This is a genomic window from Amycolatopsis alba DSM 44262 (genome assembly GCF_000384215.1).
In the GTDB taxonomy this organism is placed as follows: Bacteria; Actinomycetota; Actinomycetes; order Mycobacteriales; family Pseudonocardiaceae; genus Amycolatopsis; species Amycolatopsis alba.
In genome coordinates this window covers 9,572,819-9,628,962 of the sequence record NZ_KB913032.1, presented here as the reverse complement: position 1 = coordinate 9,628,962, position 56,144 = coordinate 9,572,819, and the positions used below count along the sequence as shown (strand labels likewise).

The window sequence follows — 56,144 nt, the reverse complement described above, 5'->3', positions numbered from 1 at the left end:
GAGTTCGCGCAGGACGTCTTCGGTGTCCTGACCCGGCAGAGGGGCCAGGCGCCGCACGGAACCGGGGGTCGCGGAGAAGTTCACCGGGATGCCGATGGTGCGGATCGAGCCCTCGCTCGGGTGCTCGACGACGTCGAGCAGGTGACCGTCGCGGACGTAGTCGTCGTCCTGCGCCTTGTCCAGTTCGAGGACCGGGGCCATCGGGATGCTGTGCTTCGCGCAGACTTCGGTCCACTCCGCGGTGGTCAGCGCCGGTGCGCATTCGGCGATCATCGCGGCCAGTGCCTCGTGGTCGGCGCCGTCGATCGCGTCGCCGTTGACCCGCGGGTCCTCGGCCAGGTCCGGCCGCCCGGCGGCGTGGAAGAAGTCGCGGAAGTTCTGCGGGTTGTAGGGGATCACGCAGGCCATGCCGTCCTTGGTGTGCACGGCCTGATGCCCTGGGTTCATCGAGGGACCGAAACCGGTCGGGCCCTCGGCGGGCTCGAAGACATGTCCGGCGAGATGTTCGACCAGGTTGAACGCGATCAGCGTGTCGGTCATCGGGATCTCGACCCGCTGGCCTTCGCCGGTCCTGTCGCGGTGCACCAGCGCCGCGAGGACGGTGTAGGCGATGGTCAGGGAGGAGACCTTGTCGCCGATGATCGTCGGCAGGTACACCGGCTTGCCCAGCGCGCGATTCGCGACGTCGACCAGGCCGGACGACGCCTGCACGGTCTCGTCGTAGGCGGCGTGGCCCGCGCGATCGGAGTCGCCGCGGAAGCCTTGGGCGTGGGCGTAGACCAGGCCGGGGTTGCGCGCGGCGACGTCGGCGTAGTTCATGCCGAGCCTGCTCAGCGCGCCCGGTCGCATGTTGGTGATCAGCACGTCGGCGGTGTCGATCAGCTCGAGCGCCTGCTCGCGCTGCTCCTCGTCCTTGAGGTTGAGGGCGACGCTGCGCTTGTTGCGGTTCACGTTCAGGTTGAGCGGCGTCATCCCCGGCGTCGTGCGGAACTTGCCCACCCGGACGGTGTCGGCGGGCGACTCGATCTTGATCACGTCGGCGCCGAGGTCGCCGAGGATCTGCGCGGCGTACGGGCCCATGACGACCGTCGAGAGGTCGATCACGCGAACGCCGTCCAGTGGTCCGGTGGCGGTCTGAGTCATTTTGCTTCCCTTCGCCGTTGTTCGCTCTACAACCGAAGTTAGGCGCGAATAGCGATAAAGGGAATGATCAAGAAACGAAGAATGGTATGACCGGGGTGGTCATACCATTCATTGTCCGAATTGGCGGAGTTGTGGTGGTCGTGATCGGAGCCTGGGCTCCGCTGGAAGGGTTGCGAAAGCCACTTTCGCAACCTTCAACGTTGCGAAAGTGGCTTTCGCAACGTTGCCCCTCGCTACGTCGAAAGCGGCTCGGCGAAGATCTCGCGGACCCCGGCGACCAGCTCGGCCAGGTCGCCGTCTTCCGCGCGGTCACGTCGCCAGACGAGCGCGGTCTCCAGCTGGGGCCGGAAATCGGCGAACGGCAGGATGGTGGCGCCGTCGACAAGGAACAGATGCATCGGGCTGGCCGGATCGAGCATGGTGATCGAGAACGACGACCCGTTCGCCACCAGTTCGGAAATGCCCGAATACTCGGTTCCGCCGACTTTGAGTCTTTTCTTGATGCCCGCGTTCGACAATTTCCGGTCCATGTCGTCCGAATAGGCCGGAATGCTCTCCGAGGCGGACGGGATGTAGGACAGATCACTCAATTCGGCGATGTCGACGGTTTCCCGTCCGGTGAACCGGTCGGCCGGGACGACGGCGCCGAGCCGTTCGACCTGCACCGGAATGATCTCCAGCGCCGGATCGGTGACCGGCATCCGGACCAGTGACAGCGCCAGCTTTCCCTCGTGGACCGCGGCGAGGAGATCCGGCGTCGTCCCCGGCCAGCGTTTGAGCTCGAACCGGTCGTGACAGCGTTCTTCGAGCCGTTTGACGCGTTCCCGCAGGGCCGGGTGCACCCCGGCCGGCATACCGACGAACACGGTGCTCCGCCGCGGTTTCACCGCTTCCTGCAAGCGCCAGGGAATCGCGTTGACCTGGTCGAGGACGTCCCGCGCGATCGGCAGCAGCGCGGAACCCGCCGCCGTGAGCGTGACATGGTGCGTGCTGCGGTCGAACAGCCTGTGGCCGAGTTCGTGTTCGAGATCCTTGATCCGCTGGCTCAGCGGGGAGGCGGCCATGTGCAGCTTCCTGGCCGCCTGGGAGAAGTTCAGTTCCTCGGCGACGGCCACGAAGTACCGCAGGTGCAACATCTCCACGTGATCACCCTAACCGGAATGCGACGGTGAACGCCGCTCCGCCTTCCGGCGCCGGACCGGCGGTCAGCGTCCCGCCCATGCGGGTGACCAGGCCGTTGGCCAGCGCGAGCCCGATCCCCGAACCGACCGGACGGCGGTCGCGGTACCGCTTGTTCAGCACGCCGCGTTCGAACGCGACCGGGTAGTCCTCCGGCGCCAGGCCGGGCCCGCCGTCCCGCACCGCCAGCCGCGCCTGCCCGTCGGCCGCCACCAGGGAGAACACGATCGGCGCGCCCGCCGGTGTCACGCGCAGCGCGTTCTCGGCCAGCCCGTCGACCACCTGGCGGAGCCGCCGCGGATCGGCGATGACCGGGACCTCGCCGGCAGGCCGCTCGACCAGCAGCGTGACGTTCTGCTGAGCGCAGCGCAGCCGCCAGACGTCGGCGCATTCGTCGACGAGCGCGGCGAGGTCCAGGCGCGCGGGGTCGAGGCGGAACTCGTCGGCGCCGAGCCTCGCCAGTTCCAGCAGGTCGCTGACCAGGCGTTCCAGCCGGACAGCCTCGCGGTGGATGGTCTGCCCGGCCCGGCGCGCGTCCTCGCCCTCGGCCACGCCGTCACCGATCGCCTCGGCGAATCCGGTGACCGCGGTCAGCGGCGTCCGCAGTTCGTGCGACACCGAAAGCAGGAACTCGCGTTGCCGCGCCTCGCTGTACTGGAGCGCGTCGGCGAGTTCGTTGACCGACTTCGCCACGTCCGCGACCTCGGACGGTCCTTCCACGGGAACCCGCAGGTCACGGCGCCCGGACCGCATCCCGTTCGCCACCGACGCGGCCCGGCGCAGCGGCCGGGACAACATCCGGCTGAGCACCAGCCCGGCGATCGCGGCGACCGCGAGTCCCGCGCCGAGGGCGAGGACGGTGTTGCGCACCAGCATCCGTCCGCGCGCCTCACCGGTCTTCGTCGATTGCACGAGCGCGAACGCGGCGCCTTTCCCGCCGACAGCGCGGGCCTCGACGAGGTATTGCTGGCCTTCGACGAGCACCGTGCCCGAGCGCGTGAACCCCGTCTTGCCCGCGGCGATCGCCGCCACCGTCCCGGCCCCGTCGAGCGTCCCGTTCGGACGGCGGACGACGACGTCGATCCCTTGCCCGCGCACGACTTCCGCGACCTTGCCGACACCGAGCCGGTTGCCGATCCCGGTCTCGTCGAGCTGGCTCGCGACCACGTCCGCCTGCGCCGCGAGTGACTGCCGGAGCACATCGGTGCCGGTGGTGCGGATCAGCCGGGCCGCGACCAGCCCGGCGACCACCACCGCGACCGCGGCGATCGCCAGGCACACCACGGTGATCCGCAGCGCGAGCGACGTGCGCCTCATCCGGCGTCCGCCGCGTAGCCGATGCCGCGGACCGTCCTGATCGGACTGTGGCCGCCCAGTTTCCCCCGCAGCTGGGCGATGTGGACGTCGACGGTCCGTGTGCCCGCCGAAGCCGCGTAACCCCAGACGGAACTGAGCAGCTGTTCGCGGCTGAACACCTGGCCCGGCCGTTTCACCAGGTGGGTGAGCAGGTCGAACTCGGTCGAGGTCAGCGGGACCTCGGTGTCGGCGGCCCAGACCCGGCGCTGGGTGACGTCGACGCGGACACCGCCCGCCGTGTACGTCTCGGCGGGCGGTGCCGCTCCGGCGGCGCGGCGCAGGACGGTCCGGACCCTGGCCGAGAGCTCACGCGGGCTGAACGGTTTCGTCAGATAGTCGTCCGCGCCGATCTCCAGGCCCAGCAAGCGGTCCAGTTCGTCGTCGCGGGCGGTCACGAACAGCACCGGCGTCCAGTCGCCGGTCGCGCGCAGCGTCCGGCAGATCTCGATACCGTCCATTCCGGACAGTCCGATGTCGAGGACGATCGCGACCGGGCGCAGCCGCCGGATCGTGGCCAGCGCGGCGCCGCCGTCCGCCTCGACCTGGACGCCGAACCCGTCCCGCTTCAGATACAGCGAGGCGAGTTCGGCGATCGCGGGGTCGTCCTCGACGACCAGTACCAGCCCGCGTCCCGGTTGTGTCGTCACCGGCAGATCCTGTCACGGGGCCGGGTCGCCTGCCATGTCCTGCTCGATCGAGTCGAGGGTGCGCTGGACGTCGCTCAGTTCGCCAGGCGTCGAACCGGGCGCCGGGCTCGACGCCGGCTTCTCGTCGGTGCACGCGGCCGTGGTGAACAGCGCGAGCGCGGCGAGGCTCGCGGTCAGGAGACGTTTCACTTGCCCGCCTTGCAGTGCGCGCCCGCGAAGTCGTCGAGCTTCTTCTTCGCCGCGGCGAGCTCGGGAAGCCGTCCACTGCGCTTGTCGGCGCGCTTCTGGAGCCTGTCGGCGGTGTCGGCGTGGTTCTTCTTGCGCTGGTCCTCGGCCCTGGCTTTGAGGTTAGCGACGGAACCGCGGATCTCGGGGCCGCCGTTGATGCGGTCCGTGAGCTTCGTGGTGCGCTCGGTGAGCTTGGGCAGCCATTCGGCGCACAGCTGCTGCGACTCCTCAGGGCTGAGCGTGATGGGCGCAGTCTGGGCCGAAGCAGCGGGGGCGAGGGCAACGAGGCCGGCCGCGGTGAGGCAGACGGCGATGGTGTGTTTCAGCATGCGAAGAGCCTCGCGCGGGCAGATGCGGGGAATGTGGGGGAAATGTTCGGGTTTTGTAAGCGATACTCGGACGATGGGGCTGAAGATCTTGACCGCCACCGTGGTGGCGACACTGCTGCTCACCGCCGCGCCTGCCATCGCGTCACCACCCGCGTTCGTCCTGCGGGACGGCGTCAGCGCGCCGGTGTTCTCCTACGAGAAGGCCATCCGGGAGACCGCCTGGGTGGAAACCGGCCAGGACCTCGACCGCGACGGCCAGGTCGACAGGGTCGCCGCCGACATCGTCCGGCCGTCGGAACCGGTCGCCGGTGTTCCGGTGATCATGGACGTCAGCCCGTACTTCGAGAAGATCGGGCGCGGCAACGAGCGCCAGCCGAAGACCTACCTCCCCGACGGCACGCCGTCGCAGTTCCCGCTGTTCTACGACAACTACTTCGTCCCGCGCGGGTACGCGGTCGTGCTGGTCGACATCGGGGGCACCAACCGCTCGTCCGGGTGTTTCGACGACGTCGCCTCCGGCAATGCCGTCGTGAACTGGCTCAACGGCCGCGCGAGCGCGTTCCGGACGCCGTCCGGGCCGGAGCGGATCCGGGCGGGCTGGGCGAACGGGTCGGTCGGGGCGATCGGGAAGTCGCAGGACGGGGCGACGGCGATCGGGATGGCTGCGTCCGGGATCGACGGGCTCAAGACGATCGTGCCGATCGCGGGGGTCAGTTCGTACTACGAGGTCCACAACGCGGACGGGGCGTACTTCGGCTGGGCGGGCGGTCCGGGTCTGTACAACGAGCGGGCGCAGAAGCTGTGCCAGCCGTTCGAGGACGACAACGCGCGGCGCGCGGGCACGGACGGGAACTTCAACGGCTACTGGCGCGGGCTCGACTACGTCGCGAAGACCGGGAGGGTGCACGCAAGCGTTTTCGCGTCGATGGGTTTCCACGATCTCAACGTGAACCCGATCCAGTTCGGGCCCTGGTGGGAGGCGCTGAACGCGTACGGCGTGCCGCGCAAGGCGTGGCTGCACCAGGCGGCGCACGTCGACCCGTTCGACCTCGACCGGTCGCTGTTCGTGAAGACCCTGCACCGGTGGTTCGACCGGTGGCTGCTCGGCGTCCGCAACGGCGTCGAGACCGAACCCGCGATCCGGATCGAGCACACCCCGGACCGGTGGACCGACGAACGCCGGTGGCCACCTGCCGGGCAGTCGCGCACCTTGTGGCCCTCCCCGGACGGCGGGCTGGGGAACCGTCCCGCCGCTGGTGCCGCTTCACTGACCGACGACCCGGCGCGAGGTGCGTCGCAGTGGGTGGAGAACCCGTCGCAGGCCAGTCCGGAGCGTCTCGTCTTCGCAGGTGAGCCCGTGCGCTCGGACACCCGGATCGCCGGGACCGCCACGGTGACGGTGACCGCCCGTTCCGACAAGCCGAGCGCGCGGCTCGGGGCGGTGCTGGTCGACTACGGTCCCGCGACCGTGCGGAACACGCACTTCCCCGCGCTGGGCACCAAGGACCTGACGAGCCGTTCCTGCTGGGGCGCGGGAACCGCGGCGGACACCGGCTGCTTCCTCGACACCGTCGCGGATCTGACCAGCGTGGACAAGCAGATCGTGGCGACCGGCTGGGCGGATCTCGGTCATCACCGGTCGCTGTGGCGGGGCGAGCCGCTGGTGCCCGGCAAGGCGTACACGATGACGTTCCGGTTGAGCAGCCTCGATCACGTCGTCCCGGCGGGGCACCGGCTGGCGCTCGTCCTGGGCGGGACCGACGCGGACATGTTCGACCCGGCGCTGCCCGCGCCCGGTGCGCGGGTGACCTTCGACCTGAACGGCACTTCGCTCTCGGTCCCGGTCGTCTCCCGCACTTAATCCTCTGAACGCGATGGTTCGCGCCACGAACCCCAGTGAGTGTGTCCCGAGCGCCACGCTTGGGACGCTCATCGTCTCGAACGTGGCGCTCGGGACTTACTGCCTGGAGTTGCCCTCTCGGACCGAGGAAGAAGGAGAACGTATGGGGAAGATCCAGCGCATTTCCGCGAACGGCCACACCAGCGCGAGTCCCGAAGCCGTCTACGCCCTCCTCGTGGACCGCGAGCGCTGGCCCGACTGGTCCCCGCTGGGCAGGTTCCGCCTCCTGGAGAAGGGCGATCAGAACGGCCTCGGCGCCATCGGCGTCTTCAGCACTAACGGCGTCAACGCCTGCGAAGAGGTCATCTTGCTCGAACCCGGCAAACGCTTCGGGTACACGCTGCGCAAGGGGATGCCACTGCGTGACTACCGCGCGTACGTCGACCTCATGCCCGCGCTCGGCGGCACCGACATCCACTGGCACGCGTCGTTCGTCCCCAAGATCCCCGGCACCGGAGCGCTCTACCGCCGGTTCCTCGGGCACTTCTTCGCGCGCATGGTCGACGGCCTCACAACGCGGGCCTCGCGCGGCGCACCATAAAGTAGGTGCATGGCAGCCCCACGACGCACGCAGGAGGAACGCAGCGCGGCGATGCGCGTCAGGCTGCTCGACGCCACGATCGACTGTCTCGTCGAGTACGGCTACGCGGGCACCACGACCACTCGCGTCGCGGATCGCGCCGGGGTGACCCGCGGCGCCCAGGTGCACCATTTCCCGACGAAGACCGACCTCGTCACCTCCGCGATCCGGCATCTCGCGGCCAAGCGCACCGAGGTCGCGATGGCCGAGATCGACCGGCTCAAGGCGTCGGCCGACCCGGTCGGGGACGCGTTGCAGCTGCTGTGGGAGATGCACCAGGGCCCGGTCTTCTCGGCGACCGTGGAGCTGTGGGTGGCCTCGCGGACCGACGCGGAACTGCGCGCCCAGATGGCGGTGGTCGAGCCGATCGCGACGAGCAGCCTGGTCGAGTTCGGCAAGGCGCTGCTCCCGGACCATGCGGCGCATCCGGAGTTCCTGCACGCGGTGTACACGGCGATGGACGTCGTCCGCGGCATCCTCATCGCCAGCTGGGCGACCCGCGACCAGACCGAACTGGAGGCGCGCTGGGAGCGCGGCCGCCGTCACCTGATCCTGCTGTTCGAGGCACTGATGCAGCCCGCTCCCTCTCGCTAGGCATGTTACTCTCCCGGAGAGAGTGAGGAGGTCACGTGCTCGGAAACCCGTACGATCCCGACTGCCCCACCCGCGCGCTGCTCGACCGCATCGGCGACCAGTGGACCGTGCTGATCGTCGGAGTGCTCGGCGACGGCCCGCTCCGGTTCACCGAGATCGGCAAACGCGTGCGCGGCATCTCGCAGAAGGTCCTCACCCAGACGCTGCGCAGCCTCGTCCGCGACGGCATCCTGACGCGCACCGCGTACCCGGAGATCCCGCCGCACGTCGAGTACGAGCTGACCGCGCTCGGCCGCAACCTCGCCGAACCGCTCGACATGCTCGACAAATGGGCCCGCGTGCACATGGGCGAGGTCCTCGACGCCCGCAAGACCTACGACGGCGCCGACATATCGCGCGCTGACGGAAACGTGTCGCAGGGCGCCGGCGGGCAAGCAACTCGCGTCACCGCTTGAGGCGCCCTGCAAAACGTTTCCGTGGCCTGGCGCGCGACGGTAAGCCTCCGTCGGGCGCAGGGCGCCCTTGGAGAGGCAGCTCACCGCTTGACCAGACCGGCCTCGTGCGCGAGCAGACCCGCCTGGGTCCGGTTCGCGCAGTCCAGTTTGACCAGCATCCGCGACACGTAGCTCTTCACCGTCGCCTCGGCCAGATGCAGCCGCGCCGCGATGTCCGCATTGGACAGTCCTTCGCCGAGACAGGCCAGGACGTCCGTCTCGCGTTCGGTGAGCCCGTCGGTCTTCCGCCGCGCGTCGTCCCCGCGACGCCGTCCGTCGGCCGACATCGCCACCAGCCGTTGCGCGGCTTCGGGGGAGAGCACGGTGTGCCCGTCCGCCGCGACCCGGACCAGGCCGATCAGATCCTCCGGCGGCGTGGACTTCACCAGGAACCCGGCCGCGCCCGCCCGCAGCGCGCGGATGACGTAGGTGTCCGCGTCGAATGTCGTCAGCGCGACGACGGCGGGCGGCTCGGGGAGTTTCGCGATCCGCTCGACGGCGGTCAGCCCGTCGACACCGGGCATCCGCAGATCCATCAGCACCACCCGCGGCCGGTGCCGGACCACGGCTTCGACCGCCTCGGCGCCGTCCTGCGCCTGTGCCACGACCTCGATGTCGGCCGCGGAACCGAGGATCGTCCGCAGATGCGCGCAGACCATCGGCTCGTCGTCGACGACGACCACCCGGATCACCGATCTCCTTCCGTCGTCGGGACGTAGGCCGGAAGTATCGCACCGACGCGGTACCCGCCGCCCGTTCGCGGTCCGGCGTCGAACCGGCCGCCGATCAGCTCGACGCGCTGCCGCAGCCCGGCGAGTCCGGCGCCGGAACCGCTGCCCGCCAGCGCCGGATCGGGTGCGGCGCCCGCGCGCGTGTTCTCCACCGCGATGTCCAGACCACCCGCGTGATAGCGGAGATCGACGGTCGCGGTCGATCCCGGCGCGTGCTTGCGGACGTTCGTCAGCGCTTCCTGCACGACGCGGTACGCCGTGCGCGCGACGGTCGGGGAGATCCGCCCCGGATCGCCGCGCACGGTCAGTTCCGTCGGGATGCCCACCGACGCCGACTCCTCGACGAGCGTCGCCGGATCGCCGGCCGCGCCGTCGGTGAGCGTGCGGGGTTCGGCGTTCGCGCCGTTGCGCAGCACCCCGACGAGATCACGCAGTTCGTCCAGGGCGAGCGCGCCTTCGCGCCGGATGTCCTCGGCGGAGGTTCGCACCGCCTCGTCCGCCGAGACGACGCCGAGCGCGCCGGCGTGCAGCACCATCAGGCTCAGCCGGTGCGTGACGACGTCGTGCATCTCTTCGGCCAGCTTCCGCCGTTCCTCCGCGCGGGCGCGTTCGGCGAGCAGGTGCTGTTCGCGTTCGGCGCGTTCGGCACGGTCCCGCAGTGAGCGCAGCAACTGCCGCCGCGCCTCGAAGTACAGCGAAAGCGTGGTGGGCAAGGCCGTGCCCAGCAGCCCGAACGGGGTGGTGTTCCAGTGCGCGTCCCACGGCCGCGACGCGCAGGCCACCAGGATCGCGGTCAGCCAGAGCAGGGTCCGCCGGTCCATCAGGCGGGCCAGCTGGCTCAGCACCACCGGGGTGATCGTCGGGACGGTCATCAGCGTCAGCTGCCGCTCCGGCACCAGCAGCCCCGGCGAGAACAGATCGGAGGCGAGCATCAGCAGCCCGCCCGCCGTGACCAGGCCCGCGACCAGCTTCGGATACCGGAACAGCAGGATCAGCGAGAGATCGAGCAGCACCTGCAGGGTGACCCCCGCCGCGGGCCCCGCCCAGCCGGTCGTCGGTTCGCCGAACACGTACAGCGTGACGTCCAGGCCCGCGAACGCGAGTGAGGCCAGCGTGAGCCACAAGGTGTCGACCGGTCCCGGCCGGAACGGCCTGCTTTTCTCCACCGGATCACGGTAGCCAGCCGTCGACCGACGGCGGGGAGATCCGCAACTTTCGTCTATCCGTTCACCCTCCTTACCCGGTTTCCCGCCGCGACCGTCTCGGGTGGACTGGGCTCATGAGCATCGCGACTCAAACAGTCCGAACAGGACAGGAACACGCCTTCGCCCGCCTGCCGGTGTTCGTCGTCGCCGCGCTGGCCGCCGCCGCGCTCCTGGCCACGAGCGGCCGGTACGCGCACGGCTTCGACGAGCTGTACTTCCTGATGGCGGGCCGGGAACATCTGGCGTGGGGCTATTTCGACCAGCCGCCGCTGATCCCGGCGCTGGCCGGGGCGATGGACTCGCTGTTCCCCGGTTCGCTGGTGATGCTGCGCCTGCCGATGACGCTGGCCGCGGCCGCCGGGGTGGTCGTCACCGCGCTGATCGCCAGGGAACTGGGCGGCGGACGCGGCGCGCAGGTGCTCGCGGCCGGGCTTTACGCCACGTCCGGGGTGATCATCGTCAGCCACTGGATCGGCACCTACGTCTTCGACCCGTTCCTCTGGACGGTGATCGTCTGGCTGGTCGTCCGCTGGGTGCGGACCCGCCGTGACGGGCTGCTGGTCTGGGCGGGGGTGGTCACCGCGATCTCCCTGCAGACGAAGTTCCTCATCCCCGCCTTCTGGGCGCTCACTCTGCTCGCCGCGCTGGTACTAGGGCCGAGGGAGTTGCTGCGACGGCCGAAACTGTGGCTGGGCGCGGGAATCGCTGTCGTCGCGACGATCCCGACGCTGCTCTGGCAGGCGTCGAACGGCTGGCCGTACCTGATCATGAACGACGTCGTCTCGGCGGAATTCCCCGGCACGTGGCCCTTTCTCCGCGACGGATTCCTGACGGCGGGCGTCGGGGCGGGTGTGCTCGCGTTCGTCTACGGCCTCGTCCGGCTGATCGTTTCGCGTGAACTTCGCGGCTATCGCTTCCTGGGGGTGGTGATAGCCGCGCTCATCGTGGCGTTCCTGCTGTTGCACGGCCGTTCCTACTATCTGATGAGCGTCTTCGCGCTGCCGTTCGCCGCCGCGGCGACGGGCTTCGCGCAGCACGTTCCGAAATGGCGGCTGGTGGCCTGGCCCGCGATGGTGCTTTCGGCCGTGATCACCCTCGCCGGCCTGCCGATCTACCCGGCGACCATGACCCGGACGAGCTTCGGCCCGATCACGCTCGGCAGTTCCTTCGCCGGTGGTGAACTGCCGCAACAGGAACTGGTCAAGGCGATCGGCGAAACGTACGCGGCCCTGCCGCCGGAGCAGCGGGCACGCACCGCCGTCTACGCCGAGATCTACCCGTTCGCCGCCGCGACCGAGTTCTACGGCGCGCGGTACGGCATCGACCACGTTTACAGTGGCCACCGCGGCTACTGGTACTTCGACCGGCCACCGGGGTCCGCGGACAGCGTGCTGTTCGCCGGCTTCGATCCGGGACTGCTCAAGCCGTACTTCACCACGGTGACCCCGGTGGTGGAAGGCCTGCTGTGGCGGTACGACGGCAGACAGGGTTCCTGGGACGACATCTGGCCCAAGCTGGAAAGGCACTGACGATGACCGAACTTTCGTTGCCCGCCAAGGCATATCTGCTCGCTTGCGACGTCGGGAAGAACAAGCTGCGCGACCGGCAGCGGGCGGGCCTGATGATCCGTGGCGCCGCGCTGACCGACCTCGTGCTGCGCGGCCGCGTCGCCGACGACGACGGCAAGGTCGCGGTGCCGGATGCCGGGCCGACCGGGGACCTCGTCCTCGACGAGATGCTCGCCGAGATCGCGGGGGAGAGCCCCCGCAAGTGGAAATGGTGGGTGCGCAAGGACGCGCGCGGCACCTTGGAGGCGCTGGAGTCCCAGCTGGAAACGGCGGGCGTGATCGACATGAAGACCGGCCGGGTGCTGGGCCTGTTCCCGTCGCGGAACCCGATCGTGCGGGATCCGGCCGTCGTCGAACGGCTGCGGGCGTCGGTCGATCAGGCGCTGCGCGGCCCCTCGCCGGTGTCCGACACGGACGCCGCGCTCACCGCCCTGGCGGCCGCTGTGGAACTCCGCGGTGTCGTTTCGGGCAAGGACCGGCGCCGGTACAAGGATCGGATCGAGGAGCTGGGCGAACGCGGCGGCGACGCGGTTCCCGCGCTGCGCAAGCTGTTCCGGGAACTGCGGGCGGTGCGGGCGTCGGCCGTGTCGTCATCCGGCGGGAGCTGAGCCGAACAGCCGGTCGAGGTAGTAGTCCACAGTGGACATCGCCTCGTCCGGCGTGCGGTGCTTCATCACGATGTTGGTGCCCTGCGAATCCGCGAGCGCCCAGAGGATCGTCGATTCGTGCATCGCGTCGGCCGACTTGTCGACTTCGCCCGCGTCCTGGCCCTGGCGGATCAGCACGGCGAACAGTTCGAACAGCTGAGGCACGCCTTCGGTGAGCGCGGTCCCGAAGGAGGAGTCGGAAATCGACCGGATGAAGAACGCGACGCCCATCAGCCAGTCGCCGCGGCGGCGTTCGTCGAGCGGCAGGATCTCGGCGATGATCGCGCGCAGGATGGCCTTGGGGGTCGACGGCACTTCGCCCGCGTCCAGCCGGGCTTTGAGACGCTCCTCGTACATCTGCGAACGGCGCTCGATGGCGAAAAGCAGCATCTCGTCCTTGGTTTTGAAGTAGTGCTGCACCAGGCCCATCGACATGCCGGCTTCGGCGGCGACGTGACGGAGGCTGACTCCTTCGAGGCCGCGCGTGGCCGTCAGCCGCCTGAGCGCCTCGGCGATCTCCGCGCGCCGCGCGGCGTGATCCACCTGTTTCGGCACCTTCACCATCCGTTCCGTGGTTTGCAATGCGATCGCATTGCCACTACGGTCCCAGGCTATTACGATGCGATCGCATTGTAAACGAACGTCGGGGGTGAATTCGGTGGAAGCCGATCTGGGGAAGGTGCGGCTGAGGCCGCCGCGGAACGCGCTGGACCGGCGGGTCGTGGGCTGGTGGCGGCTGCAGGGAACGCTGTTCTGGATCTCGCCGGTGCTGGTACTGGTGCTGCTCGGGCTGCTCATCACGCCCGCGCGGTTCTGGCTGCTGATGCCGGCGGCGGTGTTCGCGGTACTGGGCGTGCTCTGGGTGCTCGCGATGCCGTTGTGGTGGTTCAAGGTGCATCGCTGGGAGGTCACGGAGACCGCGGTGTACGCGCGGTCCGGGTTCTTCTGGCAGGAGTGGCGGGTCGCGCCGATGTCGCGGATCCAGACCGTGGACACCCTGCGCGGGCCGCTGCAGCAGGTGTTCAAGCTCGCGACCGTCACGGTCACCACGGCGTCGGCGCGGGGCGCGGTCAAGATCCGCGGGCTCGACCACGAACTGGCGGCGAGCCTGGCGGAGCAGCTCACGGAGACGACGCAGGCGACGCCGGGGGACGCGACATGACCTCGGGTGAGTTCGAAGGCTGGAGCACGCTCGACAAGCGGACGCTCCCGGTCACCGCGCTGACCATGACAGGTGCGGCCGTCGGTGCCGCGATCCCGATCACGGCCGCGATCGTGGGCGGCGGAGGGCGGCTCTGGGTCGCGCTCGCCTGGGTCGTGGCAGGCGGGGTGGTCCTCGTCGGCGGTGGTGTGCTGGCGGAGCTGTTCTACTGGAAGGGGGTGCGGTACCGGGTCACGCCGGACCGGCTGGAGACGGCGTTCACCCTGGTCTTCCGCTCGCGGAAATCCCTGCAGCGCGAACGGATCCGCAACGTCGACCTGACCGCGAACCCGCTGCACCGGCTGTTCGGTGTCGCCGTGGTGACCATCGGCACCGGATCGCAGGAACCGGGTGGACAGGGCCGGATCAAGCTCAACCCGGTCTCTCGCGCCGAGGCCGAGCGGCTGCGCGCGGACCTGTTGCGCCGCGCGGAAATCGCGGAGACCGACGAGGACGCGCCGCTCGCCGAGCTGGACCGGAGCTGGATCCGCTACGCGCCGATGTCGTTCCTCTCCCCGGCGCTCGGCCTCGCGGCGGGCGGCGGGCTCATGCAGGTCTCCGAATGGGCGGGGCTGCAGAAGGGCCTGATCGACTGGGTGATCGGCCTGTTCCGCGGCATCCCGCTGGTGGTGGCGATCCTGATCCTGCTGGCGATCGCGATGGTCGTCGGGGTGGTCGGCGCGCTGGGCCTGTGGGTCGAGATGTGGTGGAACTACCGGCTCGACCGCGAAGCGGGCGGCACGCTGCGAGTGCGTCGCGGGCTGTTCACCACGCGCTCGATCTCGATCGAGGAAGCCCGCCTGCGCGGGGTCGACCTCGTCGAGCCGCTCGGGAACCGGATCTCCGGCGCGGCCCGCGTCGACGCGATCGCCACCGGCACACGGCAGAACGACGACCAGGACAAGACCGACTACCACACGCTCCTGCCCGCCGCGCCGGTCGCGACGGCCAACCGGATCGCCGCGGCGGTCCTGCGCGAGCCGGTTTCGCCGACCGAGGCCGTCCGGCTCGCCGGACATCCGCGCGCCGCGCGGGGACGGCTGCTGCGCTGGTGGATCGGTTCGGTGGTGGTCCTGCTGGCGATCTTCGCGATCCTCGGCTTCCTGCTGACCGGCGTCCTGCTGGTGATCGGCGCCGCGCTCGGGGTCGTCCTGCTGCCGGTTTCGGTACTGCTGGCGCTGGACGCCTACCGCAACCTCGGGCACGGGATCACCGGGCGGTACCTGGTCGGGCGGCACGGGACCGTGCGGCGGAGCACGTTCGCCCTGGAGCGCGACGGGGTGATCGGCTGGACGGTCAAGCAGTCGATCTTCCAGCGGCGCAAGGGTTTGCTGACCGTCGTGGCGACCACGGCGGCCGGGACCGGGGCGTACTCGGTGTACGACGCGGGGGAGGAGCAGGGCCTGCTGTTCGCGGAGGAGTCCGTGCCGGACCTGCTGACACCTTTCCTTGAACGGGCCTGACCCGGCTCCGGGGTGAACGCGTGCGCGTTGACCGACATCGGCGGCGGGCACGTGGCCTCGCAAGAGATGTCGCGAAAGCCACTTTCGGGACATCGGGCGTCCCGAATGTGGCTTTCGCGACATTCGGGACCGGCACGTGTGCGCAGGCGGACGACACACGTGACAGGACGGACGACACGTGCGCACCCGGCGTCCCGCGGCGAGTCGTCCATCCGGACACCAGTGTCGTCCGTCCCATCACGCGTGTCGTCCGTCCAAGCACGTGAGTTCCGCTTCTGATCACGCGAGTCTCGGGCCCGATCACGCGACCCACCCGCCTGACGCTTCGGCCGCGGCCGAAGCGTCCCCTGGCTACCGTCGTGACATGACCGCCTTCGCCGCACTGCACGTCCCCGGTTCCCCGCTGCTCCTGCCGAACGTCTGGGAGTTCGGCACCGCCGCCTTCCTCGCCGCGCAAGGCTTCCCGGCGCTCGGCACGACCAGCCTCGGCGTCTCGGCCGCCGAGGGTGAGCCCGACGGCGCCCCGTCCTCGAAGGACGCCACCGTCCGGCTGGCCCGGCGGCTCACCGGGCTGGACGCGCTGATCAGCGTCGACCTCGCCGACGGGTTCAGCGAAGACCCCGGCGAGGTCGGCGCGCTGGCGGCGGAGCTCGCCGATGCCGGTGTCGCGGGCATCAACCTCGAAGACGCCCTCGGCGACCCGGTGCGGCACGCGGCCAAGATCGCGGCGGCGAAGGAACACGCTCCCGGTCTCTTCGTCAACGCGCGCACGGACACGCATTGGCTGGGGGAGCCTGACATCGGGTCCGCCATCGAGCGCTCACTGTCCTATGTGGACGCAGGGGCCGACGGGGTGTTCGTGCCGGGCCTCGCCGGGCCCGCGGACGTCGAGCGGCTGGTGAAGGCCGTCGGGGTGCCGGTGAACCTGCTGTTCCTTCCCGGCAAGGTCACCGTCGACGGCCTGGCCGGGCTCGGGGTCGCGCGCGTCAGCCTCGGCTCGTTGCCGTACCGGATGGCGCTGGCCGCCACCCTGCGCACCGTCGAGACCGTCCGCGACGGCGGCGAGCTCCCGCTGATCCCGCCGTCCTACGCCGACGTCGCGGCCTTGCTCCCGGAATCTCGTTAACCTCGGGAACATGCAGACATTCGGAGCCGAATTCGCCGTTCCGCCGGGGTATCTGAACACGCCCAGCATCGGCGTCCCGCCGTCGCACGTGGCGGACGCGGTGGCGGAGGCCGTCGAGCGGTGGCGGCGCGGCGAGGCCCGGCCGTCGGACTTCGACGAGCCCGTCGCGCGGACACGGGCGGGGTTCGGCGCGCTGATCGGGGTCACGGCGGACCGGGTCGCGATCGGGGCGTCCGTCTCGCAGCTGATCGCGAACGTGGCGGCCGGGCTGCCCGACGGTGCCAGTGTGCTGGTCGCCGGGAACGACTTCACCAGCGTCACCTTCCCGTTCGCGGCTCAGGCGTACCGCGGGGTGAAGGTCACCGAAGTCCCGCTGGCCGAACTGCCCGAGCGCGTCGAAGGTCATGACCTGGTCGCGGTCAGCGTCGTCCAGTCGGCGGACGGCGCCCAGGTCGACCTCGGCAGGCTCCGCGCCGCGGCCGAGGCGGCGGGCGCGGCGGTCCTGCTCGACGCCACGCAGGCCGCCGGATGGCAGCCGCTGGACCTCGGCTGGGCCGACTGGGTGGTCGCCGCCGGGTACAAATGGCTGCTCGCGCCGCGTGGGGCGGCGTGGCTGGCCGCGCATCCCCGTGTGCTGGAGCGGGCGGTGCCGGTCGCGGCGAACTGGTACGCCGGACAGGATCGCTGGCAGACCGTGTACGGCCTCCCGTTGCGGCTCGCGGAGGGCACCCGCTCACTCGACCTGTCCCCGGCTTGGCTCGCCTACGTCGGCGCCGCCGCCTCGCTGGACTACCTCGGCTCCTTGGACCTCCACGCCGTCCGCGCGCACTGCGTGGGTCTCGCCGATTCGCTTCTCGAAGCGCTCGGGTCACCCGTTCAGGGGAGTGCGATCGTCTCGCTCGACGTTGACGCCGACCGGGTGCGGGAAGCGGGCATCGTGGCCGGTAGCCGGGCCGGAAGGCAGCGCTTCGGGTTCCATCTCTACAACACGGCTGACGACGTCGAACGGGTGATAAGCACGTTCAGGTGAACCGTCGGACCGGCGTGAACTACCGTATGTTCCCGTGGTTGGTGCGCAATATTCCCAGGGAGCGACGGAAACGGCCCGGCTTCAGCCGGTGCGACCGGCAGGGCAGGGCGGGCCACCGCCCGCGCCGAAGCCGTCGAGGGACACCAAGGCCCTGGCGCTGAAGGGCGCCGGGCTGGTCGCCATCGCGGTCGTCTCGTCGCTGCTCTGGTGGCTGATCCGGCACGAGCCGGAGGTGACCCCGGTCGCGGACACGCCGTCGAAGAGCGGCCAGTTCCAGTACACGCTGGCCGAGGGCCCGCAGGTCACCACCGACTGCGCGAGCAAGGCCTACGGCGACACCAAGGGTTTCTTCACCCAGACGCCGTGCACGCGGCTGTCGCGGGCGCTGTACACGACCGAGAGCGGCGGCAAGAAGGCGCTCGTGTCGGTCGTCCTGGTCACCATGCCGGGCGAGGTCACCGCGACCCAGCTGAAGGCGCTCACCGACAAGGACGGCACCGGCAACGTGTCCGACCTGGTGCGCGACGGCACTTTCAAGGGGCAGGGCGTCCCGAAGATCTCCGGGCAGGACGCCGCCTACGACTCCCACGTCACCGGACCCGAGGTGGCCATCGTGCTGGCCGGTTTCTACAACAAGCAGACCGACAAGCCGCTACTGGAACGGATCGCGACCGACGCCTTGCGGCTTTCGGGTGACCTGCGCCGCTGAGTTTTCGCCCTCCGGGCCAGTCTCAGACCGACTGGCCCGGCATCGCGATCGCCACCGGCTTCGCGCCGAACTCCGCCCGCCAGGCCGTCCCCCGCCGCGCCGACCCGGTCAGCGCGTTCAGCGCCGTCGTCCGCAAAGCCGCGTCGTCGGTCCGGTCGATCACGCCGAGCCAGGCCGCCGCCACATCCGACTCGGCCGTCGCCACCAGTTCCATCGCCGACTTCGCCTCGGTCACCGGCTTCGGCGGCACGTACGCGGCCTCCGGTCCCGCGGCCGTCTGGCCGGCCGCGGACAGCATCCGTTCGCAGACGTTCCGGCGCTTGACGTGCTCGGCCGTGCCCCGTGACACCGCGCCGGCGAACGCGGCCGGCAGATAGGCGCTGACCAGCCCGTACACCCAGATCGCCGCGTGCTCGGCCGCCAGCGCCTGCTGGACGGCCTCGGCCGTCTCCCCGCCGAGCTGGACACCGGCGGGCACGTCGACGGCTCCGGCGTCGTCGCCGCGGCCGAGTTTGTCCGAACTCTGCTGCAGCGCCGCGCAGCCCGCGGCGATCGAAGCGACCATCCCGGCGCGGTAGCGGGGCAGCGAAGGCACCAGGCCCTCGGCCTGTTTGCGGGCCTGGGCGAGCCGTTCCCTGAGTCCGTCCACCGACGACGGCGGGGTCTCGGCCGGTCCGGACTGGTCCGGCTTGGGCCGGTTGAGCCGGTCCACCTCGGTCTTGAGGGCCGCCGCGTGCGCGGCCCGCGCTGCCGCGACGGCTTCACCCTCGGCACCCGTCACCGCCTTCGCGCCCTTCGCGTCGGTCTCCGCCGCGCGCAGCAGCGGGCCCAAAGGATCGGGGGTTTCGTCGAATCCGGGGGAGCAGGCGGCGGCCAGCGGCACGGCCACCGCGGCCAGCGCTCCCATCCGCAGGAAAGCGCGACGGCTCGGCAAGGCAGGCTCTGACGATCTTCCGGTCACGCCGCCCCATCCTGCCAGTACCCCGTGCGGAGCTGCCGCTCGCGCGTCACGCGGGGGTCACCAGATAAGCTGGTCCACTACCGAACCCGGATCCACGCCGCCGGGTCGCCCACCGCCGAACAGGAGCGCTCCACCGTGCCCAACGACCTCGCCAGCAGGCTGGAGCCCATCGTGGCCGAAGCCGTCAAGGCCGCGGGTTTCGACCTCGATTCCTTCGAGGTCCAGCAGGCAGGCCGCCGTCAGCTGGTCAAGGTCGTCGTCGACGGGGACGACGGCGTCGGGCTGGACGAGGTGGCGAGCGTCAGCCGGGCAGTCTCCGCCACGCTCGACGAGAACGAGCACGTGCTCGCCAGCGCGTACACGCTCGAAGTCACTTCGCCCGGCCTCGACAGGCCGCTGACCCTGCAAAGGCACTGGCGTCGCGCGAAGTTCCGCCTCGTCAAGGTCACCCCGGCCGAGGGTGCCGCCTTCATCGGCCGTGTCGGGCACGCGGGGGAGAAGTCCGCGCGCGTGCTCGTCGACGGCGAGATCCGGGACGTCGGTTATGCCTCGCTGACCAAAGCGGTCATCGAGATCGAGTTCAAGCAACCACCTGCCGAGGACCTGAAACTGTTGGAAACCGATGCGTCGGCCCTGAACGCCGCCACCACGGAGCCGAAGGAGGAGCCGAAGTGAACGTCGACATCGCAGCGCTGCGCGCGATCGAGCGGGACAAGGACATCCCCTTCGAGACGGTGATCGAAGCGATCGAAACCGCCTTGCTCACCGCGTACAAGCACACCGAGGGCCATCAGCCGCACGCCAGGATCGACATCGATCACAAGAGCGGCCTGGTGCGCGTCCTCGCGCACACCCTCACCCCGGACGGCCAGATCGACGAAGAGTGGGACGACACCCCCGAGGGCTTCGGGCGGATCGCCGCCACCACCGCGCGGCAGGTCATCCTGCAGCGCTTGCGCGACGCCGAGCACGAGAAGACCTTCGGCGAGTTCTCCGCCAAGGAGAACGAGCTCGTCGCCGGCGTGGTGCAGCGCGATGCCCGCGCCAACGCCCGCGGCATGGTCGTCATCCAGGTCGGCGACATCGAAGGCGTGCTGCCCGCGATCGAGCAGGTGCCCGGTGAGACCTACGAGCACGGCGACCGCATCAAGGCCTACGTCGTGACCGTCGCGCGCGGCAACCGCGGCCCGCAGATCACGCTGTCGCGTTCGCACCCGAAGCTGGTGCACAAGCTGTTCGCGCTCGAAGTCCCCGAGATCGCCGACGGCACGGTCGAGATCGCCGCCGTCGCACGGGAGCCGGGACACCGGACCAAGATCGCGGTCCGCTCGACGGTGCCCGGCGTCAACGCCAAGGGCGCGTGCATCGGCCCGGTCGGCGCGCGGGTGCGGAACGTGATGAGCGAACTCGCGGGCGAGAAGATCGACATCATCGACTTCTCCGAGGACCCGGCGAAGTTCGTCGGGAATGCGCTGTCGCCCGCGAAGGTTGTATCGGTTCGGGTCGTCGACGAGCGGGCCAAGACCGCTCGCGTCGTCGTCCCGGACTTCCAGCTTTCGCTCGCGATCGGCAAGGAAGGACAGAACGCCCGCCTCGCCGCCCGGCTCACCGGCTGGCGAATCGACATCCGCAGCGACGCCGCTCCTGAGCAGGGTGACGAAGCACACGCCGGGCAGTCGCGGCCCGCCGCGGCAACCGGTTCGGCTGAGTGAAGGTCGAAGCGCTAGACTTACGAGTGGTTCAGAGCCCGCGGCCGGGAACCGACCTCCAGCATGACCGGGAAGCTCCGGTCCGCACCTGTGTGGGTTGCCGTCGGCGGGCCTTGATCGGCGAGTTGCTGCGAGTGGTCGCGGCGGACGGGCGGCTGATCGTCGACGAACGTCGGCGGTTGCCGGGCCGGGGTGCTTGGCTGCACCCCGTGCCGGACTGTCTTGCCAAGGCCGAGCGGCGCAGAGCGTTTCCCCGAGCACTTCGTGTTCCGGGGTCGCTCGACGCCCAAGGTGTCCACGAACGCCTGGAGCGGCTCGCCGGAAGCTGAAGGCGCCGGGACATCCCCGGTGCCAGTTGGAATCAGGAAGCAGGTCGACCCGTCATGAGTCAGCCGTGAAGCTGAATCAATGAACGCGCGACAATAGGACGAGGTCTGCGGGTCTGCCGCCGGCCTCCCCAGATGAGGAGAGCTGTGCCAGGCAAGGCCCGAGTACATGAGCTCGCGAAAGAGCTCGGCATCACCAGCAAGGAAGTTCTCGCCAAGTTGAAGGATCAGGGCGAGTTCGTGAAGTCCGCGTCGTCGACCGTCGAGGCACCCGTGGCCCGACGTCTTCGCGACGCCTATTCGTCCAAGGACGGCCAGAGCAAGAAGCCCGTCCCGACTCCCGGACCGCGTCCGCCGGCGAAGCCCGCTGCCCCGGCTCCGGCCGCGAAGCCCGCTCAGCCCGCGCCCGTGGCGAAGACCGAGGCCCCGGCCGCCCCCGCGGCGTCCGCTCCGGCCCCGTCGGCTCCGGCTCCGGCCCAGCAGCCGTCCCGTCCCGCCACTCCGGGTGTCCGCCCCGGCCCGCGCCCCGGCCCCAGGCCGCCGGCGCCCAAGGAAGAGGTCGCTCCCGCGGCGAAGGCCGCTCCGGCCGAGCCCAAGCAGGAGACCCCGGCAGCACCGGCCACCCCGCCGGCGTCCCAGGCGCCGTCGCAGGGTTCGGTCGTGCCGCCGAAGCCGCAGGGCCCCAAGCCCGCCGGCCCGAAGCCCGGCCCGCGCACCCCGCGTGTCGGCAACAACCCGTTCGGTGTGGGTTCCGGCGCCCCGGCGCCGCGTCCGTCGGGGCCGCGTCCCGGCGGCGGCAACCAGCAAGGCGGCGACAACCGTCCGCCGCGTCCCGGTGGCGGGCAGGGCGGCGACCGTCCGGCCCCGCGGCCCGGTGGCGGCGCTCCCGGCGGTAACCGCCCGAACCCCGGCAACATGCCCCCGCGCCCGAACCCCGGCATGATGCCGGGCCGTCCGGCCCGTCCGGCCGGTGGTCCCGGTGGCGGCCGTGGTGGACCCGGCGGCGGAGCCCGTGGTGGCCCCGGTGGCGGCGCTCGTGGCGGTCCCGGTGGCGGCGGCGGAGGTTTCCGCGGCGGTCCCGGTGGCGGTGGCGGCGGTGGCGGCTTCCGTCCCGGCGGTGGCGGCGGCGGCGGTTTCCGTCCCGGTGGCGGTGGCCCCGGTGGCGGCGGCGGTGCCCCGGCCGGTGGCGGCGGTTTCCGCGGCGGCGGCGGTCGTGGCGGCCCCGGTGGCCGTGGCGGTACCGCGGGTGCCTTCGGGCGTCCCGGTGGTCCCTCGCGCAAGGGCCGCAAGTCGAAGCGGCAGAAGCGCCAGGAATACATGGACAACATGCAGGCGCCCAGCGTCGGCGGCGTCCGCCTGCCCAAGGGCCAGGGCGAGACGATCCGGCTGCCGCGTGGTGCCTCGCTGACCGACTTCGCCGAGAAGATCGACGCCAACCCGGCTTCGCTGGTGCAGGTGCTCTTCCACCTCGGTGAGATGGTCACGGCGACGCAGTCGGTGTCGGACGACATCCTGGAACTGCTCGGCGGCGAAATGAACTACAACGTTCAGGTCGTCAGTCCCGAGGAAGAGGACCGGGAGCTGCTCGAGACCTTCGACATCACCTACGGCGAAGACGCGGGTGAGGAAGAAGACCTGCAGGTCCGGCCGCCGGTCGTGACCATCATGGGTCACGTCGACCACGGTAAGACCCGCCTGCTCGACACGATCCGCAAGACGAAGGTGCGCGAAGGTGAAGCCGGTGGCATCACCCAGCACATCGGCGCCTACCAGATCGAGACCGAGCTTGAGGGCAACCCGCGTCTGATCACCTTCATCGACACCCCCGGTCACGAGGCGTTCACCGCCATGCGTGCCCGTGGTGCGAACTCGACCGACATCGCGGTGATCGTGGTGGCGGCCGACGACGGTGTGATGCCGCAGACGGTCGAGGCGATCAACCACGCGCAGGCCGCCAAGGCGCCGATCGTGGTCGCGATCAACAAGATCGACAAGGAAGGCGCGAACCCGGACAAGATCCGGCAGCAGCTGACCGAGTACGGCCTGGTCGCCGAGGAGTACGGCGGCGACACGATGTTCGTCGAGATCTCCGCGCGGCAGAACATCAACATCGACGGCCTGCTCGAGGCGATCCTGCTGACCGCCGACGCCGCGCTGGACCTCCGGGCCAACCCGGCCATGGAGGCACAGGGTGTCGCGATCGAGGCCCACCTCGACCGCGGCCGCGGTCCGGTGGCCACGGTGCTGGTCCAGCGAGGCACGCTCCGCGTCGGTGACTCGGTCGTGGCGGGTGACGCCTACGGCCGCGTCCGCCGGATGGTCGACGAGCACAACGTCGACGTCACGGAGGCGTACCCGTCGCGTCCCGTCCAGGTCATCGGGTTCACCTCGGTGCCGGGTGCGGGCGACACCTTCCTGGTGGTCGACGAGGACCGCGTCGCCCGGCAGATCGCCGAGCGCCGTTCCGCCCGGACGCGCAACGCCCTCAACGCGTCGCGTCGCAAGCGGGTCAGCCTCGAGGACCTCGACTCCGCCTTGAAGGAGACGAACAGCCTCAACCTGATCATCAAGGGTGACAACTCCGGTACCGTCGAGGCGCTCGAAGCCTCCCTGGTGCAGCTCGATGTCGGCGACGACGTCGAACTCAACGTCGTCCACCGCGGTGTCGGTGGCGTCACCGAGTCCGACATCGACCTGGCGACCGCGTCCGACGCGATCGTCCTGGGCTTCAACGTCCGTGCGCAGGGCAAGGCGACCGAGCGGGCCACCCGCGAAGGCGTCGATGTCCGGTACTACACGGTCATCTACCAGGCGATCGAGGAGATCGAGCAGGCTCTGAAGGGCATGCTCAAGCCGGAGTACGAAGAGGTCGAGCTCGGCAAGGCGGAGATCCGCGACGTCTTCAAGTCGTCGAAGATCGGCACCATCGCCGGTTGTCTCGTCATCTCGGGCGAGATCCGCCGCAACGCGCGGGCCCGTCTGCTCCGCGACGCGACCGTCATCGCCGAGAACCTGCCGATCAGCTCGCTGCGGCGGTTCAAGGACGACGTGGTCGAGGTTCGCGACGGTTACGAGTGTGGTCTGACGCTGGGGTCGTACAGCGACCTCAAGGTCGGCGACGTCATCGAGACCTACGAGCAGCGCGAAAAGCCGCGTGCGTAAGTGACACGGGCGGCGCTCCCCTCGCATCTGGGCGGGGGGAGCGCCGCTTCACCTTCGAAACAACCCAGAACCCCAAATGTTCGTAGGAGCTCTTGAGCTCGACATCCTGCTGGGCGACGTTCGTTCGCTCAAGCAGAAGCGATCCGTGATCAAGCCGGTGCTGGCCGAGGTCCGCAGGCGTTTCGACGTCTCCGTCGCCGAGGCCGGTCAGCAGGACCTGCACCGGCGTGCGCTGATCGGTGTGGCCGTGGTCGCGGCGAGTGGCGAGCATGTTCGTGACGTGCTCGACTCGTGTGAGCGCCTCGTGGCCGGGAGGCCGGAGTTCGAACTGCTCTCCGCCCGCCGCCGGCTGCTCGGCCCAGATGACTGATCGATCTTTCGAGGAGACGAATCCCATGGCCGACCCCGCTCGGGCTCGCAAGCTCGCCAAGCGGATCTCACAGATCGTCGCGCACGCGATCGAGCACGACATCAAGGATCCGCGGCTCAACCACGTGACCATCACCGACACGAAGATCACGGCGGATCTGCACGACGCCACGGTCTATTACACGGTGCTCGGCGAGAACCTGGAGTCCACGCCCGATCACGCCGGTGCCGCGGCGGCGCTCGAATCCGCCCGTGGTGTGCTGCGCACGAAGGTCGGTCAAGGCACGGGAGTCCGCTACACTCCGACGCTGGCCTTCGTGGCCGACAGCATCCCTGAGGACGCCAAGCGCATCGAGGACCTCCTCGCGAAGGCCAGGGAAGCCGATGCGGAGGTCGCCCGGCGGGCGACCGGAGCACAGCACGCCGGTGAAGCCGACCCGTACAAGCCGCCACGGGAAGAGGCCGAAAACGATGAGTTCGCCGATGAGGAGACGCGGGGCTGAGGACGCGGGCCACGCCCTGAACAGGCGTGACCTGCTGCTGGGAGCCGCGGCTCTCGGTGGCTCGGCGCTGCTTTCCGCTTGCGGCGCCGGGAAAGCACCTTTGGTGGGGCCGCCGACGGTGGCCCCACCGACCACCCCGACCCCGCTCACCGAAGCGGTCACGGTGCAGAAGATGCGGTCCGCGGCCCGGAACCGCGACGTCAACCTCGTCATCATCGCGCCGGACGGCGTGTCACGGGTCGGAATGCCGGTCTGCGTCGCCCTGCACGGGCGCGGCGCGGACGCCCGGACGTTCCTGGACCTCGGCGTGCAGAACGCGCTGAACCAAGTCGTCGCGGCCGGGCTGCCCGCCTTCGCGGTGGCCTCCGTCGACGGGGCCGACTACTGGGTGGACGTCGGCAAGGGCGACGACCCGCAGCGGATGCTGTCCGAGGAACTGCCCGGCTGGCTCGCCAAGCGCCAGCTGCGGCCGCCGTCGGCGATGTTCGGGATCTCGATGGGCGGGTTCGGTACGTTGCGCTACGCCCGCGAGCACAAGAACCTGAAAGCCGTCGCCGTCGCGAGTGCCGCGCTGTTCGTGAGCTGGCCCGATGCCAAGTCCCGCAAGGTTTTCGCGGATCGGGAGCAGTGGGAATCGCATGAGCCGCTGCTGCACGTCGGCGATCTCCCGGCGTCGTCGACCGGGGTGTGGTGCGGGAATTCGGATCCCTTCGCCCGCGCCGACCGCAAACTCATCAAGGCGCTCGACCCGGCCGTCGCGAGGATGACCCCCGGCGAGCACAACGAAGACTATTGGCGGGGCATCATGCCCGAGATGATGAAGTTCGTCGGGGAACGCCTCGCCTGACCCCCGCAAGTAGGTGACTACTTGCGGGGGAGGCCCCGAGCGCGCGCCTCTCGAGATCCTCCAGTGACCGTGTCGCGAAAGCCACTTTCGGGACATCAGACGTCGCGAAAGTGGCTTTCGCGACACGTCCTGCCCCTCGTCCGGACCTTCGTGGCGCGCGTGGGACCACCGCAAGGAGGTGACTACTTGCGCGGGAGGCCTTGCGGGTTGATCTGCGACGCCTCCACGGCCTCGCTCCCCAGGTTCCAGCGTTTGAGCACCTCGGCGTACTGGCCGCTCGTGAGCACGCTCTGGATGGCCTGGCGCAGCGGTTCGGCCAGCCCGTTGCCCTTCTTGGTCATCGCCGCGATGTCGGCCGGGATCTGGCCGCCGCCGGAGACCGACCCGACGATCTTCGTCTGCCCGTCCACGGCGACGTGATACGCGGCCGTCGGGTTGGGGCCCGCGTAGGCGTCGATCCGGCCGGACTGCAGTGCCAGGTAGTAGTCGGTGGTGTTCTGGAAGTACTGGAACTCCACCGGTTTCAGGCCCGCCGCCTTGTTCTGCTCGTCCCAGCGCACCAGGATCTGCTCCTGGTTGGTCCCGGAACCCACGCCCACCTTGAGCCCGGCGATGTCCTTGGGCTCCTTCACGGTGACGTCACGGGCCTTCTTGACTTCGAAGGCGATGGTGTCCTTGCGGTAGGTGGCGAAGTCGTACTTGTCCTTGCGCTCCTCGGTCACCGTGATGTTGGAGAACCCGGCCGCGTACTGGCCTGTCTCCACCGAGAGGAAGAGGTTCTCCCAGGACGTCGCCTGAAGGTCGAGTTCCAGCCCCAGCACGTCCGCGACCAGTTGCGCGATGTCGACCTCGACGCCGATCACCGTCTTGTCGTCGTCGGCGCGGAACGTCAGCGGGGGAGTGCCGTTGCCGGTGGTGCCGACGGTCAGTTTCCCGGTGTCGCGCACCGCTTTCGGCACCAGATTCGCGACGGCGTCGACCTTCTGCGCGCGGATCCGGTTCTGCTGCGCGGTGATGTTGATCCCCGAGGTCCCCGGCTGAGGCGGGGCGGGGGCCGCGGCCTCGGTCGTCCCGCACGCGGCCAGCGCGACCGTGGACACGAGCAGGATCGGGTACAAGAGCTTTCTCACGGTGGTACTCCTTAAAGAACCTTTTCGAGGAACGCTTTGGTGCGGGGATGCTCGGGCGCGTCGAGGATCCGGGCGGGCGGGCCGTGTTCGACGACGCGGCCGGCGTCCATGAACACCACGGTGTCCGCCACTTCCCTGGCGAAGCCGATCTCGTGGGTGACGACGATCATCGTGGTGCCGTCGCGAGCGAGTTTCTTGATCACGTCGAGCACTTCGCCGACCAGTTCCGGGTCGAGCGCTGACGTCGGCTCGTCGAACAGCAGGACTTCGGGGCGCACCGCGAGCGCGCGGGCGATCGCGACCCGTTGCTGCTGCCCGCCGGAGAGCTGCCGCGGGTAGGCGTCCGCCTTGTCCGCGAGCCCGACCAGCGTGAGCAGGTCCCGCGCGTGGGCGGTCGCCTCCTCGCGAGACCGGCGTTGCGCCGAAATCGGTGCCTCGACGACGTTTTCCAGTGTCGTGAGATGCCCGAACAGGTTGAAGTTCTGGAACACGAACCCGATCCTCGTGCGCTGCTTGAGGATCTCGCGTTCGCGCAGTTCGTGCAGCCGGTCGCCCGAGCGCCGGTAGCCCATCAGTTCGCCGCCGACGCTGATGAAGCCGCGGTCGGCGCGGTCGAGGTGGTTGATCAGCCGGAGCAGGGTGGACTTGCCGGAGCCGGACGGGCCCAGCACCACGGTCACCTCGCCGGTGCGGACCTGGAGGTCGATCCCGTCGAGCACGGTCAGCGTGCCGAAGGCCTTGTGCACGCCGCGGACATCGACCTTGAAGTCTTCGCTCATCGGGCAGCCGCCTTCAGTTTGGCGAGGCCGGCGCGGGCCTTCTGCAGGGGAGTGGGCGGGACGGTGCGCAGCGCGCCCTTGGCGTAGTGGCGTTCGACGTAGAACTGCGCGATCGAAAGAAGCGTGGTGAGCACCAGGTACCAGACGGTGGCCACCAGCAGCAGCGGGATCACCCGGCCGCTCCGGCTGTAGATCACCTGGACCTGGTAGAAGAGTTCCGGCAGCGCCATCACGTACACCTGCGAGGTGTTCTTGACCATGCCGATGATCTCGTTGGCCGCGTTCGGCACGATCGAGCGCATCGCTTGCGGCAGCACGATCCTGCGGAACTGCCTGCTCGCCGGGATGCCCAGCGCCGCGGCCGCCTCCCGCTGTCCCTGATCGACGGAGAGGAGCCCGGCGCGCACGATCTCCCCGGAGTAGGCGGCCTGGTGCAGGCCGAGGCCGAGCCCGGCGGCGAGGAACGGCGGGATCAGGCTCATCGTGTCGAACGAGACGAACGACGGGCCGAACGGGACGCCGAAGGAAAGCTGGTTGTAGAGAATGGCGAGGTTGTACCAGAAAAGCAGCTGGAGAATGAGTGGCACCGACCGGAAGATCCAGGTATAAGTCCAGCTGACAGACCGTAGGAGCGGATTCCGGGAAATGCGCATGAGGGCGAGAATCGTGCCGAGCAAGAATCCCGCGACCACGCCGAACACGGTCAATTCGATCGTCAGGACGACCGAAGAGAGAACGGCGTCGGCGAACACGTAGTCGGCGACGACCGACCATTCCCAGGCCTGGTTGGTCACCAGGGCGTGTCCGGCCATGGCCACCAGGACGGCGACCGCCGCGGCGGCCAGCCAGGTCAGCGGACGCCGGGCGGGCACGATCTTCAGCGCCTCCTCCGGCCGGGCAGGTGCTGCCGGTGGCGCGTCCAGATCACTCGTCATAGGGCACCTGTCTCGGGAAATGGGCAGCATGAATCGCCGAAAGCGGGGAAGATCGAAAAGGAAATGTCCTCGCCGCGGCATTGATCGCCGCTTTCCTTCTCGTCGAGCCGACTTTAGGAAGGCTTGCCCGTTCCGGTCAACGAAGCCGGTGCCGGTTCCAGATACTGGAAACACGTGGCGGACCCCGGCACGTGTGTGTCGTCCACCCCGTCACGTGTGTCGTCCATCTGATCACACGTGCCGTCCGTCCAGTCACGCGAAACCGCCCTGGCGGCGAAAGGTGCGGGACTAGACAGGCTTGGCGGCGACGATCAGGTCCCGCACGATCGCCTGGTCCACCCGGTGGGCGAAACCGGCGTACGGGCCGTCCTCGCGGACGTCCAGTCCCGCCTTGTCGAGGATCGCGGCGAGTTCCTCGCGCGGCGCGACGTTGGTGTTCCAGGAGATGCCGAGCGCGCCGCCGGGCCGCAGCACCCGTGTCCACACCGGGACAGCGGCCGCGAGCAGGTCTCGCGGGCTGCGCGCGAGCGACGCGTCCTGGGTGCGGTGGCTGCCGTGCTGCACGCCGTACGGGGCGTCGGTGACGATGAGGTCCACCGAGTTCGGCCGCAGCAGTTCGTCCGTGGTGAGCGTGTCGCAGTTGAGGTAGCTCAGCTTGCGGACGTCACCCGCCTTGTACTGCTCCTTGGTGATCCCGAACCCGATGTCGAGCCGCCTGCCGAGCCGGACCTTGTTGCGCCGCACCTGACCGGATTCGGCGCTGTGCTTGATGCGCTTCTGCTTCAGCCAGGTCTTGACGAACAGCTCGTAGGAGTCGAAATCCTTGCCGTCGACGTCGAGCCCGGTCGCGTCGAAGCCGTACATCATCGCCTGGTTCAGCGTGGTGCCGCGGCCGCAGAGCGGGTCGAGCAGATGCAGCGGCCCGTCCAGCATCGCGGTGGGATTCGCGGTGGACAGCAGGGTGACGTTGACGAGAAGTTTGGTGAACAGCTCGTTCGTCTTGCCGGGGTACTTCTGGATGGTCAGCAGATCCGAGTCGAAGTTCGCGAGCGGGCTGATCGTCACCGGCTTCAGGACACCGTCGCCGCGTTCGAACAGCGCGTACAGCGCGGAAAGGTTCGAAAGGAGCGCGAGATCGCGTTCGCTCAACGGGGCGGGAGTGGTGAAGGTGAGGTAGCTGACGCCACCGAGTTCCGTCTCGCCGATCTCGGAGATCTCGGTCTCCAGAGCGGACAGGCCGAACACCGCCAGCTCCGCGCGCAGCAGGGCCGGGGTGGAATCGGTGTAGACCCGGTTGGCGGACGGGTAGACCAGGATCGCGTACTCGGACATCCGGTAGAGCGTAGCTTGATTGATTGTGACAGCGACTCCAGTGCCGAACCTGAAGGAAGCCGCCGCCCTGCTGGCGCGCGCGAACGATGTGACCCTGCTCGGCCATGTCCGGCCGGACGCCGACGCGCTCGGCAGTGCGCTGGCACTGGGCCGGGCACTGCAGCTGCGGGGCGCCAAGGTCCGCGTCTCGGTCGGCGAGCCGGAAGAGATGCCGGAAACCCTGCGGAGCCTGGACGTCGGCGGGCTCTACGTCCCCGCGAGCGAGCTGCCGGAGAGTGAACAGCTGCTGGTCGCGCTCGACACGCCCACCCCCGGCAGGCTCGGGAAACTCGCGCCGAGGGTGGACGCCGTCCGCGCGGCCGGGGGCGAGGTCCTGGTGATCGATCACCACGCCTCCAACGTCTTCTTCGGGACGACGCATGTCGTCGACGACACCGCCGAAGCGACGGCCGTCCTCGTTTTCGCGTTGCTGGAAGAGCTCGGCACCGAGATCGACGAGCCGATCGCGCGCTGCCTGTACGCGGGGCTCGTCACCGACACGAGCGGCTTCCGCCGCGCCCGGCCGTCCACTCACGTGATGGCCGCGAAGCTGCTCGAAGCCGGGGTCAACCCGGACAAGGTGGTCCGCGAGATCGTCGAGGACCACCCGTTCGCGTGGCTGCCGATGCTCTCGGGCGTCCTCGCGGGGGCCCGGCTCGAACCGGACGAGGCGCGTGGCTTCGGCCTCGCGCACGCCGTCGTGACGCTCGACGCCGCGCGGAGCGTGCGCGCGGAGGAGGTCGAAGCGGTCATCGACGTCATCCGGTCCACTCGTGAGGCCGGGGTCGCCGTGGTGCTCAAGGAAGCCGAACCGATCGGGCCGGGGCAGCGGTGGACGGTCTCGCTCCGTTCGGCGGGCGGCGTCGATGTCTCGGCCGCCGCCGGGGAACTGGGTGGCGGCGGACATCGTCAGGCTGCCGGATGCACCGCGGAGGGCACGGCGGGGGAGGTGCTCGACAGGCTGAGGGCGGCCCTGTCGAGGGCGCCGCTGCTGTGACCCGGTGACGGGCGGTGTCATCGTAATTTCATCGGCGGTTCCTAACGTGATCCGCGATGAACGCCGACGCCTCCCTTCGCCGCCGGATCCTGGTCACGCTGGGCGTGATCGTGCTGTTCCGGCTGGGTCAGAGCCTGCCGACTCCCCACCTGACCGCCCGCGCGCCCGAAGACGATCATCCGCTGCGCTGGATCCTCGACCTGGCCACCGGCGGTGGCCTGGCCACCCTGCCGGTGTTCGCGTTCGGCGTCCTTCCCAGCCTGGTCGCCTTGCCTGTCCTGCGGACGCTGATCGTCCTGATCCCGCGGCTGGCCGCGCTCCGGACCGAAGGCGAAGCCGGTGCCCGTGCGCTGCTGCGGTATCAGCGACGGCTCACCGTCGTACTCGGCTTGCCGGGGGCCATCGCCGTGGTCACCTTCCGCGGCCTGGAGGTCCTCCACAGCGTTGTGGCCGTGGCGTGCCTGACGGCGGGCGCCGCACTGGTCCTGCGGCTGACCGAGGTGATCACCGACCGGGGATTCGGCGACGGCGTCCGGATCCTGCTGCTCGCGCAGGTCCTGGCGGTACTGCCGGCGGAGTTCCTGCGCCTGTACGGAACGAAGGGCTGGGCCGCGGTCGTGGTCATGGCCGTGGTGGCGCTGTCGATCGCGGTGCTCACGGTCGTCCTCGCGCAGGGCCAACGCCGTGTCCCCGTGCAGTACGCCAAGCGGATGATCGGTGTGCGCGCCTACGGCGGGGCCCCGACCTACATCCCCCTTCGGTTCCCCCAGGCGAACAGCCCGGCCGTCCTCGCCGCGGCGCTGCTGTCCTTGCCGTCGCTCTGGCCCGGCGTGGGCTGGCTGGGCGACGAGGGCAACCCCTGGCGGATCGCGGTCTACTTCGTCCTCGTCTGTGCCTTCGCGTTCATCAGAGCGGCCTTGTCGCAGGACATGGACAAGGTGGCGGGCGAGCTCGTGCGGGTGGGTGGCTTCGTGCCGGGGATCCGGCCCGGACCATGGACCGCCGAATACCTCGACTACGTGAACCGCCGGGTCATCGCCTTCGGCGCGCTCTGCTCCGGGGTGGTGGCGCTGATCCCGGCCATCGGCCTGGCCTTGCTGGACGTGAATCCGAGGCTTCCCTTCGCGGGTGTCGCCCTGCTGGTCGTCCTCGTGTTCCTCGTCAGTGTCACGCTCGACACCGCGCGGCAGTTCGACGCGCTGCGCCTGCGGAAGGAGTACGGGCCGTTCCTCCGGTGATCTTCCCGGCGACTGGGACTGTCGTACCAGACGTCTAGTCTGCGCTGGTGCCTGAAGTTTCCGAACCCGACGAGCGCGTCCCGCCGAAACGCGTCCTCGGTCTCGCCGTGCCCGCGCTCGGCGTCCTCGCGGCCGAACCGCTGTACGTCCTGGTGGACACGGCCGTCGTCGGGCATCTCGGCGCGTTGCCGCTGGCCGGGCTCGCCGTCGGCGGTGTCGTGCTGTCGCAGGTGTCGAGCCAGCTGACGTTCCTCTCCTACGGCACCACGTCGCGGACGGCCCGGCTGCACGGCGCCGGACGTCGCGGCGAGGCGGTCCGCGAAGGCGTCCAGGCGACCTGGCTCGCGGTGATCGTCGGGCTGGTCGTGATCGTCGCCGGGCAGCTGCTGGCCGCGCCCATCGCGCGGGTCCTCTCCGGGGACGCCGCGATCACCGACGCCGCCGTCTCCTGGCTGCGGATCGCGTTGTTCGGGACGCCGTTCATCCTGATCACGATGGCGGGCAACGGCTGGATGCGCGGCGTGCAGGATTCCGCGAAACCGTTGCGCTATGTCCTGGCGGGCAACGGGATCTCGGCCGTGCTGTGCCCGGTGCTGGTGTACGGCGCGGGCTGGGGGCTGGAAGGTTCGGCGATCGCGAATGTCGTCGCGCAGGTGATCTCGGCGTCGCTGTTCATCGTGGCCCTGGTGCGGGAGCGGGTCCCGCTGCGCCCGGAGCCGAAGGTGATGCGGGCCCAGCTCGGCCTCGGCCGGGATCTCGTGGTGCGCAGCCTCGCCTTCCAAGCGTGCTTCGTCTCCGCCGCCGCGGTCGCCGCGCGGACGTCCACCGAGGCCGTCGGCGCGCATCAGGTCGTGTTGCAGCTGTGGACGTTCCTCGCGCTGGTGCTGGACTCGCTCGCGATCGCCGCGCAGTCGCTCGTGGGGGCCGCCCTCGGCGCCGGGGCGAGCAAACGGGCGCGGGGGTTGTCGAGCCAGATCACCGGCTACGGGCTGATCTTCGGCTGCTTCCTCGGTGTCGTGTTCGCCTCGCTGGCCGGGGTGCTGCCGCAGGTGTTCACCTCGGACGCGGCCGTACTCGGTGAGATCCCGCACGCGTGGTGGTTCTTCGTGGCGTTGCAGCCGATCGCGGGGGTGGTGTTCGCGCTGGACGGTGTCCTGCTCGGCGCGGGCGACGCCGCTTTCCTGCGCAACGCGACATTGCTGAGCGCGGCGCTGGGGTTCCTGCCGCTGATCTGGTTGTCGCTCGCGTTCGGGTGGGGGCTGGCCGGGATCTGGACCGGGCTCTCGCTGTTCATGCTGTTGCGGCTGGCGACCCTGCTGGTGCGGTGGCGCTCGGGCCGGTGGGCCGTGGAAGGCGCCGTCCGCGCGGCCTGAGGCGGCCCGTGCTGTGGTGAAAACCACCCGTGTAACGGGTATGTTTCGCCGTTGCTTAGGAGCTACAACTATATGAGGCGGCAGCGCGGGCGTCACTCTTTGCCCGAAACCGTTCTCGAGGAGGAAACACTGTGACTGGCCGAGCCACCCGCCGGTCCTGGTTCATCTGGTTCGCCGCCGTCACCGTCTACCTCCTCGCCGTCTTCCACCGGACGTCGTTCGGCGTCGCCGGGCTGCAGGCCGCCGACCGCTTCGGCGTCGGCGCGGCCGCGCTCGGCACGTTCACCGTCCTGCAGGTCGGTGTGTACGCCGCGATGCAGATCCCCACCGGCGTGCTCGTCGACCGCTACGGCCCGCGCCGGGTGCTCACCGCCGCCGTGTTCTTCCTCGGGCTCGGCCAGATCCTGCTCGCGATCGCCGATTCGTATCCGCTCGGCCTGGCCGCCCGCGCCGTCGTCGGCTTCGGTGACGCGCTGACCTTCGTGAGCATCATGCGGCTGATCGCCGCGCATTTCCCCGGCCGCCAGTACGCCCTGCTCGCCGCGCTGACCGGCGCCATCGGGTACGTCGGCAACCTCGCCGCGACCGTCCCGCTCGGCCTGCTGCTCGACGGTCCCGGCTGGACCCCGACGTTCCTCGCCGTCGGCCTGGTGACGGCGCTGTACGCCGCCGTCGTCGCCCTTCGCGTCAAGGACACGCCGCCCGGCGAGCCGGAGCCCGTGCGCGGAAAGGTGCACCCGAAGGTGCTCGGCCGCCAGGTCGCCGAGGCGTGGCGGACGCCGGGGACCCGGCTGGGCTTCTGGGTCCACTTCAGCACGATGTTCGCGCCCAACGTGCTGACCATGCTGTGGGGTGTCCCGTTCCTGGTGCAGGGACAGGGCTACCCGAAGTCCACCGCGAGTTCGCTGCTGATCGTGTTCGTGTTCGGCTCGATGATCGGCGGCCCGTTCGTCGGCGGCCTGATCGGACGGCGCCCGTCGCTGCGGATGCCGCTCGTCGGCGGGTACATCGGCGGCGCCGCGGTGATGTGGGCGGTCCTGCTCGGCTGGGGCGGGACGACCCCGGTCGCGGTCCTGGTCCCCGCGTTCGCCTTCCTTTCCCTCGGCGGCCCCGCGTCGATGATCGGCTTCGCGCTGGCACGGGACTACAACCCGCTCTCGCGTGTCGGCACCGCGACCGGTGTCGTGAACGTCGGCGGGTTCGTGGCCACGACGATCTCCGCGCTCGCGGTCGGCGTGCTGCTGGAATGGACCGGCGGCGCGTTCCGCCTGGCGCTGCTGTCCGTGATCGCGGTGCTCGCTTTCGGCACCTTCCGGATGCTCGTGTGGTGGCGGCGCACCCGCGCCGCGCTGTTCGAGGCCGAGGCCCGCGGCGAGCGGATCCCGGTGCAGATCCGGCGCCGCCGGTGGGACGCCGTAGCGCCGCTGCCCGTCTCGTCCTAGGCGAGGGCGCGAAAGATAGGGTTCGGCCCGTGTCGCGCCCCAATCAGGCTCCTGCCAAGAAACGTCCCGCCCCGCCGCCCGGTCTCGTCATCGTCGACAAGCCGTCCGGGATGACCTCCCACGACGTCGTCGCCAAGGCGCGCCGCTTCATGGGCACCCGCAAGGTCGGGCACGCCGGCACCCTCGACCCGATGGCCACCGGTGTCCTCGTGCTCGGCATCGAACGCGCGACGAAACTCCTCGGCCATCTGGCCCTGGACCGCAAGACCTACCTCGCGACCCTCTCTTTGGGACTGTCGACCACGACCGACGACGCCGAGGGCGACCCGATCGCCGAAGCCGCCCCGGACGCCGTCGAGAAGGTCACCGACGCCGGGATCGCCGCCGGGATCGCCGCGTTGACCGGCGACATCCAGCAGGTGCCGAGCGCGGTCAGCGCGGTCAAGATCGACGGCAAACGCGCGTACGCCCGCGTCCGGGCAGGCGAAGAGGTCGTGATCCCGCCGCGCCCGGTCACCGTGCACCGCTTCGATCTGCTCGCCACCCGCCGCGAGGCGGGCCGGATCGAACTCGATGCCGTCGTCGAATGTTCATCGGGCACCTACGTCCGGGCGCTGGCCCGCGATCTCGGCGCCGGGCTCGGTGTCGGCGGGCACCTGCTCGCGTTGCGGCGCACCACGGTCGGCCCGTTCACCCTCGCCAAGGCCCGCACGCTCGACCAGCTCGAAGACAAGCCGGAGCTGTCGCTCGACCTCGACGCCGCCGTCGCCGCCGCGTTCCCGCGCCGCGATCTGGACGCCCGCACGGCGCAGGCGGTCCGATATGGACAGAGGGTGCCCGCGGCCGGGATCGAGGGCACCTACGGGATGTTCGGACCGGACGGCCGGGTGCTCGCGCTCGCCGCGGACGAGGGCGGAGTGGCCCGGTCGGTGGTCGTGCTGCTGCCCGCCTAGGGTGGTGCACAAGCGGGCTGGAGGAGACGGGGCACAAGTGCAGCGTTGGCGTGGTTTGGGTGACCTTCCCGGTAGCTGGGGACGGTGCGTGGTGACGATCGGCGTCTTCGACGGCGTGCACCGCGGGCATCGGGAGCTGATCTCGAGGACGGTCCGCGCCGCCGCCGAACGCGGCGTGCCGAGTGTGGTGCTGACCTTCGACCCGCATCCCTCGGAGGTGATCCGGCCGGGCAGCCATCCCGCGCAGCTGACCACGTTGCGCCGCAAGGCGGAACTGGTCGAGGGCCTGGGTGTCGACGTCTTCTGCGTGCTGCCGTTCACCCTCGAACTGTCACGGCTGACGGCGCACGAGTTCGTGCACGAGGTCCTGGTGGACAAACTTCACGCGGCCGCGGTGATCGTGGGGGAGAACTTCACCTTCGGCGCGAAGGCCGCCGGTGATGTCAGTCTCCTTCGCACCTTGGGGAAACGGTTCGGCTTCGTGGCGTTCGGCGCGGAACTGCAAGGCCTGCTGGCGCAGGAGCAGACGGAGAACGAGATCACCTTCTCCTCGACCTACGTCCGCTCGTGCATCGACGCCGGGGACGTCATCGCGGCGTCCGAGGCGCTCGGCAGGCCGCACCGGCTGGAGGGCATCGTCGTCCGGGGCGACGGCCGGGGGCACGACCTCGGCTACCCGACGGCGAACCTGTCGACGCCGCGGTTCGCGGCCGTGCCCGCCGACGGTGTCTATGCCGCCTGGTTCACCCGTTCGTCGGATCCTGGCGGCCGGCTGCGCGCGGCGGTGTCGGTCGGTACCAATCCGACGTTCTCGGGGCGGGAGCGCACCGTCGAGGCCTTCGTACTCGACATCGACGAGGATTTCTACGGGCAGCACGTCGCGCTCGATTTCGTCGCCAAGCTGCGTGATCAGGTCCGTTTCCCGACGTCGGAAGGTCTGGTGAAGCAGATCGACGAGGACGTCACGCGGACCAGGCAGCTGCTGGACGGGCAGGACTGACCGGCCCCGGACGGAGCCGGACGAGAATCTACAAACACACCCGTCACAGTGCGCTTCGGTGGCAAGATGTCACGGACCGCGCAGGGCGTTCGAGGGGTTAGGGGAGCGGACCAGGTGGAGGACCACAAGATCGTCCAGCGGAACATCGCGCTGCAGAAGGAGTGGTATGGGGAGCCGCTCGGCGATCGGGTGCGGAGACTGGTCGTCGCCTTCGACATCTCCCAGGCCTTCCTCGCCGAGGTCCTCGGCATCAGCGCGCCCATGCTCAGCCAGGTGATGAGCGGACGGCGGGCGAAGATCGGCAACCCGGTCGTCCTCGCCAAGATGATCATGCTGGAGCGCAAGGTCCTGGTCCCGGCGGTCGCCGCGGGGGACCGCAAGGCCATGCAGGAGGCGCTGGAGGACGTCCGCGATTCGCGGCCGACGGTGGGCCGGGACAGCATCCCGGTCGGTGCCGTCGCCGACGACCAGGGTGTGCTCGTGGCGCTGCGGGACATCGGCGAGGACGAAGACCTCACCGAAGCCGCGAAGCTGCTCGACGACGATTTCCCGTCTCTGGCGGACCTGCTGCGCCGGGCCGCCAAGAACGCCTGACGATGCCGCTTTTCAGTGCGCTGGTCCCGCCTGACAGCGTCCTCGACGAGGTCGCCACCGCGCTGGGCACGCCCGAGGAGGGCGATTTCCGCTGGTCAGCGCGCGAGAACTGGCACGTCACCCTCGGTTTCTACGGCGCGGACGACGCGGCCGGGCGCGGCGAATGGCTCGCCGGACGGCTGGCCGGTGCGGAAGCGATCGACCTCCGGCTGGAAAAGGCCGCGACATTTCCGGGGCTCCTGTGGTTGAGTGTTCTCGGAACCGGGCTCCACGAGCTGGCCGAGAAGGCAGGCGCGGGGAGTGAGGGCAGGCCGTACGTGGCCCACCTGACACTGGCCCGCTTCCCCCGCGACCGGCCTGCAGCCGCGAGCGCGTGGGAGGAGCGGCTGGCCGGGTTCACCAGTGAGACTTGGACGGCGACCGAAGCCGTTCTGATGAGCAGTGAACGAGAGCAAGGCAGTTCGCGCTACCGGGTGATCCGGTCGTACGCGTTGAACCACGCCCGCGCCTGAAGCCGCTGATCACGGGGCTGGTAACCTCGATGATTGGGTCCGGCTGCAGTCCGTGGCGGCCGTGACCGTCTCACCCGGCGTGAAGCATCGTCCGGGCCGCACGGCACAGAACATCTAGGAGCACCACTGTGGCTTTGTCCACCGAAGAGAAGAAGTCGATCCTTGCCGAGTACGGCGTGCACGACTCGGACACCGGATCCCCGGAGGCCCAGGTCGCGCTGCTGACCAAGCGCATCGTCGGCCTCACCGAGCACCTCAAGGCTCACAAGCACGACCACCACTCCCGTCGCGGGCTTCTGCTGCTGGTCGGCCGCCGCCGCCGGCTGCTGAACTACGTGATGAAGGTGGACATCGAGCGTTACCGTGCGCTGATCCAGCGTCTCGGCCTGCGCCGATAGCTTGAACCCGAGGGGGAGTGACCACACCGGCCGCTCCCCCTCGGCTTAAGAAAACACGCGGCGCGAGCGCGCACGAGGAACCGTCCGCCGGTCCTCGGTAGTGGTTCACGGGCAACGGCCCGTGAGCTTCGATCGAAGACCGGCCTCACTCCTCGAGCGTCCGCAGGCGAAACAGGTCCCAGGGTGGGAGACTCGCGCCGTTACAGAGGATCAAAAGAGGAGATACACCCTATGACCGACTCCACCGGAGTCACCGTGCACGAAACCGAAGCCGTGATCGACAACGGCCGTTTCGGCACCCGCACCGTCCGCTTCGAGACCGGCCGCCTGGCCCGTCAGGCCGCCGGCGCCGTCGTCGCGTACCTCGACGAAGAGACCATGCTGCTCTCGGCGACCACCGCGTCGAAGCACCCGAAGGACCACTTCGACTTCTTCCCGCTGACCGTGGACGTCGAGGAGCGGATGTACGCCGCCGGACGCATCCCCGGCGCGTTCTTCCGTCGCGAAGGTCGCCCGTCGACCGACGCGATCCTGACCTGCCGCCTGATCGACCGGCCGCTGCGCCCGTCGTTCGCCGACGGTCTCCGCAACGAGATCCAGGTCGTCATCACCGTCCAGAGCCTCAACCCGGACGACCCGTACGACGTGCTCGCGATCAACGCGGCCTCGGCCTCGACCCAGATCGCCGGCCTGCCGTTCTCGGGCCCGGTCGGCGGCGTCCGCGTCGCGCTGATCGAGGGCCAGTGGGTCGCGTTCCCGACCTGGAAGCAGCTGGAAGACGCCACCTTCAACATGGTGGTCGCCGGCCGTATCGTCGGTGACGACGTCGCGATCATGATGGTCGAGGCCGAGGGCACCGAGCGCACGCTCGACCTGATCGCCGACGGTGGCAAGGCGCCGGACGAGATCGCCGTTGCCGAGGGCCTCGAGGCCGCGAAGCCGTTCATCAAGGTCCTGTGCGAGGCCCAGCAGCAGCTGGCCGAGCTCGCCGCCAAGCCGACCGGCGAGTTCCCGGTCTTCCTGGCCTACGAGCAGGACGCGTTCGACGCCGTCGCCGCCATCGCGACCGACGACCTCGCGAACGCCCTGACCATCGCGGGCAAGCAGGACCGTGACAACGCGACCGACCAGGTCAAGGCCGCGGTGCTGGAGAAGGTCGGCCTGGGCGAGGGCGAAGCCTTCCAGGGCCGCGAGAAGGAAATCGGCGCGGCGTTCAAGGCCCTGTCGAAGAAGATCATGCGCAAGCGCGTCCTCACGGACAAGATCCGCATGGACGGCCGCGGCCTGACCGACATCCGGTCGCTCGCCGCCGAGGTCGCCGTGATCCCGCGGGCGCACGGTTCCGCGCTGTTCGAGCGCGGTGAGACCCAGATCCTGGGCGTCACCACGCTGAACATGCTCCGCATGGAGCAGCAGATCGACTCGCTCTCCCCGGAGACCACGAAGCGGTACCTGCACCACTACAACTTCCCGCCGTTCTCCACCGGCGAGACCGGCCGCGTCGGTTCGCCGAAGCGGCGCGAGATCGGCCACGGCATGCTCGCCGAGCGCGCCCTGGTCCCGGTCCTGCCGAAGCGGGACGAGTTCCCGTACGCGATCCGCCAGGTCTCCGAGGCGCTGGGCTCCAACGGCTCCACCTCGATGGGCTCGGTCTGCGCGTCGACCATGGGCCTGCTGAACGCGGGTGTCCCGCTGAAGGCGCCGGTCGCCGGCATCGCCATGGGCCTCATCTCCGACGAGGTCGACGGTGAGACCCGCTACGTCGCGCTGACCGACATCCTCGGTGCCGAGGACGCCATGGGCGACATGGACTTCAAGGTCGCCGGCACCAAGGACATCATCACCGCGCTGCAGCTCGACACGAAGCTCGACGGCATCCCGTCGGAGGTCCTCGCGGCCGCGCTGAAGCAGGCGAAGGACGCTCGCCTCACCATCCTGGAGGTCATCGCCGAGGCGATCGACGGCCCGGACGAGATGAGCCCGTACGCCCCGCGCGTCACCAGCGTGAAGATCCCGGTGGACAAGATCGGCGAGGTCATCGGCCCGAAGGGCAAGATGATCAACTCGATCACCGAGGAGACCGGCGCCGACATCTCCATCGAGGACGACGGCACGATCTACGTTGGTGCGGCCGACGGCCCGTCGGCGGAGGCGGCGATCGACAAGATCAACGCCATCGCCAACCCGCAGCTGCCCAAGGTCGGCGAGCGCTTCCTCGGCACCGTGGTGAAGACGGCCGCGTTCGGCGCGTTCGTCTCGCTGCTGCCGGGCAAGGACGGCCTGGTGCACATCTCGAAGCTGGGCAACGGCAAGCGGATCGCCAAGGTCGAGGACGTGGTCAACGTGGGCGACAAGCTCCGCGTCGAGATCGCCGACATCGACAACCGCGGCAAGATCAGCCTGATCGTGGTCAAGGAAGAGGACGCCGCCGAGAAGCCCGCCGAGGCCGAGGCTGACAAGGCCGACGCTCCGAAGGCCGACGCGTAAGCAGTCCTGCTTAACCGATGTGAAACGCCGTGAAAGGGTCGTTCGGGGCACTGGCTGTCCTGAACGGCCCTTTCATGACATGTGAGTAAGGGATCCGTTGGCGCGTCAGATCTCCGGGCACGAACAGCCCGTCGGCAGCACCCGCACGCTAGAGTCCACTTCGGACGGTGCGGTGGTCAAGCGCAGTGTGCTGGCCGGTGGCCTCCGGGTCATCACCGAGCACGTTCCCGCGTCCCGGTCGGTGACGGTCGGGCTGTGGGTCGGCGTCGGCTCGCGTGACGAGCCGTCGTCGGTCGAAGGCGCGGCGCACTACCTCGAACACCTGCTGTTCAAGGGCACCGCGAACCGTGACGCCACCCAGATCGCCGAGGAGATCGACGCGGTCGGCGGGGAGTTCAACGCGTTCACCGCGAAGGAGCACACCTGCTACTACGCGCAGGTGCTCGACGAGGACCTGCCGCTCGCGATGGACCTCGTCACCGACGTCGTGTTCGAGGCGCTGTGCACGGACAAGGACGTCGAGACCGAGCGCAGTGTCGTGCTCGAAGAGATCTCGATGCGGGACGACGACCCCGAAGACCTGCTGCACGAGACGTTCGTCGGCGCGATCCTGGGCGATCACGCGCTGGGCCGTCCGGTGCTCGGCAGCGAGAAGTCCATCATCGAGATGTCCGCTTCGGCGCTGCGCGGGTTCTACCGGCGCCGCTACACGCTGCCGCGAATGGTGCTCGCCGTCGCCGGGAACATCGAGCACGGCCAGGTGCTTCGCTTGGTGCGCAAGGCTTTGCGCACCAAACTGACCGGGACGGCGACCCCGGTGCCGCCGCGGGGCGGGCGCGCACGGATCGCGATGGCGCCGAAACTCGCCTTGCACACCGACGACACCGAGCAGGCGCACGTGATGCTCGGCCTGCGGTCACTGCCGCGGCACGACGAGCGGCGGTTCGCGCAGTCGGTGCTCAACGCCGCGCTCGGCGGCGGGATGAGCTCGCGCCTGTTCCAGGAGGTCCGCGAGAAGCGCGGGCTGGCGTACCAGGTGTACTCGTCCGTCGCGAGCTACGCCGATGCCGGGCACATGGCCGTGTACGCGGGCTGTCAGCCGGAGAAGCTCGGCGAGGTCGCCGGGGTCATCCGCGAGGTGCTCGAACTCGTCGGCAAGGACGGGCTGAGCGAAGCCGAGGTCATGCGGGCGAAGGGGCAGCTACGGGGCGGGCTCGTGCTCGGTCTCGAGGACACCTCGTCGCGGATGTCGCGCATCGGCAAGAACGAACTGAACTACGGCCGCTATCTCGGCGTCGACGACACGGTGGCACGGATCGACGCCGTCACCACCGAAGAGGTCTGTGCGCTCGCTCGCACTCTGCTGCGTCGCCCTGGTGGCGTGTCGGCGGCGGCGGTCGTCGGGCCGTACGCTCACGCCGACGACCTGCCGGACGATCTGCACGAGGTGATCGCATCATGACCGCTGGAATTCGCGTCGGTGTGCTGGGCGCACGCGGCCGGATGGGCCAGGAAGTGGTCAACGCCGTCAACGGCGCCGACGACATGGAGCTCGTCGCCGCGCTCGACGCCGGTGACGACTTCTCGGCGCTCAAGCAGGCACAGGTCGTCGTCGACTTCACCCATCCCGACGCGGTGATGGGCAACCTGGAGTTCCTGACCGGCAACGGGATCCACGCCGTGGTCGGCACCACCGGGTTCAGCGGGGAGCGGCTGGAGAAGCTGCGTTCGTGGCTCGCCGCCGACCCGTCGCTCGGCGTGCTCATCGCGCCGAACTTCGCCCTCGGCGCGGTGCTGGCGATGCGTTTCGCCCAGCAGGCGGCCCGGTTCTACAACTCGGCCGAGGTCATCGAGCTGCACCACAACCGCAAGGCCGACGCGCCGTCGGGCACCGCCGCGCATACCGCCCGGCTGATCTCCGAGGCCCGCGCGGAAGCCGGTCTCGCGCCCGGCGAAGACGCGACGACGTCCGAAGTGGACGGTGCCCGCGGCGCGCTCGTCGACGACGTCCGCGTGCACTCGGTGCGGCTGCCCGGCCTGGTGGCGCACGAGGAGATCCTGTTCGGCGGCGAGGGGGAGACCCTGACCATCCGGCACGACTCGTTGCACCGCACGTCGTTCATGCCCGGTGTGCTGCTCGGCGTGCGCTCGGTGCTCACGCGGCCCGGCCTGACGGTCGGACTCGAGAACATCCTCGACCTGTGAGGGCCCGCAATTTCGCGCTGGTGATGACGGCGGCCCTCGCGGTCTACGTCGTTCTGCTGGCAGGCCGGGGGATCGCGTTGCTGGGCACCGGCGAGACGGTTCCGGTGCTCTTCGGTATCGGTGTCCTGCTGCTGCCGCTGCTCGGGGTCTGGATCATCGTGACCACGTGGCGATCCGGCGTCCAGATCCAGCGGCTTTCACGGCGGCTGGACGAGGAAGGCAGCCTGCCCGACGTGTCCGACCTGCCGCGGCGGCCTTCGGGCCGGGTGGATCGCGACGCCGCGGACGCGTGGTTCGACGAGCGCCGTGCCGAGGTCGAGGCGGACCAGGAGAACTGGCGCGTCTGGTACCGGCTGGCTTACGCGTACGAGATCGCGGGGGACCGGAAGCGGGCCCGCGCCACCATGCGGCGCGCCGTCGAACTCGAAGCCGGCTCTCGCTGAGCTGAAGGACGCTGTCCCCTTCAGCTCAGTAGTGGAACCAGCCGGCGAACAGGGCAGGTGACGCGGCCAGCAGGCTGAACCGCAGCCAGCGGCCGAGGAAACCGGTGGCCAGGAAGCTCGCCAGCGGCATCTTCACCAGTCCCGCCAGCACGCTCGTGGCCATGTACGGCGGCAGCCCGAGAATCGAACTCACCCCGTACGTGCCCGCCATCCAGTGCGGATGCCGGTGGCAGCGTTCACGGAGGGCGTCGAGCCGGGCGCGCATCTTCTTGGTGCGCGCCCGCCACCGTTCCCGGCGCGGGGTGGGCGGCCGCTCCCGGTGCAGGCGATCGTGCAGAGGTTTCGGCAGCTTTATCGTGCCCTTCGCGGCGAGGTAGTAGAGCGTCTTCCCGCCGACCTGACCGGCCGCGACGATGGCGCCGAGCAGCAGCCACGGCATCGTCGGCTGGCTGGCGCACAGACCGATGAGGAACATCTCGACACTGACCACGGGCAGGATCGCCGAACCGAAGGCGACGCCGAACGACAGGAGCAACCAGCCCACCATCGTTGCCTCCCCGTTATCTTCGTTCTCTCCAAGTTATCAGCTGAAATACGGGTCGCACTGGGGCCAGCCCCCGTTACCGGCCTCGGGCGCGCACCAGAAGATCACCTGTACGTCGGCTCGCGGCCACCTGCCGCTGCCATCCTGAACGGGTGGCCGACGTGCACGACGCGGTCCGCGGCAAAGGTTTCGCGGATCGCTTCGCCGACTTCTGCGCGGCCGTGGTCCGGCGCCTTCCTTTCGGGCTTGCCCGGCTGGTGGCGCCGAGTTTCCTCGGTTTCGCGCTCATCAACGGGTTCACCTTCGGGGTCGACCTGCTTCTGCTGACCCTGCTTCGCGGCTGGCTCGGGCTGCCGGTGTGGCTGGCGATCACGCTCGCGTACGGGGTGGCGTTCGGGCTGAGCTTCGTGCTCAACCGCAGCATGAACTTCCGCTCGCACGCGCCCGTGGGCAGGCAGGCGGTGCTGTACGTCGTCGCGATCGTCATCAACTATCTGGCGTTCTTGCTCGGCGTCGGCGCGGGACTGGCCGCGCTGGGCGTCGACTACCGCCTGTCCAGGCTCATCGCCGGGGCGTGCGAAGGCGTCTTCATGTACTCGGTGATGCGGTGGGTCGTGTTCGCGAAGTCAGGGAGTGAGCTCGAAGTCGAGGCCGCCGGTGAGCCGGACTTCGCGCACGTTCGTGCTTCCGGTGTCGAGGATGCGGACGGTCCCGTCGGGGGACCAGCCCGCGCGGCGGAAGAAGCCCAATGACGCGTGATCGGTCTGGGCGACCCAGCTGATCCCGCGGGTGGCGCCGTCTTCGCGCAGCCAGGCGGACGCGTTCGCCAGCAGCCGTCCCGCGTGCCCGCGCCGTCCCCAGCGCGGCTCGACCAGCAGTGAGGCGATGAGCGCCGTCGTCGAAGCGTCGTCGGGCAGCGCTCCGTCGGCGGTGGCCACTTCGCTCTCCGGAGCCCGGCCGACGACGCAGAAACCGACGGTGAACTCTCCTTCGGTGGCGAGGAAGACGCGCGTGCCCGCGTACGCGATCGTCTCGGCCCAGGTCTCTTCGAGCTCCGCGAGGTCCAGTCCGGCGACGGCCGCTTCGCCGAGCAATTCCGTGTACGCGCTTCGCCAGGTATCGCGCTGGATGCGGGCGATCTCGGGGGCGTCGGACACGACTGCGGGGCGGACTTCGGCGGCGGCCATGCTGGAAACCTACAGCGGAGCGAAGCTCAATCCGTTGAGGGTGGGGTGGGGAGGAAGGTGGAGTTAGCCTGCCGCCGAAAACTGTCGGTGGCGGATGGCACCATTCCGACGATGAGCACTTCGACCATCAGCGGACCGGCCGCGCGCCGGATCGCCCTGGCCGCGCAGGGATTCGCCGAAGCACGTCCAAGCGGGGCGGTGACGAGACGGCATCTGCAGCGCGTGCTGTCGCGAACCCAGTTGCTGCAACTGGATTCGGTGAACGTCGCGGTCCGCGCGCACTACATGCCGATCTTCTCCCGGCTCGGCGCGTACGAGCCCGCGCTGGTGGACGACGCGGCCTGGTCCCATTCCGCGCGCAAACCCCGGATGCTGGTCGAGTCCTGGGCGCACGAGGCGAGCCTGCTGCCGGTGGCGGACTGGCCGTTGCTGCGGTCCGGGGCGAAACGCATGGGCTGGTGGACGAACTACGCCCGCGTGCTGGAGCAGACGCCCCAGCTGGTGGACGACATTCTCGCCGTGGTCAAGGAACAGGGACCGATCGGCGCGGGCGACATCGAGCGCGCGCTGGAAAGCGATTCGGGCGGCTACAAGCCCGGCTCATGGTGGGAGCGTTCGGAGGTCAAGAAGGCCTGCGAGTGGCTGTTCGGCATGGGGCAGCTGACCACCGGCACGCGCCGGTCGTTCCAGCGGCTGTACGACCTGACAGAACGTGTCGTGCCGCCGGAGATCCTGTCGCTGAGGGTGAGCCCGGAGGAAGGCGCCCGCGAACTGATCACCCGCGCGGCCGTCGCGCTGGGCATCGGCACCGAACCGGACCTGCGGGACTACTACCGGCTCGGCCCCGACGTCAGCAAGCGGGCCGTGGCCGAACTGGTCGACGCGGGTGTGCTGGAACCGGTGACCGTGGACGGCTGGCCCGCCCCGGCGTACCGGCACGTCGCGGCGAAGGCGCCTCGCGCGGTCACCGGCCGCGCGCTGCTGTCGCCGTTCGACCCGCTGATCTGGGAACGCGCGCGGACCGAGCGCATCTTCGACTTCTTCTACCGCATCGAGATCTACGTACCCGAGCCGAAGCGGATCTACGGCTATTACGTGTTCCCGTTCCTGCTGGACGGCGAACTCGTCGGCCGCGTCGACCTCAAATGCGATCGTGCCGCCGGGGTGCTTCGCGTCCAGGGCGCCTTCGCCGAGCCAGGGGTGGACGTCGCGCGGGTCGCGAGCGAGCTGGCGGGCGAGCTGCGGCTGATGGCCGAGTGGCAGGGGCTGGACGGGGTCGCGGTGGGGAAGCGGGGCGATCTCGCCCCCGTCCTCTCGCGCCTCGTGCGCTAGAGGCCTCGTGAGTGGCTAGGGCGGTTGTCGCGGTGTCCTGAAGGCCCCCTTTGAGGCGTTGAACTTCTCAAAGGGGGCCTTCAGGACACCCGTGCGCTCTGGCTCGTTCACGGCCCTGCCCGGCTGACCCCGCGTCCAGTGAGGCCGGGCAGTGTCGCGAAAGCCACTTTCGGGACATCAGGTGTCGCGAAAGTGGCTTTCGCGACACCTGCGGCTGCGGACTCGCGTGACGGAAGGGACGACACGCGTGTCCAGATGGACGCCACGCGGCGGACCCCGTGATCAACCGCGGCCACAATCCAGCAGGCACCTAAGACACCGCCTGCTCCAACCGTCCTGAACACTCACGAGGACGGCCGCTCACTGGGGTCGAAGGCGTGACTGGCGTGATCAGGGACGTGACTCGCGTGCTTGGGCACGGAACTCTCGTGCGGTGTCGCGTCACCCTGCCCACGAGCCCGGCACACGAGGGACCTTTGCTCTCACCCCCGTGGAAAAGTGAGAGCAAAGGTCCCTCGATCCCCCTGCAGTCCGCGGCCTCACCGGGCCGCGCTGGTCACCTTCGCGTCGCCGGTGCCGGTGCGCGCCCGCACCTTCAGCGAGACCTCGGAAGGAGCGGTCTCCGCGACTTCCAGCTCGCTCGACACGGACCCGGTGGTCGACGAGAGGTCGATCTCCGCCTGGACGCCGCCGCGGATCCCGACCCGGACCTCGCCCGAGCCGGTGGTCAGCTCCAGCGACCCGGAGGCGGCGTCCGCCACCGAGAGGTCGCCGCTGCCGGTGCGCGCCAGGACCTCGCCCGCGACCTCGCCGAGCCAGACGTCACCGGTACCGGTCGCGACCGTGGCCGAACCGTTCACCGAGGCCGCTTCGACGGAGCCGCTGCCGGTGCGCAACTGCAGGCCGGACAGTGTCGGCCCGAGTTTGACGTCGCCGGTGCCGGTGCGGACGATCGCCGAACCGTCGGCCCGCTCCAGGCCGATCTTGCCGGCGCCGGTGAGGAGGTCGGCGCGTCCGGCGGAACCGGTCACCGTGACGTCGGCCGCCCCGGCCCGCACCTCCAGATGCGAACCGGCGGGTGCCCGGACGGTCACGGCGAGCGGGATGTTCTTCAGCTGCCAGGCCTTCGGCGCCTGGACGACCAGCCGGTTGCCGACCTTCTCGATCCGCGTCTGCGCCACGGCGTCACCCACAGAGCCGCGGGGGTCGGTGCCGAGCTGGTCGCCGAAGCGTTCCCCGACCCAGCTGAGCAGGCTCGTCATCCCGTCCACCCACGGCTGCTGCTCGCCGCCGTCGCGGCGGACCTCGGCGTGGACACCGCTTTCGCCGGTCAGGTCGATGGTCACCCGGCCGATGGCCACGCTCACGTCGATCTCGATCGGGCCCTCGGCCTCGAAGTCCTCGACGCGCACGATCTCTTCACCCGCGGGAGTGCTTTCCTCGGTCATTTCCGTCCCTCAGTGTCTGGTGGTGAACCCGCGACCGCGATCGACGTCGGCAGGACGCTGCTTGGTCTTCTCCGTCACGGTGGCGGATGAAGGCGCCCTGCCACCGCGATAGCGGGGCCTTCGGCCGGGGCGGGTTCACGCGTTTGGCCGCTTTCGAAGTGTGTCTTCAGCTCCGCCCACAGGCCTCAGCCCTGGACCCAGCCGTGCAGGTGCGAACCGGCACCGCCGCCCGGCTTCTGCTTGTACTGCCAGTGCTCGCTACCGCTCTTGCCCAGCGCCCCCTGGACGGCCTGCGAGACGAACGTGTTCAGCGAAACGCCCTGCGAGGCGGCCGCGGCTTCGGCCTGGCCCTTGACCTGCTCGAACAGGCGCAGCGTGATGCGGGTGATGTCACCCGTGTCCACCTTGGGTGCGCGCGGGGCATCCCGCGGCGCCTCCTGGCGGGGCGCGGACCGCTCGGCGCCCTCCGCGGAGGGCGAGCCGGTGACGACGACGCGCACGTCGCGGCCGTCGAGCCGGACGTCGACGGCGTGTCCTGGCAGTGCCGAAGTCACTTCGGCGGCCAGGTCGGCGAGGGCGTTCATGATGGTCAGCCGGGCGGCCGGCTCCAGCGCCGACGACAGCAGCGCGGCAGCGCGCCGCGTCTGCTCGTCGCCGGCCGAAGCCGTGTTCGCGAGGTCCTCGCGAAGGCTTGTGATGTACGGCGTCAGATCCATGACACCACTATGACGTCACTTGTGATGTCAGTCAAGGAGGCGCTGACGTCACCGTGATGTCGCCGGGGTGTCAGGGAGGGCTGCGGTTACGCTGCTTGGAGTCGTGGAGCAGGGGTCGAAAGGGAGTGCGAACGTGGCCGAGACCGTGTCACCCAAGGTTCAACTGATCGCGAAGACGGAGTTCTTCCCGCCGTCGGACGTACCGTGGTCGACCGATGCCGACGGTGGTGAGGCGCTGGCCGAATTCGCGGGCCGGGCCTGCTACCAGTCCTGGAAGAAGCCGAACCCGAAGACGGCCACCAACGCCGGCTACCTCGAGCACATCATCGACGTCGGCCACCTGTCGGTGCTGGAGCACGGGTCCGTCAGCTTCTACATCACCGGGATCTCCCGGTCGCTGACGCACGAGCTGATCCGTCACCGGCACTTCTCGTACTCGCAGCTTTCGCAGCGTTACGTCCCGGAGCGCGACGCCGCGTTCGTCGAGCCCGACGTCATCGCGCAGGACCCGGAGCTGCACGCGAAGTTCCTCGCCGCCTCACAGGCCGCCGTCGACGCCTACACCGAGCTTCTCGCCGGGCTGGAGGAGAAGTTCGCCGACGTGCCGAGCGCGACCCTGCGCCGCAAGCAGGCCCGCCAGGCCGCCCGCGCCGTGCTCCCGAACGCGACCGAGACCCGCATCGTCGTCACCGGCAACTACCGCGCCTGGCGGCACTTCATCGCGATGCGCGCCACCGAGCACGCCGACGTCGAGATCCGCGCCCTGGCCATCGACTGCCTGCGCGAGCTGCAGAAGGCCTCGGGCAACGTGTTCGCGGACTTCACCATCTCCGCGCTGCCCGACGGCACCGAGGTCGCGTCCAGCCCGAAGGTGCTCGAAGGCTGATGCGACGCCTCGCGATCGACGTCCGGCCCGGCGAGTACGCGGTCGCCCGCCTCGCCCCGGACGCGCCGGTTCCGGCGAACCTGCTCGACCCCGGCGAGCCCGTGCTGATCTCGATCACGCGGACGCCCGAAGAACTGTCGGTGATCTGCCCGGCCGGTCTCGCGCCTGCCGGGGCCACGGTCGAGGACGGCTGGCGGCTGCTGTCGGTCCGCGGGCCGCTGGCCTTCACGCTGACCGGCATCATCGCGGCGCTGTCGAGCGAGCTGGCCGCCGCCGGGGTGGCGCTGTTCTCGCTGTCCACTTTCGACACCGACCACGTGCTGGTCCGGGCTCCCGAACTGGAACGCGCGGTGAAGGCGCTCCGGGAATCCGGCCACGAGGTCACGCTCTGATTCACGAGCTCGGCGAAGGAACCTTTCGGGGCGCGAACGGGTCCGAGTCAGCATCCGGCGCGAACCGAAGGAGCACCGAACCTTGACCGACGAACAGACCCGTCCGTACGGGCCGCCCCAGCAGACGTATCAGGCCGCCGGCGCGCGGATCGTCGCCGGCCGGTACGCCCTGCTGGGCGAGCTCGGCCGCGGCGGGATGGGGATCGTCTGGCGTGCCCAGGACCAGGTGATCGGCCGCCAGGTGGCGATCAAGGAGCTGAAGTTCCCCAACGCGCCCGAGGACGCTTCGGTGCTTTCGGAGCGGATGCTGCGCGAGGTCCGCTCCGGCGGGCGCCTCAACGACCCGGCCGTGGTCACCGTGTACGACGTCGTCACCGAGAACGGCGCCACGTACATCGTGATGGAGCTGGTCGAGGCGCCGACGCTGGCCGATCTGGTCCGCGAGCACGGACCCCTGCCCGCCCAGCAGGTGGCGCTGGTGGGGGAGCGGGTGCTGTCCGCGCTGCGCGCCGCGCACGGCGCCGGGATCGTGCACCGTGACGTCAAACCGGCGAACATCATGGTCGCCCCGGACGGCCGGGTGAAGCTCACCGACTTCGGCATCGCGCACGCCGCGGACGACCCGCGCCTGACCACCAGCGGCATGATCGTCGGCTCGCCCGCGTTCATGGCGCCGGAACGGGTCGAAGGCCGCGACGCGATGCCCGAATCGGACTTCTGGTCCCTGGGCACGACCCTGTTCTTCGCCGCCGAGGGCATCGTCGCGTTCGAGCGTTCGACCACCGCGGCGACACTGCACGCGATCATGACCGAGGCGCCGTACCTGACCAGGGTCCAGGGCCCGCTGGCCGCCGCGATCCTCGGCCTCCTGGTCACCAAGCCCGAAGCGCGGATGTCCTACGACCAGGTCCGCAGCCTGCTTTCGGCGGCACAGGGCGTGCAGGCCCAGCCGACCCCGCCCTCGGGCGGCACGGCGATGATGCAGCCAGGACAGCCGATGACCCGGCTCGCGCCCGCCCCCGCGAAGCGCAACCTCCGTCCGCTGTGGCTCAGCCTGGCCGCGGTCGCCGTGATCGGCGCGCTGGTCGGCGGCATCTTCCTCGGCCGCTGGATGGCCACGCCCGCCGGGAACACGCAGGCACAGCCCACGCTGACCTACGGCATCAACGGCCAGGTCAAGCTCGGTTCCTCCGGGGACTGCTACAACGTGCCCCTCAAAGAGGGCATCAATCTGAACAACGGGACCAGTTGCAGTGACGATCACCTGATGGAGGTCTTCGCGAAGCGCAGCTTGCTCGACGTCGAGTCCTCCTCCGACGACGACGCCAAGGTCGTGGCGTATCCCGGCGCGGAGACGGTGAACCGGATCGCCGAGGCGATCTGCTCGGCGACCTTCAACTCGGACGTCGTCCCGGCGCAGCAGCGGTCGACACTGATCTGGCGGCCCGTCGTGCCGACCGAGGCCGAATGGAACCGTCCGCCCAGCGAGGAGGAGCGGAACTACTCCCGCGGGTTCCTCTGCCTGCTCGCCAAGACCGACGGCAGCCAGATCCCGACGCAGATCACCACCAAGGTCAAATAGGTCACAGAGAGTTTGCGCCGAGTTCGCCTTCGCCACGGAAAATCTCCCGCATTCGTAGGGAACGACCACGTCGGCAGGGGGTTCGGCAGTCGCAGGAGGTACCTTCACAGCATGTCCACTCCACCCACCGCAGCGCCGGGAAGACCGTTCGGGCGCGTGCTCACCGCGATGGCCACCCCCTTCGACGCCGACGGCGCGCTGGACCTGAAGCGGGCACAGGAGCTGGCCGAACACCTCGTGGAACTGGGCAACGACGGTCTCGTCGTGAACGGCACGACCGGCGAGAGCCCCACGACGACCGACGCCGAAAAGGCCGAGCTGGTCCGCGCCGTCGTCGAAGCCGTCGGTGACCGCGCGACGATCGTCGCCGGGGCCGGCACGAACAACACCGCGCACAGCATCGAGCAGGCGAAGCAGGCCGAAGCGGCGGGCGCCCACGGCATCCTCGTCGTCACGCCCTACTACTCGCGGCCCAGCCAGGCCGGGCTCTACGCGCACTTCACCACGGTCGCCGACACCACCGGCCTGCCGGTGATGCTCTACGACATCCCGCCGCGCTCGATCGTCCCCATCGAGGTCGACACGCTGCTGCGGCTCGCCGAGCATCCGCGCATCCTCGCGGTCAAGGACGCCAAGGGCGATCTGATCGCCGGCTCCGAGGTCATCGCGAACTCGCAGCTCGCCTACTACTCCGGTGACGACGGCCTCAACCTGCCGTGGGTCTCGGTCGGCGGCGCGGGCGTGGTCAGCGTGATCGGGCACGTCGTGGCGGGCCGCATCCGTGGCATGATGGACGCCTACGAATCCGGCGACACCTCCACCGCGCGCACCAACCACCGCGGCATGCTGCCGGTCCTGCGGGCGATGTCCCGTGTCGGCGGCGTCGCCTTCTCGAAGGCGGCCCTGCGGCTGCGCGGTTTCGACATCGGCGACCCGCGGCTGCCCATCGTGGCCGCGAGCGAAGACCAGCTCCAGGCGATTTCCGCCGATCTCGCCCAGGGGGGCGTGCCGCTCGGCGACAGTGATGCCAGTGACTGGCATGGTGCACGAGTGGCACAAGCAGATTCAGCGGCGGCCTATACGGCGCCGACCTCACACACCAGCGTAGGGACCATGCCTCGGTGAGTTCATTGCCAACCGGACCCGGACCGACCACCCCGCCGCCGGCGCTGCCCGAAGGCGCCTTGCGCGTGGTCGCGCTCGGCGGGATCGGCGAAGTCGGCCGCAACATGACCGTCTTCGAATTCGGCGGCCGTCTGCTGATCGTCGACTGCGGGGTCCTCTTCCCCGAAGACGACCAGCCCGGCGTCGACCTGATCCTGCCCGACTTCCGCGCCATCGAAGACCGGCTCGAGGACATCGACGGCCTCGTCCTCACCCACGGGCACGAGGACCACATCGGCGCCGTCCCGTTCCTGCTGCGGCTCGTCCCTGACCTGAAGATCTACGGATCCCGGTTCACTAACGCGCTGCTCGCGGCCAAGGCCAAGGAGCACCGTCAGCGGCCGAACCTGATCGAGGTCCGCGAGGGTGAGCGCCGCAAGGTCGGCGCGTTCGACCTCGAGTTCTTCGCGGTCAACCACTCGATCCCGGACGCGCTCGCGGTGGCCATCCGCACCCCCGCGGGGGTCGTGCTGCACACCGGTGACATCAAGCTCGACCAGCTCCCGCTCGACGGCAGGCTGACCGACCTCGCCGGGTTCTCCCGGCTCGGCGACGAGGGCGTGGACCTGTTCTGCGTCGACTCGACCAACGCCGAGGTGCCGGGGTTCGTCATGCCGGAACGCGACATCGGCCCGGTGCTCGACGACGTCGTCCGCAAGGTCGGCCAGCGCGTCATCGTCGCCTGCTTCGCGAGCCACGTGCACCGCGTCCAGCAGGTGCTCGACGCCGCCGTGCGGCACGGCCGCCGGGTCGCCTTCGTCGGCCGGTCGATGGTCCGCAACATGGGCATCGCCGCCGACCTCGGCCTGCTGAACGTGCCCGACGGCCTGCTGGTCAACCTCGACCAGGCCAGCGACCTGCCCGAGAGCAAGGTGCTGTTCGTGTCGACCGGTTCGCAGGGCGAGCCGCTTTCGGCGCTGTCGCGGATGGCGCGTGGCGAGCACCGGCAGATCTCGATCCGCGCCGGTGACACCGTCGTCCTGGCCAGCTCGATGATCCCCGGCAACGAGACGGCCGTCTTCGGCGTCGTCAACGGCCTCACCCGGCTCGGCGCGAACGTCGTGCACCAGGGCAACGCCAAGGTGCACGTGTCCGGGCACGCGTCGGCGGGCGAGCTGCTGTACCTGTACAACGCGGTGCGCCCCAGCAACGTCATGCCGGTGCACGGCGAGTGGAAGCATCTGCGGGCCAACGGCGAGCTGGCCGTCCGCACCGGCGTCGCGCCGGAGAACGTGGTCATCGCCGAAGACGGGGTCGTGGTCGACCTCGTCGACGGCAAGGCTTCGCGGACCGGCCGGGTCGAGGTCGGGCACGTGTACGTCGACGGCCTCTCGGTCGGCGACGTCGGCGAGTCGACGCTGTCCGACAGGCTCGTGCTCGGCGAGGGTGGCTTCATCGCCATCACGGTCGCCGTGGACACCAGCACCGGCCGGGCGGTCACCCGTCCGACGGTGTCCGGTCGCGGGTTCTCCGACGATCCGAAGGCGCTCGACGCCGTGCTCCCGATGGTGGAGATGGAACTCGCGAGGACCGAAGCCGAGGGCATCACCGACACGCACCGCATCGCGCAGGCCGTGCGCCGCGTCGTCGGCCGCTGGGTCGCCGACACCTACCGGCGCCGTCCGATGATCGTGCCGACGGTCATCCCCGTCTAGCCCGAACGCGTCTGAAGGCCCTCTTACTCAGTCGAGTGAGGGGGCCTTCACGCGCATAATCACCGCATGATGGTGGGGGTGTACGTCGTGGCGGCGCTGGCGGGTGTCGCACTGGGCGTGGGCGCGGTCTATGTGGGCCTGATCTGGATCGAAGGGGCCCGGCGTGACCGGCGGCTGCGGCCCGAGCGAATGGTTCAGGCGCGGCAACAGGATCACTGGCGACGCCTTGCCGAGATGCTGGACGGCTTCGCCGCGATGCTGGACAGCGAGGACGCCGCCGAGCGCCTCGCGGGCCTCGGGGAGCTGGAGCGGTGCGGGCGCGAGAACCCCGACGTGCGGGAAGACGTCATCGAGCTGACGTGCGCTTACCTGCGCAGGCCCTTCCGTCACCCGGTCGAAGACGAGGAAGAGTTCGAGATCCGGCGCGCCGCGCAGGGCCTGCTCACCCGGCATCTCCGGCGGTCCGGGGGCGCCGAGTACTGGGAGGTCGAGGAACTGGAACTCCGAGACGCGGTGCTCGTCGAGCCGGACTTCGAGGAGTGCGATCTCAGCGACGCCGACTTCCGGGACGGCGTGGTCGTCGGCGGGAACTTCCGGCGTGCCAGGTTCTGGCGCTTCGCGAATTTCGACCGGGCCTGGTTCACCGGCGACACCGACTTCCGAGCGGCGGTCTTCCCCGAGGTCGCCAGTTTCAGCGGTGCGATGTTCAGCGGGACGACCACCTTCGCCGAGGCCGAGTTCAAGCACCGGGCGGACTTCTCCGACGCGCGGGTGGAGCAGCCCGGCGCCGCGCACTCCTGGCCGTCACCCTGGCGTCCTTGGGTCACCTCGCCGGTCGCGCAAGCGCGGCTCATCCCGATGAAGGCCGACCGGCGGCCGCCGTCAGCAGCAGAGCGAAGGCGATCATGACCGCCTGACCGAAGAGGGCGTTGCGGGCTTTGCGCTGTTCCGCACGAGTGGGCCGGTTCATCACGGATTCCCCCGGTTTCGAGTGCTTTCCTTACCGGGCAAGTGTTCCGTGACCCGCGCCGGGGCACCTCCCGCCTTGGTGGGGTCCTTCTACGACGAAAGTCGCAGCCTTCCCCTAGGGGTGCGGGCGGCGTACCCTCGGACGCTCCTCGAGCCCCATGCCGGGAGAGCCGATGGGACGCCACACCACCGCCCGGACCCGAAGACGGATGCTGCTCCCGCTGCTGGCGCTCGCGCTGGCGGCCGTGCTCGGCACGGCCACCTGGGTGGCCGTGGCCCTGGCCCGGTCCGATCCCGGCTGCGAGCCCGTGCGGGTGGCCGTCGCCGCGTCGCCGGACATCGCCCCCGCCGTCACCCAGACCGCAAAGGACCTCGGGCTCGCCTGCGTCGTGTTCGACGTCCAGT

At 69.8% G+C, this 56,144-nt stretch carries 57 protein-coding genes and 1 pseudogene (2 of these 58 running past the window's edge); 40 read left to right on the top strand and 18 right to left on the bottom strand.

Annotated elements, in window-relative coordinates; genetic code table 11:
• The 6 genes from AMYAL_RS0144455 to AMYAL_RS0144430 form a co-directional block, all read right to left on the bottom strand.
• Positions 1–1,143: the 5' portion of a CaiB/BaiF CoA transferase family protein gene (locus AMYAL_RS0144455; protein WP_020637780.1), read on the bottom strand. 12 nt of this gene lie to the left of the window's left edge; 1,143 of the gene's 1,155 nt are visible here — the first part of the coding sequence; its start codon is at positions 1,141–1,143; its stop codon lies off the left edge, out of view.
• Between the two features lie 233 nt (positions 1,144–1,376).
• Entirely contained in the window at positions 1,377–2,285 is a 909-nt protein-coding gene (locus tag AMYAL_RS0144450; protein WP_020637779.1) for a LysR family transcriptional regulator, read from the bottom strand.
• Positions 2,286–2,289: 4 nt separating this feature from the next.
• A complete protein-coding gene (locus AMYAL_RS0144445; RefSeq protein WP_020637778.1) occupies positions 2,290–3,639 on the bottom strand; it encodes a sensor histidine kinase in 1,350 nt (449 codons plus the stop codon).
• Entirely contained in the window at positions 3,636–4,325 is a 690-nt protein-coding gene (locus AMYAL_RS0144440; protein WP_020637777.1) for a response regulator transcription factor, read from the bottom strand. Before AMYAL_RS0144440 ends, AMYAL_RS0144445 begins: the two co-directional genes overlap by 4 nt.
• A gap of 12 nt (positions 4,326–4,337) precedes the next feature.
• Positions 4,338–4,514, bottom strand: coding sequence for a hypothetical protein (locus AMYAL_RS50095; protein ID WP_020637776.1), 177 nt, complete (start codon positions 4,512–4,514; stop codon positions 4,338–4,340).
• The gene (locus tag AMYAL_RS0144430) at positions 4,511–4,882 is read right to left on the bottom strand and encodes a hypothetical protein (protein WP_020637775.1); all 372 of its coding nucleotides are present in this window, start codon (positions 4,880–4,882) and stop codon (positions 4,511–4,513) included. Before AMYAL_RS0144430 ends, AMYAL_RS50095 begins: the two co-directional genes overlap by 4 nt.
• 73 nt (positions 4,883–4,955) lie before the next feature.
• Between AMYAL_RS0144430 and AMYAL_RS0144425 the strand changes: the two genes are divergently transcribed.
• From AMYAL_RS0144425 to AMYAL_RS0144410, 4 genes are all read left to right on the top strand, one after another.
• The gene (locus AMYAL_RS0144425; RefSeq protein WP_020637774.1) at positions 4,956–6,743 is read left to right on the top strand and encodes a CocE/NonD family hydrolase; all 1,788 of its coding nucleotides are present in this window, start codon (positions 4,956–4,958) and stop codon (positions 6,741–6,743) included.
• 142 nt (positions 6,744–6,885) lie between these two features.
• The gene (locus AMYAL_RS0144420; protein WP_020637773.1) at positions 6,886–7,323 is read left to right on the top strand and encodes an SRPBCC family protein; all 438 of its coding nucleotides are present in this window, start codon (positions 6,886–6,888) and stop codon (positions 7,321–7,323) included.
• Positions 7,324–7,374: 51 nt separating this feature from the next.
• The gene (locus tag AMYAL_RS0144415) at positions 7,375–7,956 is read left to right on the top strand and encodes a TetR/AcrR family transcriptional regulator (RefSeq protein ID WP_020637772.1); all 582 of its coding nucleotides are present in this window, start codon (positions 7,375–7,377) and stop codon (positions 7,954–7,956) included.
• Between the two features lie 35 nt (positions 7,957–7,991).
• Positions 7,992–8,411 carry a winged helix-turn-helix transcriptional regulator gene (locus AMYAL_RS0144410; protein ID WP_020637771.1) on the top strand — a complete coding sequence of 140 codons (420 nt, stop codon included), beginning with the start codon at positions 7,992–7,994 and terminating at the stop codon, positions 8,409–8,411.
• Positions 8,412–8,491: 80 nt separating this feature from the next.
• Here AMYAL_RS0144410 and AMYAL_RS0144405 read toward each other — a convergent pair whose 3' ends face one another.
• Both AMYAL_RS0144405 and AMYAL_RS0144400 read right to left on the bottom strand, forming a co-directional pair.
• On the bottom strand, positions 8,492–9,142 hold the full coding sequence (locus tag AMYAL_RS0144405) for a response regulator transcription factor (protein ID WP_020637770.1): 651 nt from the start codon (positions 9,140–9,142) through the stop codon (positions 8,492–8,494).
• On the bottom strand, positions 9,139–10,347 hold the full coding sequence (locus AMYAL_RS0144400; RefSeq protein ID WP_020637769.1) for a sensor histidine kinase: 1,209 nt from the start codon (positions 10,345–10,347) through the stop codon (positions 9,139–9,141). The genes AMYAL_RS0144405 and AMYAL_RS0144400 overlap by 4 nt, the downstream gene beginning before the upstream one ends.
• Before the next feature lie 113 nt (positions 10,348–10,460).
• Here AMYAL_RS0144400 and AMYAL_RS0144395 point away from each other — a divergent pair, with 113 nt between their 5' ends.
• Together AMYAL_RS0144395 and AMYAL_RS0144390 are read left to right on the top strand one after the other, a co-directional pair.
• Entirely contained in the window at positions 10,461–11,915 is a 1,455-nt protein-coding gene (locus tag AMYAL_RS0144395) for an ArnT family glycosyltransferase (RefSeq protein ID WP_020637768.1), read from the top strand.
• Positions 11,916–11,917: 2 nt separating this feature from the next.
• Positions 11,918–12,562, top strand: coding sequence for a GOLPH3/VPS74 family protein (locus AMYAL_RS0144390; protein WP_020637767.1), 645 nt, complete (start codon positions 11,918–11,920; stop codon positions 12,560–12,562).
• On the opposite strand, the gene AMYAL_RS0144385 is transcribed toward AMYAL_RS0144390, so the two are convergent.
• A complete protein-coding gene (locus AMYAL_RS0144385) occupies positions 12,545–13,165 on the bottom strand; it encodes a TetR/AcrR family transcriptional regulator (RefSeq protein WP_020637766.1) in 621 nt (206 codons plus the stop codon). The genes AMYAL_RS0144390 and AMYAL_RS0144385 overlap by 18 nt on opposite strands.
• A 55-nt stretch (positions 13,166–13,220) precedes the next feature.
• Here AMYAL_RS0144385 and AMYAL_RS0144380 point away from each other — a divergent pair, with 55 nt between their 5' ends.
• From AMYAL_RS0144380 to AMYAL_RS0144360, 5 genes are all read left to right on the top strand, one after another.
• On the top strand, positions 13,221–13,763 hold the full coding sequence (locus AMYAL_RS0144380; protein ID WP_051137616.1) for a PH domain-containing protein: 543 nt from the start codon (positions 13,221–13,223) through the stop codon (positions 13,761–13,763).
• Complete coding sequence (locus AMYAL_RS0144375) at positions 13,760–15,265, top strand: PH domain-containing protein (RefSeq protein ID WP_020637764.1); 1,506 nt, start codon at positions 13,760–13,762, stop codon at positions 15,263–15,265. The genes AMYAL_RS0144380 and AMYAL_RS0144375 overlap by 4 nt, the downstream gene beginning before the upstream one ends.
• A 364-nt stretch (positions 15,266–15,629) precedes the next feature.
• The gene (locus AMYAL_RS0144370) at positions 15,630–16,391 is read left to right on the top strand and encodes an isocitrate lyase/PEP mutase family protein (RefSeq protein WP_020637763.1); all 762 of its coding nucleotides are present in this window, start codon (positions 15,630–15,632) and stop codon (positions 16,389–16,391) included.
• 10 nt (positions 16,392–16,401) lie between these two features.
• Positions 16,402–17,421: an aminotransferase class V-fold PLP-dependent enzyme gene (locus AMYAL_RS0144365; RefSeq protein ID WP_020637762.1), complete on the top strand. Its 1,020-nt coding sequence runs from the start codon at positions 16,402–16,404 to the stop codon at positions 17,419–17,421.
• Positions 17,422–17,509: 88 nt separating this feature from the next.
• Positions 17,510–18,130, top strand: a complete 621-nt coding sequence (locus tag AMYAL_RS0144360) for a hypothetical protein (protein ID WP_020637761.1) — start codon at positions 17,510–17,512, stop codon at positions 18,128–18,130.
• Positions 18,131–18,152: 22 nt separating this feature from the next.
• Here the strand turns inward: AMYAL_RS0144360 and AMYAL_RS0144355 are convergent, their stop codons facing one another.
• Positions 18,153–19,091 (bottom strand): ferritin-like domain-containing protein, encoded by a 939-nt coding sequence (locus AMYAL_RS0144355; protein WP_026467968.1) that lies wholly within the window; start codon positions 19,089–19,091, stop codon positions 18,153–18,155.
• A gap of 135 nt (positions 19,092–19,226) precedes the next feature.
• Between AMYAL_RS0144355 and rimP the strand changes: the two genes are divergently transcribed.
• From rimP to AMYAL_RS0144325, 7 genes are all read left to right on the top strand, one after another.
• A complete protein-coding gene (rimP, locus tag AMYAL_RS0144350; RefSeq protein WP_020637759.1) occupies positions 19,227–19,766 on the top strand; it encodes a ribosome maturation factor RimP in 540 nt (179 codons plus the stop codon).
• Positions 19,763–20,803: a transcription termination factor NusA gene (gene nusA / locus AMYAL_RS0144345; RefSeq protein WP_020637758.1), complete on the top strand. Its 1,041-nt coding sequence runs from the start codon at positions 19,763–19,765 to the stop codon at positions 20,801–20,803. Before rimP ends, nusA begins: the two co-directional genes overlap by 4 nt.
• Positions 20,804–20,826: 23 nt before the next feature.
• Positions 20,827–21,129 (top strand): YlxR family protein, encoded by a 303-nt coding sequence (locus tag AMYAL_RS49005; protein WP_084702286.1) that lies wholly within the window; start codon positions 20,827–20,829, stop codon positions 21,127–21,129.
• Positions 21,130–21,273: 144 nt separating this feature from the next.
• On the top strand, positions 21,274–24,288 hold the full coding sequence (infB, locus tag AMYAL_RS0144340; protein WP_020637757.1) for a translation initiation factor IF-2: 3,015 nt from the start codon (positions 21,274–21,276) through the stop codon (positions 24,286–24,288).
• A 76-nt stretch (positions 24,289–24,364) separates the two neighbouring features.
• Positions 24,365–24,658, top strand: coding sequence for a DUF503 domain-containing protein (locus AMYAL_RS0144335; RefSeq protein WP_020637756.1), 294 nt, complete (start codon positions 24,365–24,367; stop codon positions 24,656–24,658).
• Between the two features lie 25 nt (positions 24,659–24,683).
• Complete coding sequence (rbfA, locus tag AMYAL_RS0144330) at positions 24,684–25,160, top strand: 30S ribosome-binding factor RbfA (protein ID WP_020637755.1); 477 nt, start codon at positions 24,684–24,686, stop codon at positions 25,158–25,160.
• Positions 25,141–26,007, top strand: coding sequence for an alpha/beta hydrolase (locus AMYAL_RS0144325; protein WP_020637754.1), 867 nt, complete (start codon positions 25,141–25,143; stop codon positions 26,005–26,007). Before rbfA ends, AMYAL_RS0144325 begins: the two co-directional genes overlap by 20 nt.
• A 182-nt stretch (positions 26,008–26,189) precedes the next feature.
• Here the strand turns inward: AMYAL_RS0144325 and AMYAL_RS0144320 are convergent, their stop codons facing one another.
• From AMYAL_RS0144320 to AMYAL_RS0144300, 4 genes are all read right to left on the bottom strand, one after another.
• Positions 26,190–27,137, bottom strand: a complete 948-nt coding sequence (locus tag AMYAL_RS0144320; protein ID WP_039795036.1) for an ABC transporter substrate-binding protein — start codon at positions 27,135–27,137, stop codon at positions 26,190–26,192.
• 11 nt (positions 27,138–27,148) lie between these two features.
• Positions 27,149–27,916, bottom strand: a complete 768-nt coding sequence (locus tag AMYAL_RS0144315; RefSeq protein WP_020637752.1) for an amino acid ABC transporter ATP-binding protein — start codon at positions 27,914–27,916, stop codon at positions 27,149–27,151.
• Entirely contained in the window at positions 27,913–28,851 is a 939-nt protein-coding gene (locus tag AMYAL_RS0144310) for an amino acid ABC transporter permease (protein ID WP_020637751.1), read from the bottom strand. The genes AMYAL_RS0144315 and AMYAL_RS0144310 overlap by 4 nt, the downstream gene beginning before the upstream one ends.
• Before the next feature lie 288 nt (positions 28,852–29,139).
• Positions 29,140–30,183, bottom strand: coding sequence for a TRM11 family SAM-dependent methyltransferase (locus tag AMYAL_RS0144300; RefSeq protein ID WP_020637749.1), 1,044 nt, complete (start codon positions 30,181–30,183; stop codon positions 29,140–29,142).
• Between the two features lie 40 nt (positions 30,184–30,223).
• Between AMYAL_RS0144300 and AMYAL_RS0144295 the strand changes: the two genes are divergently transcribed.
• The 13 genes from AMYAL_RS0144295 (at position 30,224) to AMYAL_RS0144235 (ending at position 43,864) form a co-directional block, all read left to right on the top strand.
• Positions 30,224–31,219: a DHH family phosphoesterase gene (locus AMYAL_RS0144295; RefSeq protein WP_020637748.1), complete on the top strand. Its 996-nt coding sequence runs from the start codon at positions 30,224–30,226 to the stop codon at positions 31,217–31,219.
• 56 nt (positions 31,220–31,275) lie between these two features.
• Positions 31,276–32,457, top strand: coding sequence for a preprotein translocase subunit SecY (locus AMYAL_RS0144290; RefSeq protein WP_020637747.1), 1,182 nt, complete (start codon positions 31,276–31,278; stop codon positions 32,455–32,457).
• A 44-nt stretch (positions 32,458–32,501) separates the two neighbouring features.
• Positions 32,502–33,830, top strand: a complete 1,329-nt coding sequence (locus tag AMYAL_RS0144285; RefSeq protein ID WP_039795035.1) for an MATE family efflux transporter — start codon at positions 32,502–32,504, stop codon at positions 33,828–33,830.
• Positions 33,831–33,961: 131 nt separating this feature from the next.
• Positions 33,962–35,272, top strand: a complete 1,311-nt coding sequence (locus AMYAL_RS0144280; RefSeq protein WP_020637745.1) for an MFS transporter — start codon at positions 33,962–33,964, stop codon at positions 35,270–35,272.
• A gap of 29 nt (positions 35,273–35,301) precedes the next feature.
• Positions 35,302–36,225, top strand: coding sequence for a tRNA pseudouridine(55) synthase TruB (gene truB / locus AMYAL_RS0144275; RefSeq protein WP_020637744.1), 924 nt, complete (start codon positions 35,302–35,304; stop codon positions 36,223–36,225).
• Between the two features lie 37 nt (positions 36,226–36,262).
• Positions 36,263–37,225 carry a bifunctional riboflavin kinase/FAD synthetase gene (locus AMYAL_RS0144270; RefSeq protein WP_084702285.1) on the top strand — a complete coding sequence of 321 codons (963 nt, stop codon included), beginning with the start codon at positions 36,263–36,265 and terminating at the stop codon, positions 37,223–37,225.
• Between the two features lie 114 nt (positions 37,226–37,339).
• Entirely contained in the window at positions 37,340–37,819 is a 480-nt protein-coding gene (locus tag AMYAL_RS0144265) for a helix-turn-helix domain-containing protein (RefSeq protein ID WP_020637742.1), read from the top strand.
• Positions 37,820–37,821: 2 nt separating this feature from the next.
• Positions 37,822–38,331 carry an RNA 2',3'-cyclic phosphodiesterase gene (thpR, locus tag AMYAL_RS0144260; protein WP_020637741.1) on the top strand — a complete coding sequence of 170 codons (510 nt, stop codon included), beginning with the start codon at positions 37,822–37,824 and terminating at the stop codon, positions 38,329–38,331.
• Between the two features lie 128 nt (positions 38,332–38,459).
• Positions 38,460–38,729 (top strand): 30S ribosomal protein S15, encoded by a 270-nt coding sequence (gene rpsO, locus AMYAL_RS0144255; protein WP_003084034.1) that lies wholly within the window; start codon positions 38,460–38,462, stop codon positions 38,727–38,729.
• A 231-nt stretch (positions 38,730–38,960) separates the two neighbouring features.
• Positions 38,961–41,216, top strand: a complete 2,256-nt coding sequence (locus AMYAL_RS0144250) for a polyribonucleotide nucleotidyltransferase (protein ID WP_020637740.1) — start codon at positions 38,961–38,963, stop codon at positions 41,214–41,216.
• 97 nt (positions 41,217–41,313) lie between these two features.
• The gene (locus AMYAL_RS0144245) at positions 41,314–42,678 is read left to right on the top strand and encodes a M16 family metallopeptidase (RefSeq protein ID WP_020637739.1); all 1,365 of its coding nucleotides are present in this window, start codon (positions 41,314–41,316) and stop codon (positions 42,676–42,678) included.
• A complete protein-coding gene (gene dapB, locus AMYAL_RS0144240) occupies positions 42,675–43,421 on the top strand; it encodes a 4-hydroxy-tetrahydrodipicolinate reductase (protein ID WP_020637738.1) in 747 nt (248 codons plus the stop codon). Before AMYAL_RS0144245 ends, dapB begins: the two co-directional genes overlap by 4 nt.
• Positions 43,418–43,864 carry a tetratricopeptide repeat protein gene (locus AMYAL_RS0144235; protein ID WP_020637737.1) on the top strand — a complete coding sequence of 149 codons (447 nt, stop codon included), beginning with the start codon at positions 43,418–43,420 and terminating at the stop codon, positions 43,862–43,864. Before dapB ends, AMYAL_RS0144235 begins: the two co-directional genes overlap by 4 nt.
• A 25-nt stretch (positions 43,865–43,889) precedes the next feature.
• Here the strand turns inward: AMYAL_RS0144235 and AMYAL_RS0144230 are convergent, their stop codons facing one another.
• On the bottom strand, positions 43,890–44,411 hold the full coding sequence (locus AMYAL_RS0144230) for a YqaA family protein (RefSeq protein WP_020637736.1): 522 nt from the start codon (positions 44,409–44,411) through the stop codon (positions 43,890–43,892).
• 149 nt (positions 44,412–44,560) lie between these two features.
• On the opposite strand from AMYAL_RS0144230, the pseudogene AMYAL_RS50705 reads away from it, so the two are divergent.
• Positions 44,561–44,968 (top strand): annotated as a pseudogene (locus AMYAL_RS50705) (GtrA family protein); the annotation flags it as partial.
• Between the two features lie 66 nt (positions 44,969–45,034).
• Here the strand turns inward: AMYAL_RS50705 and AMYAL_RS49000 are convergent.
• Entirely contained in the window at positions 45,035–45,595 is a 561-nt protein-coding gene (locus tag AMYAL_RS49000; RefSeq protein ID WP_020637734.1) for a GNAT family N-acetyltransferase, read from the bottom strand.
• 111 nt (positions 45,596–45,706) lie between these two features.
• Between AMYAL_RS49000 and AMYAL_RS0144215 the strand changes: the two genes are divergently transcribed.
• Positions 45,707–46,927, top strand: coding sequence for a winged helix-turn-helix domain-containing protein (locus tag AMYAL_RS0144215; RefSeq protein ID WP_020637733.1), 1,221 nt, complete (start codon positions 45,707–45,709; stop codon positions 46,925–46,927).
• 539 nt (positions 46,928–47,466) lie between these two features.
• On the opposite strand, the gene AMYAL_RS0144210 is transcribed toward AMYAL_RS0144215, so the two are convergent.
• A complete protein-coding gene (locus AMYAL_RS0144210; protein ID WP_020637732.1) occupies positions 47,467–48,375 on the bottom strand; it encodes a DUF4097 family beta strand repeat-containing protein in 909 nt (302 codons plus the stop codon).
• A 185-nt stretch (positions 48,376–48,560) separates the two neighbouring features.
• Positions 48,561–49,091: a toxin-antitoxin system HicB family antitoxin gene (locus AMYAL_RS0144205; protein WP_020637731.1), complete on the bottom strand. Its 531-nt coding sequence runs from the start codon at positions 49,089–49,091 to the stop codon at positions 48,561–48,563.
• Between the two features lie 133 nt (positions 49,092–49,224).
• Here AMYAL_RS0144205 and thyX point away from each other — a divergent pair, with 133 nt between their 5' ends.
• The 7 genes from thyX to AMYAL_RS0144170 all read left to right on the top strand — a co-directional run.
• Positions 49,225–49,977: an FAD-dependent thymidylate synthase gene (gene thyX, locus AMYAL_RS0144200; RefSeq protein ID WP_005156312.1), complete on the top strand. Its 753-nt coding sequence runs from the start codon at positions 49,225–49,227 to the stop codon at positions 49,975–49,977.
• Positions 49,977–50,369 (top strand): ACT domain-containing protein, encoded by a 393-nt coding sequence (locus AMYAL_RS0144195; protein ID WP_020637730.1) that lies wholly within the window; start codon positions 49,977–49,979, stop codon positions 50,367–50,369. The genes thyX and AMYAL_RS0144195 overlap by 1 nt, the downstream gene beginning before the upstream one ends.
• Positions 50,370–50,451: 82 nt before the next feature.
• Positions 50,452–51,951, top strand: a complete 1,500-nt coding sequence (locus AMYAL_RS0144190) for a serine/threonine-protein kinase (RefSeq protein WP_020637729.1) — start codon at positions 50,452–50,454, stop codon at positions 51,949–51,951.
• A 111-nt stretch (positions 51,952–52,062) separates the two neighbouring features.
• Positions 52,063–53,076 carry a 4-hydroxy-tetrahydrodipicolinate synthase gene (gene dapA / locus AMYAL_RS0144185; RefSeq protein ID WP_039795012.1) on the top strand — a complete coding sequence of 338 codons (1,014 nt, stop codon included), beginning with the start codon at positions 52,063–52,065 and terminating at the stop codon, positions 53,074–53,076.
• Entirely contained in the window at positions 53,073–54,770 is a 1,698-nt protein-coding gene (locus tag AMYAL_RS0144180; protein ID WP_026467964.1) for a ribonuclease J, read from the top strand. The genes dapA and AMYAL_RS0144180 overlap by 4 nt, the downstream gene beginning before the upstream one ends.
• Before the next feature lie 66 nt (positions 54,771–54,836).
• Positions 54,837–55,679 (top strand): pentapeptide repeat-containing protein, encoded by an 843-nt coding sequence (locus AMYAL_RS0144175; RefSeq protein WP_020637726.1) that lies wholly within the window; start codon positions 54,837–54,839, stop codon positions 55,677–55,679.
• A gap of 233 nt (positions 55,680–55,912) precedes the next feature.
• Positions 55,913–56,144 carry the 5' end (the start) of a substrate-binding domain-containing protein gene (locus AMYAL_RS0144170; RefSeq protein ID WP_026467963.1) on the top strand. 1,325 nt of this gene lie beyond the right edge of the window, so 232 of the gene's 1,557 nt are visible here — the first part of the coding sequence; its start codon is at positions 55,913–55,915; the stop codon falls past the right edge of the window.

Coding starts and splice junctions, on each gene's coding strand:
- AMYAL_RS0144315 (WP_020637752.1), bottom strand. CDS start 27,916: ATGAGCGAAGACTTCAAGGTCGATGTCCGCGGCGTGCACAAGGCCTTC.
- AMYAL_RS0144380 (WP_051137616.1), top strand. CDS start 13,221: ATGCGATCGCATTGTAAACGAACGTCGGGGGTGAATTCGGTGGAAGCC.
- AMYAL_RS0144195 (WP_020637730.1), top strand. CDS start 49,977: ATGCGACGCCTCGCGATCGACGTCCGGCCCGGCGAGTACGCGGTCGCC.
- AMYAL_RS0144385 (WP_020637766.1), bottom strand. CDS start 13,165: ATGGTGAAGGTGCCGAAACAGGTGGATCACGCCGCGCGGCGCGCGGAG.
- AMYAL_RS0144230 (WP_020637736.1), bottom strand. CDS start 44,411: ATGGTGGGCTGGTTGCTCCTGTCGTTCGGCGTCGCCTTCGGTTCGGCG.
- AMYAL_RS0144300 (WP_020637749.1), bottom strand. CDS start 30,183: ATGTCCGAGTACGCGATCCTGGTCTACCCGTCCGCCAACCGGGTCTAC.
- dapA (WP_039795012.1), top strand. CDS start 52,063: ATGTCCACTCCACCCACCGCAGCGCCGGGAAGACCGTTCGGGCGCGTG.
- AMYAL_RS0144425 (WP_020637774.1), top strand. CDS start 4,956: ATGGGGCTGAAGATCTTGACCGCCACCGTGGTGGCGACACTGCTGCTC.
- AMYAL_RS0144395 (WP_020637768.1), top strand. CDS start 10,461: ATGAGCATCGCGACTCAAACAGTCCGAACAGGACAGGAACACGCCTTC.
- AMYAL_RS0144390 (WP_020637767.1), top strand. CDS start 11,918: ATGACCGAACTTTCGTTGCCCGCCAAGGCATATCTGCTCGCTTGCGAC.
- AMYAL_RS0144415 (WP_020637772.1), top strand. CDS start 7,375: ATGCGCGTCAGGCTGCTCGACGCCACGATCGACTGTCTCGTCGAGTAC.
- AMYAL_RS0144210 (WP_020637732.1), bottom strand. CDS start 48,375: ATGACCGAGGAAAGCACTCCCGCGGGTGAAGAGATCGTGCGCGTCGAG.
- AMYAL_RS0144290 (WP_020637747.1), top strand. CDS start 31,276: ATGAACGCCGACGCCTCCCTTCGCCGCCGGATCCTGGTCACGCTGGGC.
- AMYAL_RS0144205 (WP_020637731.1), bottom strand. CDS start 49,091: ATGGATCTGACGCCGTACATCACAAGCCTTCGCGAGGACCTCGCGAAC.
- AMYAL_RS0144365 (WP_020637762.1), top strand. CDS start 16,402: ATGCAGACATTCGGAGCCGAATTCGCCGTTCCGCCGGGGTATCTGAAC.
- AMYAL_RS0144310 (WP_020637751.1), bottom strand. CDS start 28,851: ATGACGAGTGATCTGGACGCGCCACCGGCAGCACCTGCCCGGCCGGAG.
- AMYAL_RS0144175 (WP_020637726.1), top strand. CDS start 54,837: ATGATGGTGGGGGTGTACGTCGTGGCGGCGCTGGCGGGTGTCGCACTG.
- AMYAL_RS49000 (WP_020637734.1), bottom strand. CDS start 45,595: ATGGCCGCCGCCGAAGTCCGCCCCGCAGTCGTGTCCGACGCCCCCGAG.
- AMYAL_RS0144445 (WP_020637778.1), bottom strand. CDS start 3,639: ATGAGGCGCACGTCGCTCGCGCTGCGGATCACCGTGGTGTGCCTGGCG.
- rbfA (WP_020637755.1), top strand. CDS start 24,684: ATGGCCGACCCCGCTCGGGCTCGCAAGCTCGCCAAGCGGATCTCACAG.
- AMYAL_RS0144215 (WP_020637733.1), top strand. CDS start 45,707: ATGAGCACTTCGACCATCAGCGGACCGGCCGCGCGCCGGATCGCCCTG.
- AMYAL_RS0144430 (WP_020637775.1), bottom strand. CDS start 4,882: ATGCTGAAACACACCATCGCCGTCTGCCTCACCGCGGCCGGCCTCGTT.
- thpR (WP_020637741.1), top strand. CDS start 37,822: ATGCCGCTTTTCAGTGCGCTGGTCCCGCCTGACAGCGTCCTCGACGAG.
- AMYAL_RS0144375 (WP_020637764.1), top strand. CDS start 13,760: ATGACCTCGGGTGAGTTCGAAGGCTGGAGCACGCTCGACAAGCGGACG.
- AMYAL_RS0144420 (WP_020637773.1), top strand. CDS start 6,886: ATGGGGAAGATCCAGCGCATTTCCGCGAACGGCCACACCAGCGCGAGT.
- AMYAL_RS0144335 (WP_020637756.1), top strand. CDS start 24,365: ATGTTCGTAGGAGCTCTTGAGCTCGACATCCTGCTGGGCGACGTTCGT.
- dapB (WP_020637738.1), top strand. CDS start 42,675: ATGACCGCTGGAATTCGCGTCGGTGTGCTGGGCGCACGCGGCCGGATG.
- AMYAL_RS0144370 (WP_020637763.1), top strand. CDS start 15,630: ATGACCGCCTTCGCCGCACTGCACGTCCCCGGTTCCCCGCTGCTCCTG.
- AMYAL_RS0144250 (WP_020637740.1), top strand. CDS start 38,961: ATGACCGACTCCACCGGAGTCACCGTGCACGAAACCGAAGCCGTGATC.
- AMYAL_RS0144325 (WP_020637754.1), top strand. CDS start 25,141: ATGAGGAGACGCGGGGCTGAGGACGCGGGCCACGCCCTGAACAGGCGT.